Here is a 57,424-nt window from a genome sequence, read left to right as displayed (position 1 = left end):
CGTGTCACGGGAAGAACGTGGCACTTCAGGGCGTTTTAGCCTGATACAGGGAGGCGGCATGACCGAGACGACGAGCGGCCCGGCACGAGGTTCCCGCGCCAAGGGATCCAAGGCCAGCAAGGGTCTGCGTATCGAGCGCATCCATACGACGCCCGGCGTGCATCCGTACGACGAGGTGGTCTGGGAGCGCCGAGACGTCGTCATGACCAACTGGCGCGACGGCTCGGTCAACTTCGAGCAGCGTGGCGTCGAGTTCCCCGACTTCTGGTCGGTGAACGCGGTCAACATCGTCACCAGCAAGTACTTCCGCGGGGCCGTTGGCACCCCGCAGCGCGAGACCGGCCTCAAGCAGCTGATCGACCGCATCGTGAAGACCTACCGGAAGGCCGGCGAGGACTACAGCTACTTCGCCTCGCCCGCCGACGCCGAGATCTTCGAGCACGAGCTGGCGTATGCCCTCCTGCACCAGATCTTCAGCTTCAACTCGCCGGTCTGGTTCAACGTCGGCACGCCCCAGCCGCAGCAGGTCTCCGCCTGCTTCATCCTGGCCGTGGACGACTCCATGGACTCGATCCTGGACTGGTACAAGGAAGAGGGGATGATCTTCAAGGGCGGCTCCGGCGCCGGCCTGAACCTCTCCCGCATCCGTTCCTCCAAGGAACTGCTCTCCTCCGGAGGCAACGCCTCGGGACCGGTCTCCTTCATGCGCGGTGCCGACGCGTCCGCGGGAACCATCAAGTCGGGTGGCGCCACGCGCCGCGCGGCCAAGATGGTCATCCTCGACGTCGACCACCCCGACATCGAGGGCTTCATCGAGACCAAGGTGAAGGAAGAGGAGAAGATCCGCGCCCTGCGTGACGCGGGCTTCGACATGGACCTGGGCGGCGACGACATCACGTCCGTCCAGTACCAGAACGCCAACAACTCGGTCCGTGTGAACGACACGTTCATGAAGGCGGTCGAGGAGGGCGGCAAGTTCGGTCTGACGTCCCGCATGACGGGCGACGTCATCGAGGAGGTCGACGCCAAGTCGCTCTTCCGCAAGATGGCCGAGGCCGCCTGGGCCTGTGCCGACCCCGGCATCCAGTACGACGACACCATCAACGCCTGGCACACCTGCCCGGAGTCCGGCCGCATCAACGGCTCGAACCCGTGCAGCGAGTACATGCACCTGGACAACACGTCCTGCAACCTCGCCTCGCTGAACCTGATGAAGTTCCTCAAGGACGACGGCCTGGGCACGCAGTCCTTCGACGCCGAGCGCTTCTCCAAGGTCGTCGAGCTGGTCATCACCGCGATGGACATCTCGATCTGCTTCGCGGACTTCCCGACGCAGAAGATCGGCGAGAACACCCGCGCCTTCCGCCAGCTGGGCATCGGCTACGCCAACCTCGGCGCCCTGCTGATGGCCACCGGTCACGCGTACGACTCCGACGGCGGCCGCTCCCTGGCCGGCGCCATCACCTCCCTGATGACGGGTCGGTCGTACAAGCGTTCCGCCGAGCTCGCCGCGGTCGTCGGCCCGTACGACGGCTACGCCAAGAACGCGACCCCGCACAAGCGCGTCATGAAGCAGCACTCCGACGCCAACGCCACGGCGCCCCGCGTCGACGACCTGGACACGCCGATCTGGGCCGCCGCCACGGAGGCCTGGCAGGACGTGCTGCGCCTCGGCGAGAAGAACGGTTTCCGTAACTCCCAGGCGTCCGTCATCGCCCCGACCGGCACCATCGGTCTCGCGATGTCCTGCGACACCACGGGCCTGGAGCCCGACCTCGCCCTGGTCAAGTTCAAGAAGCTCGTCGGCGGCGGCTCGATGCAGATCGTCAACGGCACCGTGCCGCAGGCCCTGCGTCGCCTGGGTTACCAGGAGGAGCAGATCGAGGCGATCGTCGCCCACATCGCCGACCATGGCAATGTGATCGACGCCCCCGGTCTGAAGCCCGAGCACTACGAGGTCTTCGACTGCGCGATGGGCGAGCGTTCCATCTCCGCGATGGGGCACGTCCGGATGATGGCGGCCATCCAGCCGTGGATCTCCGGCGCGCTCTCCAAGACGGTGAACCTCCCCGAGACGGCCACTGTCGAGGACGTCGAAGAGGTCTACTACGAGGCGTGGAAGATGGGCGTCAAGGCGCTCGCCATCTACCGCGACAACTGCAAGGTCGGCCAGCCCCTCTCCGCCAAGAAGAAGGGCGACGGGAACGCCGAGGTCACCGAGAAGGCCGAGGACACGATCCGTGCCGCGGTCGAGAAGGTGGTCGAGTACCGCCCCGTCCGCAAGCGCCTTCCCAAGGGCCGCCCGGGGATCACCACCTCCTTCACCGTGGGTGGCGCCGAGGGCTACATGACCGCCAACTCCTACCCGGACGACGGTCTCGGCGAGGTCTTCCTGAAGATGTCCAAGCAGGGCTCGACCCTCGCGGGCATGATGGACGCCTTCTCGATCGCCGTCTCCGTAGGCCTGCAGTACGGCGTTCCGCTGGAGACGTACGTCTCGAAGTTCACGAACATGCGCTTCGAGCCGGCCGGCATGACGGACGACCCGGACGTGCGGATGGCGCAGTCGATCGTCGACTACATCTTCCGCCGCCTGGCGCTGGACTTCCTGCCCTTCGAGACCCGCTCCGCGCTCGGCATCCACTCCGCCGAGGAGCGTCAGCGGCACCTGGAGACCGGTTCGTACGAGCCGTCCCTGGACGAGTCCGAGGTCGACGTCGAGGGCCTGGCCCAGTCCGCCCCGCGGCAGCCCGAGGTCCTGAAGTCGGTCGCCGTGCCGAAGGTCGAGGCCGAGAAGCCCGCTCCGCAGCAGGCGCACACCAGCGCCGAGCTCGTGGAGATGCAGCTGGGCATCCAGGCCGACGCGCCGCTGTGCTTCTCCTGCGGGACGAAGATGCAGCGGGCCGGCTCCTGCTACATCTGCGAGGGCTGCGGCTCGACCAGCGGTTGCAGCTGATTCCCGTACTGAGCGGGAGCTCCGGGCACTAGCCGGGAGCGAAGCCTGAACGCCAAGGGCGGTGGTGCCGAGAAATCGGCACCACCGCCCTTGGCGTTTCCCGCCGCGCCACGTCCTCGTTCCCGGGCGCGTCCGTCCTCAGAACTCGGTGCCCATCACCGCCGCGAACGACGTCGGATCGGCTTCGAACCCGCGGATGATCTCGCGGAAGGACCAAGCCCCCGATGCGTCCCGGGTGAACTCGGCGATCGTGGCGGCCGTGTGCCCGGAGACCGTGGAGAGGTCGCTCTGCGCGAGGTCGGTGTAGCCCTCGCGGATGCGCACCGCAGTGTTCGGGATGTCGCCGAACACCTTGGGCTCCTCGTGGGGCTGTATGGCCACCCCGACCACCACGCGCGCGTACGAGGCCGCGAGACGGTCGAGCTCCAGGGTCATGACCTCGTCGAAGCCGAAGCCCTGACCCGTCTTGCTGTCCCTGTTGAGGGTGATCGTCCCGTCGGGGGCGCGGCTGTCGAAGTGCACCAGATACACCGGGCTGTCGTACGGAGCGTGTGCCAAGTACGTCGCGGCGATGATGTCGAGATCATGGGGAGGCGTGCCGGCAGGGCTCGGATCCCATTTGAGCCCCACCTCGACCTTCTTGATCCCCTTGCTGACACTGCTCACAGAGTTCCCCCTCCTCGTAGTCCCGGCTGACGCCTACGCACCAGTCATGTCCGCACGACGTGTCCTACAGACACGCTACGACGAATGAGTGACATCGCTGAAGTTTCCTGGTCAGTAAGGCTGTTGGGCCGCCGCGGGCAGGTCTGGTGGCGGGCGTACGCGGGCGCGTAGATCATGGGCCCATGGCATGGAACGGGGAAGAACTGGACATCGAGGCCTACTTGGCCAGGCTCGGCCACGAAGGAGAGGCGAAGCCCGACTTCGACACGCTCCGTGCGCTCCACCGGGCGCATGTGGCGGCGATCCCCTTCGAGAACCTGGAGACGATGCTCGGCCGGCCCGTACCGCTGGATCTGCCGGCGCTGCAGGACAAGCTCGTGCGGCGGCGCAGGGGCGGCTACTGCTACGAGCAGAACCTCCTGTTCGCGGCGGCTCTGGACCGGATCGGTTTCGCCGTCAAGGGGCTCGGCGCCCGGGTCAGGGCGGGTGCCTCGTCGCGTCGCGCGGTGACGCACATGCTCCTGAGGGTCGAGGCGGACGGGCGCCAGTGGCACTGTGACGTCGGTTTCGGCGCCGAAGGGCTGCTCGAACCGATCCCCATGGGGGACGAGGGCGACGTGGAGCAGGACGTACGACAAGGAGAGTGGCGGTTCGGGATCGTCCAGGAATCAAACGGTGCGCGGGTGTTGCGGACCGAGGAGGCGGACGGCTGGTTCGATCTCTACGAATACACACTGGAAGAACGCCTTCCCGTCGACTACGTAGTGATGAACCACTACACATCGACCCACCCCATGTCCTCATTCATCCGCCGCCCGGTGATCCAGAGGGCGGCTCCGGAGGCGCGCCGCACCTTGATCGGCGCGCGCCTGACGGTGGCGCGACCGGACGGCACTTCGGACGAACGCGGCGTATCCACCCAGGAGTTGGGGGAAGTGCTCGACCGTGAGTTCGGTATTGAACTGAACGCCGACGACCGCGCCGAGCTGATCCGGATGCACTACGCCGGAGCGTGACCCGCGCCACGCTCCGCGCCGTACGATGGCGCGGTGCTGGTCAAGTGGATTCGCTGCACCGTGGTGGACCGACGGGGGTTCGAGCGGGGACAGCGAAAGTGGGCGGGGCTTCTGGGGGAGCCGGGGTTCCGGGGACAGGGTGGAGGGTGGAGTCGGGAGCGGCCGGGTGTGGCACACGTTTTCGCCTTCTGGGAGAGCCGGGCCTTCTACGACTCCTTCATGGCACGCTCCCACGACCGGCTTGCCGCCACGCAGTCAGGCACCTTCAAGGACATCCAGAGCAAGCTCTTCGACCACCGTTTCGACGTGAAGACGGGCTTCGAGCCGCGCTTCGCGGACGCCGACGTGGTGCGGGTGGCGCACTGCCGGGTCCACGAGGCGCGGGTCGAGCACTTCGCGTTGATGCAGGAGAAGGTCTGGAACCCGGCGATGGCGGGCTCTCCGGGAATGGTGCGCGGGCTCTTCGGGGAGGCGCCCGGACATGAGTTCCTCGTCCTGTCGATGTGGCTGTCGGCCGCCGAGCACGGCAAGTACCGAAGAGAACGCGTGGAGCGCCTCTCGCTGCGCGCCCAGACGGAGGCCGATGTCGCGGCGCTGGCCGGTGACATCGTGGAACTGGAGCCGTCGTGGACGGTGTGAGGCCGCGCGGGGGTGACCTGCTGCGGCGTCGGCGCGGGTGACAGTGCGGCTGGGGGAGCGGGTGGCGGCCGTATACGCCGGATGGAGCCCGGACGGCGGACCGGTTGAGCCCTGTGGGAAGGGCCGATCTAGTGTTTCCGTATGGCACGTCCGCGGCGCATCTTCCTTGTCCGGCACGGCGAGTCGGACGGAAACGCCGACGACACCGTGTACGAGCGTGAACCCGACCACGCGCTGGCGCTCACCGAGAAGGGGTGGCGGCAGGCGGACGAGACGGGCGCGCGGCTGCGGGACGCCGTCGGCTCGGAACGGGTGAGCGTGTACGTCTCGCCCTATCGCCGTACGCATGAGACCTTCCGCGCCCTGCGGCTCGACCCCGACCTCGTACGGGTGCGCGAGGAGCCGCGGCTGCGGGAGCAGGACTGGGGAAACTGGCAGGACAGGGACGACGTCAAGCTGCAGAAGGCCTACCGCGACGCGTACGGACACTTCTTCTACCGCTTCGCCCAGGGTGAATCGGGAGCCGACGTGTACGACAGGGTGGGGGCGTTCCTGGAGAGCCTGTACCGGAGCTTCGAGGCTCCGGACCATCCGCCGAACGTCCTTCTCGTCACCCACGGCCTGACCATGCGGCTGTTCTGCATGCGCTGGTTCCACTGGTCGGTGGCGGACTTCGAGTCCCTTTCCAACCCCGGGAACGGCGAGATGCGGACGCTGGTGCTCGGCGACGACGGCAAGTACACCCTGGACCGGCCCTTCGAACGCTGGCGCGAACCCGAACCGTACGGCGTCACCGGATAGAGTGGCAGGGCGATGACCGCTGACTCCTCTCCCGACCGGCGCCTGGCCCGCGCTCTGGCCAGCCTGCGTGGACTGGCGGTGGGGGACGCACTGGGCTCTCAGTTCTTCGTGCCCGCCAACTACCCGCTGCTGAAGCGCCGGGAAGCGCCCCCAGGCCCCTGGCAGTGGACCGACGACACCGAGATGGCCTGCTCCGTGGTCGCGGTCCTGGTCCGGCACGACCGGATCGACCAGGACGCGCTCGCCCTCTCCTTCGCCCAGCACCATGACTTCGACCGCGGCTACGGCCCTGCCGTGAACCGGCTGCTCAGGCAGGTCCGGGAGGGCGGGGACTGGCGGGAGCTGGCCTCCGCGCTCTTCAAGGGGCAGGGCTCCTGGGGCAACGGCGCGGCCATGCGGATCGCGCCGCTCGGCGCCTGGTACGCGGACGATCCGGAGCAGGCGACGCACCAGGCGGAGATCTCCGCCTACCCCACGCATCAGCACCGTGAGGCGGTCGTGGGAGCCATGGCGGTGGCCGCCGCCGCGGCGCTCGCCGCCGATCCCGCGGGGCCGCCCGCGCCGAAGGCGCTGCTGGACGGCGTCATCGACCTCGTGCCCCGCAGCGCCGTGGGAGCGGGGCTGCGCAGGGCCCGCGACATGCTCGACTACGGGGATGCGGCGACGGTCGCCGCGGTCCTCGGCTGTGGCCGTCGTACGACCGCCCATGACACGGTGCCGTTCGCACTGTGGTCGGCCGCTCGCGGCCTTGGCTCCTATGAGCAGGCCATCTGGTCCACCGCACAGGTGGGCGGCGACATGGACACGACCTGCGCCATCGTGGGCGGAGTGATCGGCTCCGGTGAGGGCGGGACGCCCTCCGGCGAGTGGCTGGAACGGACCGAGGCGTTGCCCGACTGGGTGCCGGTCGCGGGGGGCTGACTTCGGGGTTGCGGGGGGCTGGCTTCGGGGTTCCGAAGTCCTGGCGCCTCGGCGGTCCGGGGTTCAGGGGCTCGTGGTTCCGGCGTGTCTGTCACGGTCATGCCACAGCGTGGGCGATGCGGGGGCCGCCACCGGCCTCGCGGCTACTCTTACGGCCAGGCCGCGAGTTGATCATGACTTGCGCGTCCTCAACGAGATGCCGGTCGCCCGGCGGCCCCGCCACGCGTGCGTGCCGTCTGCTGCACGTGCGGACCGGCCGGGAGGGGGTCCCGTGTCCGATTCACCGTCCACGCCTGAGCCATCAGATGTGGCAGATCCACCAAATGATGTGGCGGAGCCACCCAGCAGCGGTGTCGCGGAGCCACCAGGAGATGTGCGGAGAGATCCGCTCAGGGAGCCACGAGCAGACAGCCACGCCGAGGCGCCTGAGGCCGCTGAGGAGCCCGAAGAGCCCGAGGAGCCCGAGGACGCCGTGCCCGCCCCGCGCGCCGCGGAGGGGAGCCCAGAGCCTCGTAGCGACTGGGCGTACCCGGCGGGCGGCTACGAGCACGAGCCGTTCCTGGCCGATCTGCGCTCCGACCCGCCCGCCCCGGTCCGCACCGGCACGCTCGGCGCGGTGTTCGCGACCGGCCTGCTGAGCATGCTGCTGCTCGGTGACGGGCTCGCGCTCAATCTGCTGATCGTGGCGGTGCCTGCCGCGCTCGCCGCGTACTTCGCCGCCGAACAGGCCGGTCGCAGTCCGCGCCCCTGGACACTGGTCTGGGCGGTCGGTGGCCTCGTGCTGCTGGCCGTGCCCGCGCTGCGGGACGCGGGCTGGCCCTCGTTCCTCGCCGTCGTCTCCGCCGTCGCGCTCGGCTCGCTCGCCCTGCACGGCTGCCGCACCTGGCCCGGCATCCTGCTCGCCCCGCTCGGCCTCTTCGACGCGGTGCTCTCCGGCGTGGGCTGGGCCTGGCGCGGGATGCGGGGCCGCGCGAGCGGGTCCCGGAGCGGGCCCGTGCTGCGGGCGGGCGGGGTGACCGCCGTGCTGCTGCTGGTCTTCGGCGCGCTGTTCGCCGGGGCCGACGCCGCCTTCGCGGGGCTGCTCGGCGATCTGATGCCCGATGCCTCCGTCTCCGACGGGCCCTGGCGTGTGCTGCTCTTCGCGGTCGGTGTCGTCGGAGCGCTCGCCGCGGCGCACACCGCTGCCGCGCCCGTGCGCTGGGACCGGCTCGTCGTGGGTCCCGGCCGGGAGCGGGGCCGCGTCGAGTGGGCGCTGCCGCTGATCGTCCTGAACCTGCTGTTCGCGGCGTTCAACGTGGTGCAGCTTGCCGTGCTCTTCGGTGGCTACGACGCGGTCCTCGAGAAGACGGACCTCTCGTACGCCGCGTATGCGCGCCAGGGCTTCTGGCAGCTGCTGCTCGCCACGCTGCTCACCCTGGTCGTCATCGTCCTCGCCCTGCGCTGGGCGCCGCGTGACGGGTCGCGCGACCGCGGTCTGGTGCGCGCCGTGCTCGGCACGCTGTGCGCCCTCACGCTCGTCGTCGTGGCGTCGGCGGTGCGGCGCATGGACATGTACGTCGACGCCTACGGCCTGACCCGGCTGAGGGTGTCGGTCGTGGCCGTGGAGCTCTGGCTCGGCCTGGTCGTCGTGCTGATCATGGCGGCCGGGGTGTGGGGCGCCCGGTGGCTGCCGCGCGCCGTCGCCGCGAGTGCCGCGGCCGGAGTGCTCGCCTTCGGGCTCCTCTCGCCCGACGGACTCATCGCCGAGCGCAACGTCCAGCGCTACGAGGACACCGGGAAGTTCGACCTGGAGTACGCGCGCGGGCTGTCCGCCGATGCCGCACCGGCCGTCGACGGGCTGAAGGAGCCCCTGCGCTCCTGCGTCCTTGAGGGCATCGCGAACGGCCTCGGAGCCGAGCGTGGGCCCTGGTACGCCACCAGCCTGGGGGAGGCGCGGGCCCGGGAGATCATCGAGAAGCGTCCGCTGATGGCGTCCGTGGCGGGTTGCGAGGATGCCGGCGAGGAGACCTCGTACCGCTGAGGTGCGCTTCGGCCGACGTCCGCCGGGCCGTTCACGGCGGCGAGGGGGCCCGCCCTCGCCGCCGTGAACGGCCCGGCATGTTCGTACGTCCCTGCCGATGGCGCCGTGAGCCGCACGCTGGACCCACCGCGCTCACCGTGTCGAGCACCGTGATCAGGATGGACAGGTCGAGCGAACCGCCCGCCTGACGCGTCGCGTTGAGCAGCCCGGATGCCGCGCCCGCCTCGTACCGGGCCACTCCGGAGACGGCCGTCAATGTAGGGGGCACGAAGCCAGGGAGGCGGGACGTCGCAATCGCGCCACCTACGCGCTGCGGGGCCCGCACCGTCAGCAACTACCGGGGTTCCTGGGCGAATCCGCCCAGGAACGAGGCGCGGGCAAAGAACAGGACGCCGGCCATGAAGCCCCGGCGGCGGCCGAGGATGATGTCACCGGTGCGTGCGGTCACAGAGAAGCGGCAGGCCGTTCTCGCGGCCCGGATTCGCTCTCCGTGCCGTGCTTCACGAGTGCGACACGGTGTCGGCCGAGCGGTTCCACGGAGTGATCTCCGACGCAGGTATCGGGCCGAGCGTGGAGCTGATCAAGGAGGTCGTACGCCGTGGAGTCGAGCGCGGAGAGGCGCGCGCCGAGGTCATGCATCCCTGCGTGCGCGACGTCATTCCGGCGATGACGATATAGCGCTCCGAGGTGTGCGGGAGCGAATGGAGAGGCGAGGATGTCGCCGAACTGATCGATCAGTTCATGGTTCCGCTGCTCCGTCGGTAGGCCTGGGTGTCGCGGGTGGCATCCGGCGGCGTACGCTGTCTGGCGCCATGCCGTACGAACCACCCACCCACACCGTCGAGCGCTCCCTTCGCGCTACCACCGGAGCGAAGATCGTTGCCGGGGTCGACGAAGTCGGGCGCGGAGCGTGGGCGGGACCGGTCACCGTCTGTGCGGCGATCACGGGACTGCGCAGGCCGCCCGAAGGGCTCACCGACTCCAAGCTGATCACTCCCAAGCGGCGCGCGACGCTCGCCGGGGAGCTGGAGAGCTGGGTCACGGCCTACGCACTGGGGCATTCCTCGCCCGAGGAGATCGACGGCATGGGGATGACCGCCGCGCTGCGGCTCGCCGCGGTGCGCGCCCTGGAGGCCCTTCCGGTGCGTCCGGAAGCCGTGATCCTCGACGGGAAGCACGACTATCTCGGGACTCCTTGGCAGGTTCGTACGGTGATCAAGGGCGACCAATCCTGTGTGGCCGTCGCTGCGGCTTCGGTGATCGCCAAGGTTCGGCGCGACAAAATGATGGCCGAACTGGGTATCGAACATGCAGACTTCGGTTTTGCGGCCAACGCCGGTTATCCGTCGCCGGTGCACAAGGCCGCGCTGGCGGAGCGGGGGCCCACCCCGTACCACCGGATGTCGTGGGCGTATCTTGATGCGTTGCCCCAGTGGCGGCACCTCAAGAAGGCCCGCAGCTGGGCGGAAGAAAGCGTTCCGCAGATCGAGGGCCAGCTCGGCTTCGATTTCTGACGCTTTCAGCAGTTCCAACTCGCACTCATGTGCCACCCGCTGATGCCCCGCGCATCGGCATTTGATAGACAACAACGCATGCCTCTCAGTCCCGAGGAGCCTCAGATTCACGAGAGTGCCCAGGGTCCCCGCGTGACCCCGGCCAGTGGCCGCATCACGCCGACCCCCCGCCCCGTACCCGGCCCGCGTCCCGCGGCTGCGCCGCGTCCAGGCCGACCGGGCCCCGCCCGGCCGACGCCGCCGGCACAGCGCACGTCGCGTGAGCCGGCCGCCAAGCCCGGGCTGCCCGCCCCGGCTGCTTCCGGACCTTCCACCGCTTCCGTCGCTCCCGCTGGTTCGCCCGCGGGTTCCGCCGCGGACGCGGGTGCTTCGGTTCCGCAGATCCAGCTGATCCCGGCCTCCGTCGAGGGGGCGCTCGACGCCGCCGAGGAAGCCGTCGACCTGCTGCTCGACTCGGGCCGCGCTCCGGGTGAGGTCCTGGTGATCACCACCGGCGACCCGCACCCGTGGGCCACCCACGAGCTGTCGTTCGGCGAGGCCTCCTACTGGGCTCAGCACGACGCGGGTGACGACGTCTTCTACGCCGACGCCGCCGCCCTGGACCGTGCCGTGTCCCGCCCCGTGGTCGTCGTCGCCGTCAACGGCGGCAGCGAGGAGATCGCGGTCGGCGCCCTGCCGACGGCGCTCACCCGGGCCGGAGCCCTGCTGATCGTCTGCGGTGACCCGCGGCGGATCAACGCGATGCTGGGCGCGGGCGTCTGACGTTCGCTGTCCGGCACCTGACCTCTGGCTTCCGCTGTCCGACCTCCGTGGTCCGGCAGCCTTGCCGAGGCCGGGTGTCGGGTGGTCGGCGTCGGGTGTCCGGTGTCCGTGGCATGGCCGGTTGAGCCCGGAGCTGTGTGCGTCGCGTACCGCGCGACGCGCAAGCGGCGGGCGCGCACCGGACCATGCCTGTGGCCCGCCTTGCGGCGGGGTACGGCGGGCGCCTCAGCGTGCCGCCGCCCGGCGCAGTACGTCGGACGCGGCGCCGCCGGTGCGCGGTGGCGGTGGATCGGCTACGGCGAAGGCCTCGGGGCTCGAGCCGGAACTGGGCCGACGGCCGCCACGGCCCTCGCCCAGCACCTGCCAGCCGTCACGGGTCAGCGTGATGTAGGCACCGCACCGCAGCCCGTGCAGTGTGCAGGCGTCCCGCAGCCCCCACATCCACGCCCCGTCCTCCTGCGTCCAACGCGCGTCACCGTCACGGCAGTAGAGCAGGACGGCGGTGCGCACCGGGGTGCGGCGCCGCAGGTCGTGCGGGATGACCCGGCGCAGCTGCGCGAGCAGCGCGTTGCGGAAGACCCAGCCGTCCGCGGCACTCGGCCGCCGGGTGAACGAAGCGCTCGCCCGGAGCCGTTCCTCCGAATCGAGCACGGCGACGACCGCTGTCGCGGGCGTCGGACGATGCCGGGCATGCAGGCCGCTGACGACCTCACGCGGATTGCGCAGCAGGGGAATTCCCGCGGCTGACCACTCCGCGGGCTCGAGCATCCGGGCCAGTCGGTTGGCGGAATCGGCGGACATCTCAGCCGACGTCGAAGACTCCGACATCGATGCCGCAGCGGACGGAGCGAATCCGAAGGTCACGGTCCTCCCTTCGGCTACGCGCCCAGAGGGCGGGGTCGGACTGGGGGAGCGCACCGCGGCACAGAACTGCCGGGCCACGGGGAGCCGCGCGGGGAGCAGTGCCAATTCTTCCCGTCGCACCGCCTTGCGGCAACGAGCAATTGGAGCCGCCGACCGGTATCTGGTGATGCGCCGCCTATATCCCTGCCCACGGCGCCCCGCATCGACGCCTGCGTCAGCCTTGCACGGCCAGGACCAGCGGCAACACCCCCTTGGCTCCCGCCCGGCGGAGCATGCGCGCGGCCACCGCCAGGGTCCAGCCACTGTCTGTCTGATCGTCGACGAGCAGAACGGGACCGCCCGCCTCCTGGAGCGCCGCGGCGAGTTCCGCCGGCACCGTCAGGGTTCCGTCGAGGGCACGCAGTCGCTGGGCGCTGTTGGTCCTCGGCACGTGTGCCGCATCGGCTCCGGCGGCGTACTCGATGGAGCCGAGGAGCGGAAGGCGGCCGACCTCGGCGATCCGCGCCCCCAGCGACTGGATCAGCTGGGGCCTGGTGTGCGACGACATGGTCACGACGCCGGCCGGCCTCGGCTGGGCGTCGGCACTGCCCGAGGCCCACCCGCCGGGGCCCTTCGCCCAGTCGGTGAGGACGCCGACCACGGCCTTCGCCACGTCGTCGGGCACCGGTCCGTCGGGGGCCTGCGGGGCGAGCATCGGCCGGAGCCGGTTGCCCCACCCGATGTCCGAGAGTCGCCCTAGCGCGCGGCCCTGGGAGGCCTGTTCACCCACGGGGATACGTCCCTTGAGGTCGACGCCGACCGCGGCGAGCCCGGTCGGCCACATCCTCCGGGGTTCCACGTCGACCCCTGCGCGGATCAACTCGCCCTGTGCCGTGTCCAGTGCCCCGGAGGACACGGCGTCGGTGAAACGCGCGCCCGCGCAGTTGTCACAGCGCCCGCAGGGCGCCGCGGCCTCGTCGTCCAGCTGCCGCCGCAGGAACTCCATGCGACAGCCGGTCGTCGTGGCGTAATCACGCATCGCCTGCTGCTCCGTCTGCCGCTGCTTGGCGACCCAGGCATAGCGCTCGGCGTCGTACGCCCAGGGCATTCCCGTGGAGGTCCAGCCGCCCTTGACGCGCCGGACCGCACCGTCCACGTCGAGGACCTTGAGCATCGTCTCGAGCCGTGACCTGCGCAGTTCGACCAGCGGCTCCAGTGCGGGCAGCGACAGCGGCCTGCCCGCCTGCGCCAGCACGTCCAGCGTGCGCCGGACCTGCTCCTCGGGCGGGAAGGCGAGCGAGGCGAAGTAGTTCCAGATCGCCTCGTCCTCCTTGCCCGGAAGAAGCAGCACCTCGGCGTGATCGACACCGCGGCCCGCGCGGCCGACCTGCTGGTAGTACGCGATCGGGGAGGAGGGGGAGCCGAGATGCACCACGAAGCCGAGGTCGGGCTTGTCGAAGCCCATCCCCAGGGCGGAGGTGGCGACCAGGGCCTTCACGCGGTTGGCGAGCAGATCCTCCTCGGCCTGCTGGCGGTCTGCGTTCTCCGTCTTTCCGGTGTACGAGGTGACGGTGTGCCCGCACTGCCGCAGGAAAGCGGTGATCTCCTCGGCGGCGGCGACGGTGAGCGTATAGATGATCCCCGAGCCCGGCAGCTCGTGCAGGTGGTCGGCGAGCCAGGCCAACCGGTGCGCGGCGTTGGGGAGTTGGAGCACGTTCAGGCTCAGGCTCTCCCGGTCGAGGGCCCCGCGCAGCACGAGCGCGTCCGAGCTGCCGCCGGTGCCCAGCTGCTCGGCCACGTCGGCCGTCACGCGCGCGTTGGCCGTGGCGGTGGTGGCCAGGACGGGCACGCCCGGCGGCAGGTCGGCGAGCATGGTGCGCAGCCGGCGGTAGTCGGGCCGGAAGTCATGGCCCCAGTCGGAGATGCAGTGCGCCTCGTCGACCACGAGCAGGCCCGTGGCCGCGGCGAGCTTGGGCAGCACCTGGTCGCGGAAGTCCGGGTTGTTCAGCCGCTCCGGACTGACGAGGAGGACGTCCACGTCGCCGGAGGCTACCTCGGCCTGGATGGTCTCCCATTCCTCCGTGTTGGAGGAGTTGATCGTGCGGGCGCTGATGCCGGCTCGCGCCGCCGCCTCGACCTGGTTGCGCATGAGCGCGAGCAGCGGGGAGACGATCACGGTGGGTCCGCTGCCCCGCTCCCGCAGCAGCGCGGTCGCGACGAAGTACACGGCGGACTTTCCCCAGCCCGTGCGCTGCACGACGAGCGCCCGGCGCTTGTCGGCGACCAGCGCTTCGATCGCGCGCCACTGGTCCTCGCGCAGCCGTGGACCGTCCGACGGTGGCACGTCGCCGCTTGCGGGCGCGGGGCCGCCGACGAGGCGGGCGAGTACGGAATCGGCCGCCGTGCGCAGATCTTCGTTGCTCATGCCCCCATGCAACCTGATGGGTCTGACATTAGGCGAACGAGTCGGCCGTGCTGTGGATAACTCTTGGCGTGCTCCTGATCGTAGTTATCCACAGGGCAAACCGGAATCTGGTGATCCGCGGGAGAGTCGGCGCATGGCGAACCACAGCGAACAAAACGACCCGACCGACTCCATCGGCTCCACCGACCCCACCCCTCCGATCGAGCCCATCGACCCCACCAGCCCCACAGCTCCGATCGATTCCATCGAGCGCGTCGATCCCATCGACGAGCCGCTGGTCACCCTGCGCACCCCGGCCGAACTCGCGGATGCTCTGCCGTACTTGCTCGGGTTCCGGCCCGAGGAGAGCGTCGTCCTCATCGCTCTGCACGGCGAGCGGGGGCGGTTCGGCGGGCGGGTGCGCCTCGGTATTCCCGGACGCGCGGAGGACTGGCCACCCATCGCGGAGCAGCTCGCCCAGTGCCTGGTGGGCGGCTGCGAGCGGCGCGGAGCCCGGCCCGACGGCATTGTCGCCTTCCTGTGCGCGGAGCCCGTCGGCGCCGAATCCGGGCGGCAGGTCATGGAGCGCCTTCGACCGCTGGCACAAGTGCTCCGCACCGCCTGCGGGAGCCTCGACGTGCCGGTGCTTGAGGTCGTCTGCATCTCGGCGGGGCGCTTTTGGACCTACTGCTGTCCGAACCAGGAGTGCTGCCCGCCGGAGGGCGTTCCGCTGCTGCGGCCCGGTACGTCGGTCCTGGCCGCGGCCACGGCCTACGCCGGTGTGCAGGTGGGCGTCACGCCGCGCGAGATGCGAGCGCGCCTCACTCCGTGGGAATCCGCCGCCGCGAAGGATCAGGAGGCGGCTCTCGACGCGGCGGGCATGGCGATCGTGCGCCGGATCCTGATGGAGGACGGGCACGCCGAGGTGGCCGCCGACACGCTCGACCTGGCCCGCAGGATCATGGCGCGGATGACTGCCGCGCCGCCGGTCAGCGACAGGCTGGAGGCGGATCTCCAGGACGACGAACTCCTCGCGCACGACGATGCGGCGGCGCTGATCCTCGGCCTGCAGGACCGTACGACGCGTGATCAGGCGGCGGAATGGATGGAGGGCGACATCGCGGCACCAGCGCTTCGCCTCTGGAGGGCCCTGGCCCGTCGCTGCGTCGGCGCCTACGGAGAGCACGCCGCGGCGCCGCTGTCCCTGGCGGGCTGGGTCGCGTGGTCCCTCGGTGACACCACGGAAGGCCAGGAAGCCCTGGACATGGCGCTGTGCGCCGATCCCCGCTACACCTTCGCGCAACTCCTGCACCATGCCTGCACCGGCGACCTGGACCCCGAGCCGATCCGTCGCTGCTTGCGCAGGGAGCGAACTGACCGCAGCGTGACGACCCTTCAGCCCGAACTGCCGCTCCCCACGGAGCCCGCGGAAGCCGCATCGGAGCCGGCGGGAATCGCTCCGCGTCGCCGCCGCCCCGTACGCCAGAAGGATGGCACTGGTTCTCGGGCCACCGACAGGCCGGCCACGGGGCCGCAGAACCGCCGTCGCACCATCCGGCGCGCAGCGAGGAACGACACATGAACGAACGACGCATGAACGCGGGAGCCCGGCACCGGGGGACTGGGGCGAGCCGAGCGCCCACCGGGGTGCCGTACGGGAAAGACGGGGGCCGGCCGGGTGGCTTCCCGCCCCGCGGGCGTGACTTGGGGCGGGGCAGGTCCGTTCACCTGAGTGGCGGTACCCGTGCCTGGGTCGAGCCGCCGTACGACCTCCGACTCCCCGCAGCGCGGACAGCGCAGAAGAGGCCGCCTCATGCCCCTGCCCGCCCCGTCTCCTGTCTCCGGCAGGGAGGGTCCCCAGCGACCCACCCCGACCCCACCACGCCTGCCGGGTGGGCAGTCCCCGGCAGCCGTGCCGCGTCGCCCCGCACAGCTGCCGCCCGCGCACGCCACGCTGATCTGTGTCGCCATGCCCGCGCTGGCGATCTCCACGGATCAGGGGCAGCTGACCGGCCGAGGTCTCGAGGGGTTCTACCGCGCGGGGCGCAGGCTGCTGTCCCGCTGCGAGGTGCGGGTGGCGGGGCGCGAGCCGATCGCCGTGCAGGCACGGATGCTCTCGGCGGACCGTGCCCGCTTCGTCGCGACGCTGCGTCCGTCCGCCGATGGCGGCCCGGATCCGGACGTGGTCGTCGAGCGGACCCGGTACGCGGACGGTACGGAGCGGATCGTCCTGCGCAGCGCCGCAGGCCGCCCCCTGAGGTTCCCCGTGGAGGTGTCGCTCGGGACGGATCTGGCGGAGCTCGGTGCGGTCGCGTCCGGCAACACCGGGCCCGAACTGCCCGCCAGTGTGCACGACTCGGGCATGCGCTGGTCCTCGCCGTCGGGGCACTGTGTGGTCACCGCGCACCCCGCTCCCGCGGACGCGCTGGCCTCCGCCGGGCTGCTGCGCTGGGAGGTGGAGCTCCCACCGGGCGGCACCTGGAGCCTGGAGCTGCGGGTGCGGCCGGAGGGGGCGGGGCCGGTGCGGGCGGTCGGGCTCGGGGCGTCGCTCTCCCTCGCCCCGGCGCGAGCCGTCGGCGACGATCCCAGGGTCCGGACCCTGCTGGACCGGTCCGTGGAGGATCTTCAGGCGTTGCTGCTGCGGGACCCCGAGCATCCGACCGACGTCCACCTGGCCGCGGGGGCGCCATGGCGCTGCGGTCTCGCTCCGGCCGAAGCCCTCGCGGCCGCCCGGATGGCGCTGCCGCTCGGCACGCGGGTCGCGGTGGGGACGTTGCGTACGCTCGCCCGTCGCCAACTCGTGGGCAAGGGACCGCGGGCGGGCATGATCCCCGGGCCGTTGCGCAACACGGGACCGCATCTGCCGCCCGGCTGCACGGGCATCGAGGCGACACTGCTCTTCCCGGTTCTGCTGACGGAGGCGTGGCGTTGGGGGCTGCCGGCGCAGGAGACGGAGGAGTTGCTGCCGGCGGCCGAGCGCTGCCTGCGCTGGCTGCTGGCGGCGGCCGGCGACGGAGGACGCCTGCCGGACCCGTATCCGGACGGCCCCGCGCGCTGCGAGACGCAGGCCCATGCCCATCGGGCCGCGCTGCTCGGCGCCGACCTGCTCGACGCACACGGCCGTCCGGGCGGTACCGACCTGCGGCAGTGGGCGGAGCGGCTGCGGTCCACGTTCCGGAAGGATTTCTGGGTGGAGGACCGCACGGGTGGTCGGCCCGCCGCGGCCTGCCTGGCCGACGGCCGCCCCGTGCCCTTCCTCACCGGCGGTGCCGCCCACCTCCTCGACACGGGTCTCCTCGGTTCGGGGGCGCTCGCACCAGGACTGCTCGACAAGGTGCAGACCGAGCAGCTCGCCCGGCTCCTCGGCGGACCCGCCATGGACTCGGGGTGGGGATTGCGGAGCCTGGGCGTCAAGGAGGCCGCGTACAACCCTTTCGGACATCGTGGCGGAGCCGTCCGTGTCCACGAGACGGCGGTCGCCGTCTCGGGTCTGGCCGCCGCCGGCTACGAGAAAGAGGCGAGTGCGCTGCTGCGGGGAGTGATGGCCGCGGCCGAGACGTTCGGCTACCGGCTGCCGGAGATGTACGCGGGGGAGCAGCGCACGGAGGACGGCGCTCCGTTGCCGCACCCCGCCGCCTGCCGCCCGGCGGCCACCGCCGCGGCCGCCGGGGTGCAGCTCCTCACGGCGCTCGCCGGGATCCGGCCGGACGCCCCGTCGGGCACGGTGACGCTGAGACCCGTCCGCTGCGCGCCTCTGGGGGAGCTGGGACTGACGGCGCTGCGCGTCGCCGGAGCCCCGTTCTCCGTCCGTGTCAGCAGGCTCGGCCTCGCCATGGTCGAGGAGGCGGCCGACGGGCTGCAGCTGGGGGTGTGACCCACGGGAGGAGGACCGGTGGTGGGTGTGGCCTGAACCTGACGCGGGGCCTGGTGAATCGAGCCGGGATCGGATGCCGGAGGAGCTGTTTATCGTCAGGCAGACGACTATGATCGCGGCATGTCGCCCTACGACCCGTCGGCCTTCCCGCCCTTTGCTGTCACCGTCGATCTGGTCGTGCTCACCGTGCGCCGCCACGCGCTCTGCGCGCTTGCGGTCCGCCGGGGTGAGCCGCCGTTCCAGGGCCGTTGGGCGCTCCCCGGCGGCTTCGTGCGCGACGACGAGGATCTGTCGGCGGCCGCCGCCCGGGAGCTGGTCGAGGAGACGGGGCTGTGCGCGCATTCTCCGGACACTCCCGTTCAGGTGAACGGCGCGCACCTGGAGCAGCTTGCCACCTACGGAGACCCCAAGCGCGATCCGCGGATGCGGGTCGTCAGCGTCGCCCACTTGGCGCTCGCCCCCGATCTGCCCGCACCGCGGGCCGGCGGTGATGCGAACAGCGCGCGCTGGGCGCCGGTCGACGCACTGCTCAACCAGGGTGGGTACGGCCGAGAGGGCGAGCAGGCGGCGCCGCTGGCCTTCGACCACGTGCAGATCCTGGCGGACGGCGTGGAGCGTGCCCGCTCGAAGATCGAGTACTCCTCGTTGGCGACGGCCTTCTGTCCGCCGGAGTTCACCGTCGGTGAGCTGCGCCGGGTGTACGAGGCCGTGTGGGGCGTCGTGCTCGACCCGCGCAACTTCCACCGCAAGGTGACCGGCACGCCGGGCTTCCTCGTCCCCACCGGCGGTACGACCACCCGCCAGGGCGGCCGCCCCGCCCAGCTCTTCCGCGCGGGCGGCGCGACGCTGCTCAACCCGCCCATGCTGCGCCCCGAGGTCTGAGGCCTCCGCCACGGGTCACGCGCTGGTCACCTGTCGGTCCGGCCCGCGTGATGGACACCCGCGGCCCACACCCTGACCGAAATGACGGAAATATCGCGTTATCTTGCTGAAGTACCCACGGGGTTCGTCCGTCCCCGACCCGGCGGACGAGCTCTGGCCGCCGAGCGGTCGCACATCCCGCGAGAGAAGCGATGATCCAGGCCATCGGACTGACAAGCAATCCCCGCCAGGAGCTGCCGCCTGCCGTCGACGACGTGTCCTTCGAGGCGCGAACAGGCCGTGTCACGGCGCTGCTCGGCGCGCAGGGCGCCGGCAAGACGACGGCGCTCAGGCTCATGCTCGAAATCCAACAGGGCCGAGGAGTCACCTACTTCAGAGGGCGTCCGCTGCACCGCATCGCCCACCCGTCGCGCGAGGTCGGCGTCCTTCTGGGCGAAGTCCCGGGACACCCCGGCCGCACGGTCCGCGGCCAGCTGCGCATGCTGTGCGCCGCCGCCGGTGTGCCCGTCCAGCGCGCCGACGACGTACTCGAAGTCGTCGGTCTCGTCAGCCTCCGTGATCAGCGGCTCGGCACGCTCTCGCGTGGCATGGACCGCCGCCTCGGACTGGCCTGCGCGCTGCTCGCCGACCCCCACACGCTCGTCCTCGACGGTCCCGCCGAGGGCCTCTCGGCCCGGGAGGGCGGGTGGCTGCACGGAATTCTGCGCGCGCACGCCGCCCAGGGGGGAACCGTCCTGTTCTCCACGGCCGACGCCAAGGAGGCCGCACGGACCGCCGACCGGGTCGTCACGCTGGAGGCGGGCCGCCTGGTCGCCGACCAGGAAGCCGGGGACTTCGCCCGCACTCGGCTGCGCCCCCGGGTCGCGGTGCGCAGTCCGCACGCGGCACGTCTCGGCGCGCTGCTGTCCAAGGAGGCCCGTGCCGGGCAACGCTCCCTCGAGGTGGTGAAAGAGGACGGCAACCGGCTTTCGGTGTACGGCAGCAATTGCGCCGACGTCGGAGAAACGGCGTTCCGCCACGGAATTCTCGTCCATCAACTCGCCGATGAAATCGGGGATGCGGGGCCTGCCGCCGTTGTCGAGGAGTCGACGCCCTCTCCCGCGCCTGTTCCCGAATCCTTGCCCGAACCCGGGATCGAAGCCTCTGGTGAGGAGCTGGCAGTGACGGGCGACGCGCTGCCCGAAGCCGAGCCCGAAGCCGGGCCCGAATCCGTGGCCACGACCAAGAACCTGATTCCGCTCGCCAGCACAGACCTGCTCGCCCCCCCGGACCCGGTCGCCATCACCGCACCGCGGCCTCCGGTGGCTCCGTCCCCCTTGCCGCCCCCCATCTCGATCCGACCCGCACGCAGCCCCCTGCGCCCCCTGCGCTACGAGCTGCGCCGCGCCGCCGGTGTCGGCACCGGCTACCTCACCACGGCCGCCGTACTCGCGGTCTCCGCCGTCCTCTGCGTCTTCCTCGCCAGGAGCGGTCACACGCCGCAGCCGCTCCTGCTGGCCGCCTGGCCCCAGGAACTCCCCCTGCCGCCCGCGGCGCTTGGCGCCGGGCTGCTCGGCGCTCTCGCCTTCGGTGAGGAGTTCCGCCACCCCGCCCTCGCCGCCGACCGGGGCACCGTCCCCCGCCGCCTGGGGCTGCTCTGCGCCAAGTTGCTCGTGGCGGCGGGCACCGCGCTCCTGCTGAGCCTGCTCGTCCTGGCCTCCGACGCCGCGCTGCTCCACCTGGTATACGGAGACGAGCTGGCGAAGGTTCCCGCTGACTGGCTTTCGCTGAGCGCGAGTTGGGTCGCCCTGGTGGCGGGTTGCGCCTGGGCCGGAGTGCTCGCCGCGGGCGTCTTCCGGTCCACGACCGCCGGTCTCGCCGCGGTTCTGGCGGTTCCGATCGTCGTCGTACCCCTCGTACAGAAGGCCTTGGAGGGACCGTCTGTGCGATCGGCGGCGGGGCTGCCGGGAAGGCTGCGCGACCTCGCGCTGGTGCAGTGGCCCTTCGGCGTCGAGCGATATCTGGCCGGCGGAGTCCGCATGGTCGCCCAACCTGTGGGCAGTGCACTGATGTTGTCGCTGACCGCTCTGCTCTGCGCATATCTGCTCACGGGGATGCGCAGCAGGACCCGATAGCGACCGTCCGGCGCTTCTGTTTCCGTGCTGCGCACAACTCCCCGGAGAACGCCCATTTCTTTCCGATAAGGCGTCAATTGCGGCGGGGTAAGCGATCACCCTTTCGTGTGCTTTTCACCAAAGACCTCAAGGGGCTTGGGAGCTACGCCGACAAAGGTTCCGTGAGTACCCTTGCGCACACCATGATGACCGCCGCCCGCTCCGCAGACTCCGGCCTCGCCGGCCCGGGCGAACTCGACCGCTACCCCTACGCAGAGGCCCCTGGTGCCGACCGCGTCGTCACGTCCGCGTGGGACAGCGCCGACCAGGACCTCGGCCGCGTCGGCCGCCGCTCCGCAGGCAGCCGCGGCCGCGGCCTGCACGGCCAACTCGTCCAGCAGCTCGGCCAGATGATCGTCTCCGGCGACCTGGGCGCCGACCGCCCGCTGGTCCCCGAGGAGATCGGCCAGCGTTTCGAGGTCTCCCGCACCGTCGTCCGCGAATCGCTGCGCGTACTTGAGGCCAAGGGCCTGGTCAGCGCCAGGCCCAATGTCGGTACGCGCGTGCGGCCCGTCAGCGACTGGAACCTGCTGGACCCGGACATCATCGAGTGGCGCGCGTTCGGGCCGCAGCGCGACGACCAGCGCCGTGAACTCGGTGAGCTGCGCTGGACGATCGAGCCCCTCGCCGCCCGGCTCGCCGCGGGCCACGGCCGCGAGGAGGTGCAGCAGCGGCTCGCCGACATGGTCGAGATCATGGGCCACTCCCTGAGCCAGGGCGACGGGATTACCTTCTCCCGCGCCGACGCGGAGTTCCACTCGCTGCTCATCCAGCTCGCGAGCAACCGCATGCTGGAGCACCTGTCCGGCATCGTCTCGGCCGCACTCCAGGTCTCGGGCGGCCCGATCACGGGCTGCGACCGTCCCACCGAGGCGTCCCTGGTCCACCACTCGCGCATCGTCGACGCCCTCGGTGCGGGCGACGGCCCCGGAGCCGAGGCCGCCATGCGGCAGCTGCTCACCGTCCACCCGGAGGTGGAGCGCGTCGTGCCCGCCCCCCGCGAGCACTGACGGACCGGTTCTGCGTCCGTACGGCCGTCTCATGCGCCTCGCGGCCCGACCTCATCACTCCGTTGGCGCGGTACCGTCGCCGGGCCTCTGCGGGTTCCTCGGGGATCCGTCAGGGACCCGGCGGCGCGGTCTTTGCCGTCCAGGGGGCCGTCAGAGCCTGGATCTGGACGCTTCTGACCGCATCTGGCCGCTTTTGAGCGCTTACGGGGTGTGACTCGGGCCACGTAGATTGGGCGTAACGCTCGTCGGGGCAGCGCGATGACCTAAGAGGTGATAGCCGAGGAGGGAATACAGCAGTCGTCCGCGACGCTGTGTAGCTCCCCGGCCCCGCCTGCGCCGTCGGCCCATCCCCAGTCGTCGGTCGTCGGTCCTGGTCCACAATGGACGGGGCCGGAAGCCGTTTTCCAACGTTCCGAGAGGTTGTTCGTGTCGGCCAGCACATCCCGTACGCTCCCGCCGGAGATCGCCGAATCCGTCTCTGTCATGGCGCTCATCGAGCGGGGAAAGGCTGATGGGCAGATCGCCGGCGATGACGTGCGTCGTGCCTTCGAAGCTGACCAGATTCCGGCCACCCAGTGGAAGAACGTTCTGCGCAGCCTCAACCAGATCCTCGAGGAAGAGGGTGTGACGCTGATGGTCAGTGCCGCGGAGCCGAAGCGCCCCCGCAAGAGCGTCGCAGCGAAGAGCCCGGCCAAGCGCACCGCGACCAAGACCGTCGCGGTCAAGACGGCCACGGCGAAGCAGGCCGCCGCGACCGCCGCCCCCGAGGCGTCGGCCGCAGATGTCGCAGCTGAGGACGCGCCCGCGAAGAAGGTCGCAGCCAAGAAGACGACGGCAAAGAAGGCCGTCGCCAAGAAGACCGTCGCCAAGAAGGCGACGGCGAAGAAGACGTCCAAGCAGGACGACGAGATGGTGGACGACGAGGCCACCGAGGAGACGCCCGCCAAGGGCAAGCCCGGTGAGGGCGAGTCCGCGGAAGAGGGTCCCCAGGCAGGCTTCGTACTGTCCGACGAGGACGAGGACGACGCCCCGGCCCAGCAGGTCGCCGCGGCCGGTGCCACCGCCGACCCCGTCAAGGACTACCTGAAGCAGATCGGCAAGGTCCCGCTGCTCAACGCGGAGCAGGAGGTCGAGCTCGCCAAGCGCATCGAGGCCGGCCTGTTCGCCGAGGACAAGCTGGCGAACGCCGACAAGCTCGCGCCGAAGCTCAAGCGCGAGCTGGAGATCATCGCCGAGGACGGGCGCCGCGCCAAGAACCACCTCCTGGAGGCCAACCTCCGTCTGGTGGTCTCCCTGGCCAAGCGCTACACCGGCCGCGGCATGCTCTTCCTGGACCTCATCCAGGAGGGCAACCTCGGTCTGATCCGCGCGGTCGAGAAGTTCGATTACACCAAGGGCTACAAGTTCTCCACGTACGCCACCTGGTGGATCCGTCAGGCGATCACCCGCGCGATGGCCGACCAGGCCCGCACCATCCGTATCCCGGTGCACATGGTCGAGGTCATCAACAAGCTCGCGCGCGTGCAGCGCCAGATGCTCCAGGACCTGGGCCGTGAGCCCACCCCGGAGGAGCTGGCCAAGGAACTCGACATGACCCCGGAGAAGGTCATCGAGGTCCAGAAGTACGGCCGTGAGCCGATCTCCCTCCACACCCCTCTGGGTGAGGACGGCGACAGCGAGTTCGGTGACCTCATCGAGGACTCCGAGGCGGTCGTTCCGGCCGACGCGGTCAGCTTCACGCTCCTCCAGGAGCAGCTGCACTCGGTGCTGGACACCCTGTCCGAGCGTGAGGCGGGCGTGGTCTCCATGCGCTTCGGTCTCACCGACGGCCAGCCGAAGACCCTCGACGAGATCGGCAAGGTCTACGGAGTGACGCGTGAGCGCATCCGTCAGATCGAGTCGAAGACGATGTCGAAGCTGCGTCACCCGTCGCGTTCGCAGGTCCTGCGCGACTACCTCGACTAGTCACCAGCGCTCCACAAGGAAGACCCGAAGCCTCGTACGAGGCTTCGGGTCTTCTGTTTGTCCGATCTGTTCGCCCCGGCGCGGACGCGCGTGGCGCGGGTGCGGGGTGTGCCGCACTGGATCACTGTGGGTGTGCCATGGCAACCCAGAGTGAGGAGATCGCATGCCTCGTCCTTTCGCCCGAACATTCACGGCGGCATTGGCCCTTGTCGCCCCGGTGGCGGCGCTGCCACTGGCCTCTCCGGCCCCCGCGGCGGCCGACAGCGTCGTCATCGGGGGCAGGCCGGTCCGGGTGGCGGACAGCCCCTGGGTGGTGGCGCTGTCGAGCCGTGACCGGTTCGGGGGTACGCGCTCGGGACAGTTCTGCGGAGGAGTGGTGGTCGGGCGCACGACGGTCCTCACCGCGGCGCACTGTCTGGGCGAGGAAGTCCTCGGAGTGAAGCTGCGCGAGATGAGTGACCTGAAGGTGATCGCGGGTCGGGAGGATCTGGGGACGTCTCAGGGCCGTGAGATCCCGGTGCGCGAGTCGACGGTCAATCCCGAGTACGACAGCTTCTCTAACTCCGGGGACGTCGCGGTGCTGTCGCTGGCGAGCCCGCTTCCGGCGAGCTACGCGATCCCCATGGCCGGGGAGGGCGACCAGGCGTACGAGCCCGGCACGCCCGCGGCCGTCTACGGGTGGGGTGACACGACGGGATCGGGTGATTACGCCCGCACGTTGCGCGCCGCGCAGGTGCGCGTACTGCCTGATGCGACGTGCGAGGAGGCCTACCCGGGCAATTCTGACGGAACGTACACGGCCGCATCCATGCTGTGCGCGGGGGAACTTGGGGGCGGCCGTGACGCGTGCCAGGGGGACAGTGGCGGCCCGCTCGTCGCGCGAGGGCGGCTGATCGGCCTGGTGTCGTGGGGAAGCGGCTGCGGGCGGGCCGGGAGTCCCGGGGTCTACACGCGGATCTCGGGCGTCGCGCGGGACATGCCGCTGGGCGGCTGAGAGCGGGGGAGTTGCCCCCTCGGGGGGTGTGGAGTGCCGCGAGGGACCGCCGAGGAGGTGCCTGGGCGCCCGTGTAACGCGAGCGGGCGGCCGTCCCTGGGGTTGGCAGGGTCGGCCGCCCGGTCACCGGCCTGGCGTGCGCCGGATGGCTCGTCGTGGGTGCGAGGTGTCAGCGATCCTCGTCGGTGGTCTCCGGGACGGCCGTCAGCCGCTCCGTCTCGTCCTGTATCTCAGCGGCGATCTTCTTGAGTTCCGGCTCGAACTTGCGGCCGTGGTGGGCGCAGAAGAGCAGTTCACCGCCGCTCAACAGGACGACGCGCAGGTAAGCCTGGGCGCCGCAGCGGTCGCAGCGATCAGCGGCCGTCAGGGGGCTCGCGGGGGTCAGAACAGTAGTCACGTCGCCTCTTCTCTAGCTCGACGAGCTGTCGTACCAGGGTCAACATCCAACCAGGCCGAAAACGTTCCCGCTCGTGGCTTTTCCTCGAAGTTTTTTCCGAGGCGGCTGTCTGCTGCCGGTTGGCGGCGAATGTGCCGTATTACGTCTCTTACGAGTCTTACGGTTTCGCGCTGTCTGTCAGGTCGGTCGTCCGCCGGCTGGGTTGCCGGTTGTTCATGAGGACGTGCCCGGAGCCTAAATGGTTCATGCCTGGAAGGGAACGTGACGTGCGCTTCACTCCATCGAGGGATCGAACAAGCGTACGGTGCTGGACTAGTGTGAGTTGAGACGAGGGTGGCGTGACAACGGCTCTACCAGGCCTCGGTACCCTCTGAGCGGCAACCGAAGCCGGGTCCTTACCCCAAAGGACCCCTTTTGAAATTCAGCGAGGAGCGAACCGCGTGACCGCCGAGACGTCCGTGCCGTCCACAGCGTTGCTGACCGGAGCAGACCGGGACGGTTCCAACTACACCGCGCGGCACCTGCTCGTCCTGGAGGGGCTCGAGGCCGTTCGCAAGCGTCCGGGCATGTACATCGGGTCGACGGACAGCCGCGGCCTGCTGCACTGCCTCTGGGAGATCATCGACAACTCCGTCGATGAGGCCCTGGGTGGCTACTGCGACCACATCGAAGTCATCCTCCACGACGACGCCTCCGTAGAGGTCCGGGACAACGGCCGAGGCATCCCGGTGGATGTCGAGCCCAAGACCGGCCTCTCCGGAGTCGAGGTCGTCATGACCAAGCTCCACGCCGGCGGAAAGTTCGGCGGTGGCGCCTACGCCGCCTCCGGCGGCCTGCACGGTGTGGGTGCCTCCGTGGTGAATGCCCTGTCCGCGCGCCTCGACGTGGAGGTGGACCTCCATGGGCACACCCACGCGATCAGCTTCCGGCGTGGCGTGCCCGGGGCCTTCGCCAAGCCCGGCCCCGACGCCGACTTCGACTCGTCGGCCAAGCTGCGCAAGACCAAGAAGATCCCCAAGACGCGCACCGGCACGCGCGTGCGCTACTGGGCCGACCGCCAGATCTTCCTCAAGGACGCCAAGCTCAGCCTCGAGACGCTGCACCAGCGTGCCCGCCAGACCGCGTTCCTGGTGCCGGGCCTGACCATCGTCGTGCGCGACGAGTACGGCCTCGGAGAGGGTGGTACCAAGGGCGAGGAATCCTTCCGCTTCGACGGCGGCATCAGCGAGTTCTGCGAGTACCTGGCCCAGGACAAGGCCGTCTGTGACGTCCTTCGCTTCACTGGGCAGGGCACCTTCAAGGAGACCGTGCCGGTCCTCGACGACCACGGCCAGATGTCCCCCACCGAGGTCACCCGCGAGCTCGCCGTGGACGTCGCGCTGCGCTGGGGCACGGGTTACGACACGACGCTGCGGTCCTTCGTCAACATCATCGCCACCCCCAAGGGCGGCACCCACATGACGGGCTTCGAGCGCTCGCTCACCAAGACGATGAACGAGGTGCTGCGCACCCAGAAGGTGCTGCGCGTCGCCGAGGACGACATCGTCAAGGACGACGCCCTGGAGGGGCTGACGGCGGTCGTCACCGTCCGTCTCGCGGAGCCGCAGTTCGAGGGCCAGACCAAGGAGGTGCTCGGCACCTCGGCGGCCAACCGTATCGTCGCCAACGTCATCGCCAAGGAACTCAAGGCGTTCCTGACCTCCACCAAGCGCGACGCCAAGGCGCAGGCGCGCGCCGTGATGGAGAAGGCCGTCGCCGCGGCCCGCACGCGCATCGCGGCCCGCCAGCACAAGGACGCCCAGCGCCGGAAGACGGCTCTGGAGTCCTCCTCGCTGCCCGCGAAGCTCGCCGACTGCCGCAGTGACGACGTGGAGCGCAGCGAGCTCTTCATCGTCGAGGGCGACTCGGCGCTCGGCACCGCCAAGCTGGCACGGAACTCCGAGTTCCAGGCCCTCCTGCCGATCCGCGGCAAGATCCTCAACGTTCAGAAGGCGTCCGTGACGGACATGCTGAAGAACGCCGAGTGCGGCGCGATCATCCAGGTCATAGGGGCAGGGTCCGGCCGGACCTTCGACATCGACGCGGCGCGCTACGGGAAGATCATTCTTCTCGTCGACGCCGATGTCGACGGCGCACACATCCGGATTCTGCTGCTCACCCTCTTCCAGCGCTACATGCGTCCGATGGTGGAGGCGGGCCGGGTCTTCGCGGCCGTGCCGCCGCTGCACCGGATCGAGCTGGTGCAGCCGAAGAAGGGCCAGGACAAGTACGTCTACACGTACTCGGACAACGAGCTGCGCGAGACGCTCCTCGAGTACCAGCGCAAGGGAATCCGCTTCAAGGACGCCATCCAGCGCTACAAGGGCCTCGGCGAGATGGACGCGGACCAGCTCGCGGAGACCACCATGGACCCCCGCTACCGCACGCTGCGGCGGGTCAACATCGGCGACCTGGACGCCGCCGAGCAGGTCTTCGATCTGCTGATGGGCAACGACGTGGCGCCGCGCAAGGAGTTCATCACGAGCTCGGCGGCGACGCTGGACCGTTCGCGCATCGACGCGTAGCGATCGCGCGAGCCGGTGCGTTCCGCTTGTGCGGAGCGCACCCGCTCGCGTGACGCCGGTGTGTCCCGCTCGCGGGACGCACTCCACCCGTGGGTGGAGCCCTAGGCTCCACCCACGTTCCACCCCTGCTCCGATGTCCTGACCAGGTCTTTTCCGTAGCGTCGAAGGCGTCGATCCTCCTCGGATCGGTCCCGCACTTCCTCGTCCCACGGAGGCCGTCATGTCTGGGCTCGCCAATGTTGTGGTGGTCTGCGCCGTCGTCGCGCTGGTGATCGTGCGTCAGTTCAGGGCGCAGCAGATCACCGCGGACAGGCGCTGGTGGGTCATACCGGCCGTGCTGGTCTTCCTGGCCGTGCGCGAGCCCGACGTGCTGGACCCCCATCACTACGCGGCGGCCGTCGTCCTGCTCGGCGCGGAGCTGCTGGTCGCTCTGGCCATCGGCTTCGGCTGGGCGCGGACCACGCACGTGTGGAGGACGCCGGACGGTGCCGTGTGGGGCAGGGGGACCAAGGCCACCGCCATCGTCTGGGGCGTCGGGATCGGGCTGCGGCTCGGCCTGTTCGGGATCGGCGCGCTGCTGGGGGTGCGGCAGGACAGTGCCGCTCTGATGCTGGCTCTCGCCGCCACGCTCCTCGTGCGCAGCGGCATGCTGGCGCACCGGGCCGGCCTCTTCCGCCCGTCGTACGGTGTTGCGGACGCGGCGTACGAGCCGATGCGGAAGGACCCTGTGTGATGTCGGACCGGTGGATGAGATGGCCCCTCCGGGAAGCGCTCACCCGGGAAGGGCAGAGCCCCGCCCGGATGTGGTTCGTCCGGGTCCTGCGGGTGGTGATCGCCGGCAGCCTGCTGTGGAACACGTTCCATCACGACAGGGGCTGGCGCCTGGCTGCCGGGGTCGGCCTGGTCGTGCTCAGTGGCGGGCTCGCCTGGGCGTTCCTCCGCGCCTCGTTCGACCATCGGCTGTGGCCCTCGGTCACTCTGCTGGCCCTGCTGACGGGGTGCGGGTACGCGGCGCGGGCCGGCGACTGGAGGGTGCTGGCGCTCGTCCTGTGGTGCGGTGCGGCGGTCCTGTCCCTGGAGCGGCTGCCGCTGCTGGCGGCCGCGGCCTGTGTGCCCGTGGCGATGACGGGATTCGCCGCGTACAACAACGACAGCTGGCTGGTCACGGGTCTCATCGTCGTGGGGCTCGCGCTGGCGGGGTACACCCTGCGGCTCGACGCCGACACACGGGGCAACGCCCAGCGGCTGCTCGCCCAGGAGCGGGCCGCCCGGGCCGCGGAGGCCGAGACGGCCGCCCTGGCCGAGCGGGCCCGTATCGCCCGGGAGATCCACGACGTGCTCGCGCACAGCCTCTCCGCGCAGCTCGTCCACCTGGAGGCGGCGCGACTGCTGATCGAGGGCGATGCGACACGCGATCGGATACTCGAGCGGGTGGTGGCGGCGCGGTCCATGGCCCGCGAAGGGCTGGCCGAGACCCGGCAGGCGCTCTCCGCGCTGCGCGGTGAGATGACGCCGGTCGAGGACTTCCTGCGTGAGCTGGTCGTCTCGGACAAGGCCTCGGTGTCCGTGACGGGCGCGCGGCGTGCGCTGCCCGCCGAGGCGTCACAGGCGGTGCGCCGTGTCGCTCAGGAGGCCCTGACGAACGTCCGTAAGCACGCTCCGGGCGCCAAGGTGTTCGTGCGTCTCGCGTACGAAGAGGGTGAAGTGACACTGGACATACGGGATTCGGGCGGTTCGCCGGGCGAACTCGCGGCATCCGGAGCCGGGTACGGTCTGCTCGGAATGCGGGAGCGGGCCGAGCTGCTCGGCGGCTCGCTGACGGCCGGGCCTGGTGAGGAGGGCTTCATCGTGACGCTGAAGGTGCCCACATGACGTCCGAGCGCGGCGCGAAGGCGCCGGCGCGGGTGATCGTGGTCGACGATCAGACCGTGGTGCGTGAGGGCATCGTGATGCTGCTGGGATTGTTGCCCGGTATCGAGGTCGTCGGTTCCGGGGGCGACGGCGAGGAGGCCGTCCGGCTCGTCGCCGAACTCGCCCCGGACGTCGTCCTGATGGACCTGCGCATGCCGCGGGTCGACGGTGCGGAGGCCACCCGCCGCATTCGTGCCGAGTACCCGGGGACGCAGGTCGTCGTGCTGACGACCTTCGCCGACGACGACTCGCTCTTCCCCGCGCTGAGAGCGGGGGCACGCGGCTATCTCACCAAGGACGCAGGTGGGGACGAGATCGTGCGGGCCGTGGAGGACGTGCTCTCGGGTGACGCGGGGCTCTCGCCGCAGATCCAGCGGCGGCTGCTGGAGCGGCTGTCGGAGTCCGAGGAGCCCGCACCGGCGCCGGATCCCCCCGACGGTCTGACCACGCGCGAGACCGAAGTGCTCGTCCTGATCGCCGAGGGGATGACGAACCAGGAGATCGCCCGCCAGATGCATGTCTCCACCGCGACGGTGAAGACGCACATCAACAATCTCTTCGCCAAGACGGGGCTCAAGGACCGCGCGCAGGCGGTCCGTTACGCCTACGGGCACGGGCTGGCCAAGCCCCCGAGTGCCAGGCCGACCTGAGTGGTGTCTTTGATGAGGTCCTTCACCTGATGGGGTGAAGAGAAGGGAGAGAAGAGTCAGGGATCTTCCCGATCTGTCCATCCTTGGGCACGCAGCCGAACAAGGCTGCGGACAAGGAGAGTTCGGTGGAGAAGCACGACGGGCGCGATGCCGGGCAGGCGCGGACCGGTGATCCGAGGGATCCCTGGTACGACGCGCTTGCGTCCGGCTGGGGCGAGTTGGACGGCACGGGTGCGCCGGCGCCCGTGGCGCCGCCCCGAGCCGCGCCGGAGCGGAGCGCGGCCGACATCTATCTGGAGGTCCAGCGCAGTGCTGCCTTCCAGGAGGTGCGCGGCCGGTATCGGCGGTTCGTCTTCCCCGGGGTGGCCCTCTTCTTCACCTGGTACGTCGCGTATGTCGTGACGGCGACGACGGCGCCGGGGTTCATGGCGCGGCCCGTCTCCGGGGCCGTGAACGTCGCGATGCTCGCGGGCCTGGGGCAGTTCGTCTCGACGTTCCTGCTGACCTGGGCGTACGCCCGGCATGCCCGGCTGAGGAGGGATCGCGCGGCGCTCGATCTGCGCTGGTCCGTGTTCGAGCAGAAGCGGGAGCAGGACCAGAAACGGATCCAGGACCAGCGGGATCACGACCAGCGGAGCGAGCAGGAACTGGCCCGGGGGAGCGAGCGATGACCGGGGACCACCAGACGCTCGCGCTCCTGCTGTTCGGTGTGTTCGTGGCCGTCACGCTCGCCATCACGACATGGGTGAGCCGCAACCGGCACGGCTCGGCGGAGGAGTTCTACGCGGGCGGGCGGCTCTTCTCCCCCATGGAGAACGGTTTCGCCATCGCGGGCGACTACATGTCGGCCGCGTCCTTCCTCGGCATCTCCGGACTGATCGCCCTCTTCGGTTACGACGGGCTGCTCTACTCGGTGGGCTTCCTCGTCGCCTGGCTGGTCGTGCTGTTCCTGGTGGCCGAACTGGTGCGCAACTGCGGCCGGTTCACGCTCGCCGACGTCGTCGCCGCCCGGATGAGGGAGCGGCCGGTGCGTATCGCGTCGGGAACTTCCTCGGTGACCGTGTCCGTTCTCTATCTGGTGGCGCAGATGGTGGGGGCGGGCTCACTGGTCGCGCTGCTGCTCGGCGGGACGAGCGGGGCGGCGCAGGCCTGGACGGTGATCGGCGTCGGCGCGCTCATGGTCATCTATGTGTCGTTGGGAGGGATGCGGGCCACCACCTGGATCCAGATCGTCAAGGCGGTCCTGCTGATGTGCGGCGCGATCGCGCTGACCGTGCTGGTCCTGGTGCGTTTCCACGGCGACTTCAATCAGTTGCTGCGGACCGCGGCCGACCGCAGCGGACACGGCAGCCAGTTCCTCGCGCCCGGATTGAAGTACGGCGGGGACTGGACCTCGCGCCTGGACTTCATCAGCCTCGGGCTCGCGCTCGTCCTCGGCACGGCCGGGCTGCCGCACATCCTCTCCCGCTTCTACACGGTGCCGACCGCACGCGCCGCCCGCCGGTCCGTCGTCTGGTCCATCGGTCTCATCGGCAGCTTCTACCTGATGACGATCGTGCTCGGCTTCGGCGCCGCCGCGATCGTGGGCTCCGATGCCGTGCGGGGATCGAACGCCGCGGGGAACACGGCCGTTCCGCTGCTGGCGCTCGATCTGGGCGGCGGCGCCGACTCCACTGGAGGAACGGTTCTGTTCGCGATCGTCGCCGCGATCGCCTTCGCCACGATCCTCGCCGTCGTCGCCGGGATCACGCTCGCCTCGTCGGCGTCCGTGGCCCACGACCTGTACGCGTCGCTGCGGCGCAAGCACGCCAAACCGCGCAGCGAGGTGGCGGTGGCGCGCCTCGCCGCGGCCGGTATCGGCGTGGTCGCGATCGGCCTGGGGCTGCTGGCCCGAGATCTCAACGTGGCGTTCCTGGTGGGCCTGGCCTTCGCCGTCGCCGCGTCCGCGAATCTGCCCGTGCTGCTCTACTCGCTGTTCTGGCGGAAGTTCACCACGCGGGGAGCGGTCTGGTCGGTCTACGGGGGACTGGTGCCCTCCATGGCGCTCGTCGTGCTGTCACCCGTGGTCTCCGGAGGGCCGAGCTCCCTCTTCCCCGGGATGGACTTCCAGTACTTCCCACTGGAGAACCCGGGGCTCGTCTCGATCCCGCTGGGCTTCCTCGCCGGATGGCTGGGCACCGTCACCTCGGCGGAGCCCGCGGACGAGGCCAAGCACGCGGAGACCGAGGTGCGCTCGCTCACCGGCGCTGGAGCGGTGTAACCGCCCTGCACGGCCATGGCTAGGAGGCGCTCGACGCCCATTCGTAGCGGTGCTCCGGGCGGCCCGTGTCGCCGTACTTGAGGCTGAGCCGGACCCGGCCCGAGCGCTCCAGGAGCTTCAGGTAGCGCTGGGCCGTCTGGCGGCTCAGCCGGGTGCGGTCCGCCAACTCCTGGGCGGACAGCGGCCCCTCGGCGCCCATCAGAGCCCTGCGGACCAGCTCGGCCGTGGTGGGGGAGTGCCCTTTGGGCAGTTCGGGCGCCGGAGTCGCCGAGAGGGCGCCGAAGATCCGGTCGACCTCCGCCTGTTCGGCCTCGCCCCCGCCGTCCAGGGTGCGGCGCAAGGTCGCGTACGCGTCGAGCTTCGCGCGAAGTCCCGCGTACGAGAACGGCTTGACCAGGTACTGCAGGGCGCCGTGGCGCATCGCGGCCTGCACGGTGGCGACGTCGCGCGCGGCGGTCACCATGATCACGTCGGTCTGGTGGCCGCGCTCACGCAACGTACGGACCACCGCGAGGCCCGTCTGGTCCGGCAGATAGTGGTCGAGGAGCACCAGGTCGACCGGGAGCTCCTCGACCATCCGCAGCGCCTCGGCGGCGCTGTGGGCCTTCGCGGCCACCCGGAAGCCGGGCATCTTCGCCACGTAGGCGGCGTTGACGTCCGCGACCCGGACGTCGTCGTCCACGACGAGCACCTCGATCATCGTGTCTCCTCCGTGGGGGCGAGTTCGGACGTGGGGGCCAGTTCGGCCTGTGCGAGCGCTTCGGGCAGGACGACGGTGAACTCGGCGCCCCCTTCGGGGGACGCGTCCGCCCGCACGCTGCCTCCTTGTCGCTCGGCGAGCCTGCGGACCAGGGCGAGCCCGATGCCGCGCTTGCCGTGCGCCGGGGGCTCCTTGGTGGACCAGCCCTCCGTGAAGATCGTCTCGCGGTGCTCGGACGGTACGCCAGGGCCCGTATCGCTCACCCGAAGGACCACGGCGCGTCCCTCGGTGCGCACATCGACCTCCACGCGCGCGTGGAGGCTGCCCGCCGCAGCGTCGAGCGCGTTGTCGACCAGGTTGCCGACGATGGTGACCAGGCCGCCCGGGTCGATCAGACGGTCGGGCAGCGCGGTGTCGCGCGGGACGGCGAGGACGACGCCACGCTCCGCGGCGACGGTGGCCTTGCCCACCAGGAGCGCGGCCAGCAGCGGATCGCCGATCTTCTCCGTGATCTGCTCCGAGGTCACCCGGTGCGCGCCCGCCACCTCGCCGACGAACTCCGCCGCCTCCTCGTACATCTCCAGCTCCAGGAGACCGAGCAGCGTGTGCATGCGGTTGGCGTGTTCGTGGTCCTGGGCGCGCAGTGCGTCGATGAGGCCGCGGGTGGAGTCCAGTTCGCGGCCCAGTTGCTCCAGCTCGGTGCGGTCGCGCAGGGTGGCGACGGCGCCTCCGTCGTCCGTGGGCATGCGGTTGGCGACCAGGACGCGCTGGCCTCGGACGGTCAGGAGGTCGGTGCCCGTGACCCGTCCGGCGAGCACGTCGGTCGTACGTCCGGGACCGAGCGCGGTGTCGAGCGGCTGCCCGATGGCTTCGGCTCCGAGGCCGAGGAGGCGCTGGGCCTCGTCGTTCAGGAGGCGGATCCGGCCCGCGCGGTCCAGCGCGACGACGCCTTCGCGGATGCTGTGCAGCATGGCCTCGCGTTCCGCAAGGAGCGCCGAGATATCGGAGAAAGCCAGGTCACGTGTCTGCCGCTGCACCCTGCGCGAGATCAGATAGGCGGCAAGGGCGCCGACGGCGAGCGCCCCGCCCGCGTACGCGAAGAGCCCGGGGATCGCGTGGATCAGCCGGGCGCGCACGCTGTCGTACTCGATGCCTACGGAGACGGCGCCCACGATGTCCCCGTCGACGTCCCGCAGCGGCACCTTGCCGCGCGCCGAGCGGCCCAGGGTGCCGTCGTCGATCTCCATGACCTCGTCACCGGCGAGCGCGTCGCTGGGGTCGGTCGAGACGACCCGGCCGATCTCGCCGTGGTCCGTGTGGGACCAGCGGACGCCTTCCTTGTTCATGATCACGACGTACTCGGCGCCGCTGGCGCGCCGGATCCGCTCCGCCTCGGTCTGCACGGGCCCGTCGACCGTCGGCTTCGAGGAGCGCAGGTCCTCGGCGATGTGCGGCTGGGCGGCCGTGGTCTGCGCGATGGCGAGCGCGCGGCGCATCGCCTGGTCGTCCAGCTGATCGCTGAGCGGCGCGAGGAAGAGCCCCGTGGCGAGCACGGCGACTCCGGCGGCGATGGCCAGCTGCATCAGCAGCACCTGCGAGAAGACGCGCCGCGGCAGGCCGAGGCGGAGTCTTCGGACAGGGGAGGCGGGGCTCATGTGTACGAACGGTACGGCGAGCGGAGGGCTACTCCGAAGTCACTGTGGCGGGGATCTCCTGTACGGCGTCGTACCCGATCCGCCGCACCGCCACGACATCCATGCGTGCCGGGGCCGCCGACGCCGCGCCGCAGCTCTCCGGCCGCGGCGGCAGCGAGGCCCCCTGGGCGACGGTCACGCACCAGTGCCGTCCGTCGACGTGGGCCACGGTCACCTCCCAGCGCGGTGCCGTGCCGTCCGTGCGGACCACGCTCAGGGCGCCCGCGGCGTCCTCGCCCGTCGCGGTGCGCACCGCCAGCTCGGCGGCCTGTCCCGGCCGGTCCCAGGCGGAACTGCCCCGGCAGCCTTCGGTGACGACGCGGCCCGTGCGCACCCCTTCGAGGATCTCCTTGACGGCGGCCTGCCCGGAGCGGCCGTACGCGTAGCCGTACGGCAGGACGAGGAGCGTGGGGGAGAAGCGGTGACCACCCAGATGAGTGACTTCCCAGGCGCCTTGTTCACCGGAGGCGGTGAGGGCGGCGGCGAGCGGCCTGCCCAGGAGGGCGCAGCAGCGGTCCCGTTTGCCGTTCGTGCAGACCAGGGCGAGCGGGGCCCCCGTGTGCGGGGTGCCGAATCCGCCGTGGTCGCCCGCGCCGAGAGCCGAGAAATCGAGGTCGAGCAGCTCTTCCGGCCGGTCCGTGACGTGGCCGCGCAGCCAGGTGTTGCCGGGCGCGGTGTGGGCCACGTACACCCGGCGGCGCGCGGGGGCGTGGCTGTCGGCGTGGCGTCCGGGGCGGCGGATGAGCGCGACGCGTACGCCCGTTCCCTCGGCGGCGGCCTCCAGGGCGCGGCCGACCTCCGGATCCAGGTGACTCGAAGTGAGCGCCTTGGCGCCCCACGGTCCCGGCTGTTCAAGGAGCAGCCAGGTCCTGGCGGTGGCCGCGGTCCCCGCGAGAGGCTCGTCCAGATCCCGCGAAGCGGTGGCGCACGTACTCACAGAGGTGAGCCTAACCCGCGCCGGGTCTGCGGTGATTCATCCGCCGTCGGGCGCGGGCAGCGGCTGGGGCGGCCGCAGTCCGACGTACTGACCGCTGGGGCGCATGCGCAGGGGCCGTTCCTCGTACTCCTCCAGGGCGTGGGCGATCCAGCCCGCCGTGCGCGCCACGGCGAAGATCGTCTCGCCTGCCTCGGCGGGCATCCCGGACGAGGCGGTCAGGACGGCGAGGGCCAGGTCGACATTGGCGTGCAGATCCGTGTGGCGGGCCGTGGTGGCCACCACGTCGCGGGCCGCGGCGAGGGCGGGGCCGGCCTGGGGGATGACCTCCAGGAGGGCGAAGAGGGCCTCCGCGCGGGGGTCGTCGCCGGGGTAGAGCCGGTGGCCCAGGCCCGGGACGCGGCGGCCCGCGCGGAGTTCGTCGGCCACTACGGGAGCCGCGCTGCCCCGGTCCAGGACGTCCAGGAGCATGCGGTGCGCGAGGCCGCTGGCCGCGCCGTGCAGGGGGCCTTCCAGGACGCCGAGTCCGGCCGACACCGCCGCGTACGGGTGGGCGCGGGCGGAGGCGGCGACGCGGACGGCGAGCGTCGACGCGGCGAGGTCGTGGTCGACGAGCAGGGCGAGCGCGGTGTCCAGGGCGTGCAGGGAGGCGTCGTGCGGTTGCCGGCCGGTCAGCCGCGCCCAGAGCTGGTGGGCCAGGGGGCCCGAGTCCCGGTGGGCGCGGCTGACCGGCGGCAGCGCCGTGACGAGGGTGGGGATGAGGGTGCGTGCGGTGCCGATGACGGCTTCTTCGGAGAGGTCGAAGCGGAGGGGGTCGGCTGCGGCGGCCGAGATGGCGGCCACGCGCAGGCGGTCGGTCGGGCCGCTGTGCTCGGGCAGCGCGTCGACGGCGCGGCGTGCGGCGTCGGCGGTCTCCTTGGGGGCGGTGAAGCGGATTCCGGGGCGCATGACGCCGGTCCACAGCCACTCGGCGACCTCTTCGTAGGAGTGCGCCAGGGAAAGTTCCATCGCGTCGACACCGCGGTAGTAGTAGCGGTCCTTGTCGATGAGCGTGATGCGGGTGCGGACGGAGAGTTCGCCGCCGGTGGAGGTGGCCGCGGGCTCCCGGCGGTTCCTGCGGGCGAGCGACTCGACCTCCTTGGCGTCGAAGGTGCTGCCCCGGGAGCCGGGGCCGCGGCGGCTGCTGAGCTGGCCGCGGCTCACGTAGGCGTACACGGTCTCCGGTTTCACACCGAGGAGTTCGGCGGCTTCCCGGGTGCTCAGGCGTCGGCCTTCCTTCGGGATGGCCTCTTGATCCGTCATGGGCATCACCGTATCCACTCTGAATCCAATCCGACCTTGCATTGATTGAATCAATATTGACAGGCATTCAGTCAAGCATGGACAGTCGAATCAAGTACAGGTAGGAAGCAGGAAGTCGAGGAAGAACATGCCGATCAATGGCTCCACCACCCCCAGTGCCCCCGTGGAGGTCCCTCGCGGGCTCGCGGGCGTCGTCGTGACCGAGACCCGGCTCGGAGACGTCAGGGGATACGAGGGCTTCTACCACTACCGCCAGTACTCGGCCGTCGAGCTCGCGCAGACCCGCAGCTTCGAGGACGTCTGGCACCTGATGTTCCACGGCGCGCTGCCGGATGCCGGGCAGCGGTCCGCGTTCGCCGCGCAGACCGCCACGTTGCGCCGGCTGCCCGACGAGGTGCGTGCCGCGCTGCCCGCCATAGCCCGCGCCAGCGCCCTGTCGGGGCCGCTCTCCGGGCTGCGTACGGCACTGTCGCTCTTCGGTGCGGCGAAGGGCTTCCGTCCGGTGTACGACATCGACGGCGACCGGCGCCGTGCCGATGCCCTCGCGGCGTCCGCCGTGGTGCCGACGCTGCTCACGGCGCTGTACCGCCTCGGGCAGGGGCTCGACCCCGTCGAGCCGCGCGACGACCTGTCCTATGCGGCCAACTACCTCTACATGCTGACGGGTTCGGAGCCGGAGCCCGATCGTGCGCGGGCGATCGAGCAGTACTTGATCTCAACCATTGATCACGGCTTCAACGCGTCCACGTTCACGGCCAGGGTGATCACCTCGACCGGCGCGGACGTCGCGGCCTGTCTGGTGGGTGCCGTGGGCGCGCTGTCGGGCCCGTTGCACGGCGGGGCGCCGAGCCGGGCACTCGACACGCTCGACGCGATCGGTACGCCCGAGCGCATCGACGGCTGGATCCGCGAGCGGGTCCTGGCGGGGGACCGCATCATGGGCTTCGGCCACCCCGTCTACCGCACGGAGGACCCGCGTTCGCGCATGCTGCGGGGCATCGCGCAGCGATTCGGCGGCGGGATGGTGGAGTTCGCGGTCGAGGTCGAGCGCCAGGTCGAGGCGATCCTCGCCGAACTGAAGCCGGGCCGCGAGCTGCACACCAACGTGGAGTTCTACGCGGGCGTCGTCATGGAACTGTGCGGCCTGCCCCGCGAGATGTTCACGCCCACGTTCGCGGCGGCGCGGGTGGTGGGCTGGGGCGCGAACATCCTGGAGCAGGCGGAGGACTCGAAGATCATTCGGCCTGCGGCGCGGTATGTGGGGCCTGTGCCGCCGGTGCCGGTGCCCGTGCCGTCGGTGGGCTGAGACGCGCGTGAGGCCCGGTGCCGATCTGGCGCCGGACCTCACGAGGTGGATGTGGGCGAAAGGGGGGAGGGGTGAGATCCCCGTTCGCGGAAGGAGGGGCAGTGCTTTCCGGAGACGGGCCTCGACGGGGTGACCGGAGTGCCTGTCTCGACGGAGAGGCCAGGGCGGGTGCCTGTCTCAGCACTGCGCCCCAGCCTCAGACGCTGGGGATGTCCGCTTTTGCGCGGATGAGTGTCTCCCTGCTGACGATGACGATGCGTTCGTAGTCGGCGCGCGCGGCGTCCGCGGGCAGTTCGCCGTCGAGTGCTGTTGTGGCCTCTGTCCCGATGACGGCGAAGTTGCCGTCGCTGAGCTCGAAAATGTCGGGGCAGGTATCGCCGGTGAGACTGCCACGTTCGCGTGGAGACGCACCGATGCGGCGCACGATCTTCAAGAGGATCCCGGTCCTTAGGATTGAAGATGGTCAGAGCGGGTAAGGGTAGCCTCCTGTTACTCCCATTACTCCGGTTCTTGGCGCGCCTCAGCCGACTTGACCCTAATTAGTGGGTGGTTGTCCCTCGGACGGCGGTTCCCCTATCACCCACCACTCGTCGGACTCGGACTCCTCCAGCTCACGGATGAGGGTGTCTGTCATGTGTCCCACCCGGGCCTCGTCCGATGAGTCCTTGAGGCTGGCGCGCTGATGGCGTGTCGCCCGCCAGTACTGGCGGAAGATCGGGTTCGCACACATCACGCGAACGTGCCCGTGCAGCTCCTCCCAGTTGACGACGCCGATGCGGTAGGCCAGCAGAGCATTCGTGTAGAGCGCGTTGGCGAAGAGGAACTGCCGCTGCTGGGCGGGGGACTCCGCCTCGGCGATGCTGAACACCGCGGCCAGGTCAGGGTCGTCGATCGCCTTGCGCAGCAAGTAGAGCTGGAGTTCATGCTGCTCCGCCATCATGATGCGGCGCCGGTCGGCCCGCTCCGCCTCGTCGACCTGCAGACGGAGTTCGGCGTACCGGCGCTGCTGTGCGGCGAGCAGGACGAAGGCTCCCACCGCGAAGGCGAGCCCCGCCCCGACGGCGGAACTCATTCCGCGTAGTCCAAGAATCTGTGTGGCCATGTCAACCCCCGAATCAGGCGACCGTCCGCCGGTCGTCGGATGCGGGTCGACAGGGTGAGGACCGGCGAGCGATGGGCGGCGCGCTTGCCGCCTTCCAGGATGCCGAGCGGCTCTGATCGGCAGGGAGGCGGAGAGGAGGCGCACGGAAGGCAGCTGTGGTCGCATGTCCCGGCGCCGTGCCCAATGTGTGCCCCGCCTGCGCCGCTAACAATCGTTCACTTCGCGGCCTTTCTACGCGCTCGTATGCTGGGGAAGCATTCATTCGTCGTACGAGAGCTGGCGCACGCGCCGGTGCACATGTCAGTGCACGCGTCAGCGTGAAAGTCAGTGTGAAAGGGGTCGCACGTTGACTCAGTCGGGTGCCGGGCAGATCCCGGTCATCGTCCTCACCGGCTTCCTGGGCTCCGGCAAGACCACCCTGCTCAACCACCTGCTGCACCGCAGTGGCGGCAGCCGGATCGGCGCGATCGTCAACGACTTCGGGTCCATCGAGATCGACGCCATGGCCGTCGCCGGGCAGCTCGGTGACTCCACCGTCTCGCTCGGCAACGGGTGCCTCTGCTGTGCCGTCGACGCCAGTGAGCTCGACGAGTATCTGGAGCGGCTCGCCCGGCCCGCTGCCCGGATCGATGTCATCGTCGTCGAGGCCAGTGGGCTCGCCGAGCCGCAGGAGCTCGTGAAGATGGTGCTCGCCAGCGAGAATCCCCACATCGTGTACGGGGGGCTCGTCGAGGTCGTCGACGCCGCCGAGTTCGACTCCACCCGGCAGCGGCATCCCGAGGTCGACCGGCATCTGGGGATCGCCGATCTTGTTGTCGTCAACAAGACCGACCGGGTCCCTGAACAGGAGCGCGAGCGGATCCTCGGCGTCGTCCGGGGGTTCACCGACCGCGCGGCCGTGGTCGCCGCGTCGTACGGGCGCGTCGACGTCGAGCTGCTCCTCGACCGGAAGCCCGTGGGGGAGCGAGTCGGGCAGCTGTCCTTCGACGACCTGCATCAAGACGGCCTGCATCAATGTGAGCCCGGTGACGCGCACCTCGGCCATCTGCACTCCGCCTACGAAAGCCTCTCCTTCTCCTCCGAAGTGCCCATGGCTCCCCGCCCGTTCATGGCACTCCTCGACAGTCGGCCCGAAGGGCTCTACCGCATCAAGGGGTACGTCGATTTCGGCGCCGCCGACCCGCGCAACAAGTACGCCGTGCACGCCGTGGGGCGGTTCCTGCGCTTCTACCCCGAGCCGTGGGCCGCGGGTGAGCCCCGGCTCACCCAGCTCGTCCTGATCGGGTCGGGCATCGACGTCCCCGCTCTGGAGAAGGAGCTCGGGGCGTGCCGGGAGTACGGCGCCCCACAGGCCGGTGCCGATGAGCACAGCATGTGGGGCGTACTTCGCTACGTACAGGACGCCCGCGACCTCCAGGAGCCGCAGGACGCCCGCGACCTCCAAGAGCCGCAGGGCGACTGATCAGGCCGGGCCCGCCACCGCCGCCACCGGCTTCGCCAGCGACACCCCCGAGCCGTCGCGACGCGGGTCGATCTCCGGCAGCTCCGCCGGCAGACCGCTGCGCTGGGCCGCGAGCGGCGGCGTCGGGCCCGCCCACGCGAAGCTCAGGCAGTCCTCGCCCTTCAGGAAGCGCTGGACACGTACGCCACCCGTGGCGCGGCCCTTGCGGGGGTACTGGTCGAACGGCGTCACCTTGGCCGTCGTCTGCACCGAGTCGTCGAGCGTGCCACGCGAGCCCGCCACCGTGAAGACCACGGCGTCCACGGCCGGGTCCACCGCCACGAAGGAGATGACCTTCACGCCGTCCGCGAGCTTGATGCCCGTCATGCCGCCCGCGGGACGTCCCTGCGGACGGACCTGCGAGGCCTGGTAGCGGAGCAACTGGGCGTCGTCCGTGATGAAGACCAGGTCCTCCTCGCCCGTGCGCAGCTCGGCCGCGCCGACGATCCGGTCACCGTCCTTGAGGGTGATGACCTCCAACTCGTCCTTGTTGGACGGGTAGTCCGGCACCACGCGCTTGACCACGCCCTGCTCGGTGCCGAGGGCGAGGCCCGGTGAGGACTCGTCCAGGGTCATCAGGCAGATCAGGCTCTCGTCCGCCTCCAGGGAGAGCAGCTCCGAGATCGGCGCGCCTCCGGAGAGGTTGGGCGCCGCCGCCGTTTCCGGGAGCTGCGGGAGATCCACGACGGAGAGGCGCAACAGCCGCCCCGCGGACGTCACCGCACCCACCTCGCCCCGCGCGGTCGCGGGGACGGCCGAGACGATCACGTCGTGCTTGACGCGCTTGGTGTCGTTCTCTGCGAACGGCTCGCCGTTGGCCGTACGGGCGAGGAGGCCCGTCGAGGAGAGCAGCACGCGGCACGGGTCGTCCGCCACCTGGAGCGACACCGTGGCCGCCGGGGCGCTCGCCGACTCCAGGAGGACCGTGCGCCGGTCCGTGCCGAACTTCTTGGCGACGGCGGCCAGTTCGGCGGAGACCAGCTTGCGCAGCTCCGCGTCCGACTCCAGGATCCGGGTCAGCTCGTCGATCTCGGCCTTGAGCTTGTCGCGCTCGGTCTCCAGCTCGATGCGGTCGAACTTGGTGAGGCGGCGCAGCGGCGTGTCGAGGATGTACTGCGTCTGGATCTCGCTCAGCGAGAAGCGCTCCATCAGGCGCTCCTTGGCCTGTGCGGAGTTGTCGCTGGAGCGGATGAGGCGGATGACCTCGTCGATGTCCAGGAGAGCGACCAGAAGCCCCTCGACCAGGTGCAGCCTGGCCTGCTTCTTGCTGCGGCGGAACTCGCTGCGGCGGCGCACGACGGTGAAGCGGTGGTCGAGATAGACCTCGAGGAGTTCCTTGAGGCCGAGCGTGAGGGGCTGGCCGTCCACCAGCGCCACGTTGTTGATGCCGAAGGACTCCTCCATCGGCGTCAGTTTGTAGAGCTGCTCCAGGACGGCCTCGGGGACGAAGCCGTTCTTGATCTCGATGACCAGGCGCAGGCCGTGCGAGCGGTCCGTGAGGTCCTTGACGTCGGCGATGCCCTGCAGCTTCTTCGAGCCGACCAGGTCCTTGATCTTCGAGATGACCTTCTCGGGGCCTACGGAGAAGGGCAGTTCGGTCACGACCAGGCCCTTGCGGCGGGCGGTCACGTTCTCGACGGCCACCGTCGCGCGGATCTTGAAGGTGCCGCGTCCCGATTCGTACGCGTCCTTGACCCCGGTCAGGCCGACGATGCGGCCGCCCGTGGGCAGGTCGGGGCCCGGCACGAAACGCATCAGCGTCTCGAGGTCGGCCCCGGGGTGCTTGATCAGGTGGCGGGCGGCGGCGATGACCTCGCCGAGGTTGTGCGGCGGCATGTTCGTCGCCATGCCGACGGCGATACCCGACGAGCCGTTGACCAGGAGGTTCGGGTAGGCCGCGGGCAGGGTGACCGGTTCCTGCTCCTGGCCGTCGTAGTTCGACTCGAAATCGACGGTGTTCTCTTCGATCGACTCCGTCATCAAGGACGTCGCGTCGGCCATCTTGCACTCGGTGTACCGCATGGCGGCCGGCGGGTCGTCGTTGCCGAGCGAGCCGAAGTTTCCGTGGCCGTCCACCAGGGGCAGGCGCATGGAGAAGGGCTGGGCCATGCGCACGAGGGCGTCGTAGATCGACGCGTCGCCGTGCGGGTGCAACTTACCCATGACCTCGCCGACGACGCGGGCGCACTTCACATAACCGCGGTCGGGGCGCAGGCCCATCTCGTTCATTTGGTACACGATGCGGCGGTGCACCGGCTTCATGCCGTCGCGGGCGTCCGGCAGGGCGCGCGAGTAGATGACCGAATACGCGTACTCGAGGAAGGAGCCCTGCATCTCGTCGACGACGTCGATGTCGAGGATCTTCTCCTCGAACGACTCATCGGGCGGCGGGGTCTTCGTGCTGCGGCGGGCCATCGCTGCTGCGGCTCCTTCACGGTGTCTGCCAGGGCATCAACGGGATCTGACGCCGACCATTGTGGACTGTCCCACTGACAACGCCGACCACGACCCGGTCTTCGGCCGCGACTACGCCGAGCGCGGAGCGGGAACTTCACCGGTTGTCAGCACGCTTGCATACAGTGGCACGACTGGCAGAATTTCCAGCTTTTCGCGATCGAAGGGACGTACATGCCCATGGGTCACACGGCCACAGCCGAGGCCGGCTCCGGCGGCCTGACAGCGACCGAGCACCGGCTGGCCAACGGCCTGCGCGTGGTGCTCTCCGAGGACCACCTGACCCCGGTCGCCGCGGTCTGCCTCTGGTACGACGTCGGTTCGCGCCACGAGGTCAAGGGCCGTACGGGCCTGGCTCACCTCTTCGAGCACCTCATGTTCCAGGGCTCGAAGCAGGTGCACGGCAACGGCCACTTCGAGCTGGTGCAGGGAGCGGGCGGTTCGCTCAACGGCACCACGAGCTTCGAGCGCACCAACTATTTCGAGACGATGCCCACACACCAGCTGGAGCTGGCCCTGTGGCTCGAAGCCGACCGGATGGGCTCGCTGCTCTCCGCGCTCGACGAAGAATCCATGGAGAACCAGCGGGACGTCGTCAAGAACGAGCGCCGCCAGCGCTACGACAACGTTCCGTACGGCACGGCCTTCGAGAAGCTGACCGCCCTCTCGTACCCCGAGGGCCACCCCTACCACCACACCCCGATCGGCTCCATGGCCGACCTGGACGCGGCGACGCTGGAGGACGCGCGGAACTTCTTCCGTACGTACTACGCGCCCAACAACGCCGTCCTGTCGGTCGTCGGCGACATCGACCCCCAGGAGACCCTGGCCTGGGTCGAGAAGTACTTCGGGTCCATCCCCTCGCACGACGGCAAGCAGCCGCCGCGCGACGGCTCGCTGCCCGACACGATCGGCAAGGAGCTGCGCGAGGTCGTCGAGGAAGAGGTACCGGCCCGCGCCCTGATGGCCGCCTACCGCCTCCCGGAGGACGGCACGCGCGCGTGCGACGCGGCCGACCTGGCGCTCACGGTCCTCGGCAGCGGTGAGTCCTCCCGGCTCTACAACCGCCTCGTGCGCCGCGACCGCACCGCCGTGGCGGCCGGGTTCGGCCTGCTGCGCCTCGCCGGAGCCCCCTCGCTCGGCTGGCTCGACGTGAAGACGTCCGGCGACGTCGAGGTGCCCGTCATCGAGGCGGCCGTCGACGAGGAGCTCGCCCGCTTCGCGGAAGAGGGCCCCACCGCCGAGGAGATGGAGCGCGCCCAGGCCCAGCTGGAGCGCGAGTGGCTCGACCGGCTCTCCACGGTGGCGGGACGCGCGGACGAACTGTGCCGGTACGCCGTCCTGTTCGGCGACCCGCAGCTCGCGCTGACCGCCGTCGGGCGCGTCCTCGACGTCACCGCGGAAGAGGTCAAGGCGGCCGCGGCGGCCCGCCTGCGCCCCGACAACCGCGCGGTGCTCGTGTACGAGCCCATCGCCGCCCCCGAGGGCGCCGAAGCCACCGACGAGGACGAAGAAGAGGAGGCGGCGAAGTGACCGAGGCCGCAACGATGCAGTTCCACCCGCAGCCCCAGGCCGGCACCGCACGGCCGTGGGCCTTCCCCGCGCCCGAGCGCGCCACCCTGGACAACGGCCTCACGGTGCTGCGCTGCCACCGCCCCGGCCAGCAGGTCGTCGCCGTGGAGATCCACCTGGAGGCGCCGCTCGACGCCGAGCCCGCGGGCCTGGACGGCGTCGCCACGATCATGGCGAGGGCCTTCAACGAAGGCACCGACAAGCACTCCGCCGAGGACTTCGCCGCCGAACTCGACCGCTGCGGCGCCAGCATGGACGCACACGCCGACCACCCCGGCGTCCGGGTCTCCCTGGAGGTCCCGGTCTCCCGCCTCCCCAAGGCGCTCGGCCTGCTCTCCGACGCCCTGCGCGCCCCCGCCTTCGCGGACAGCGAGATCGAACGCCTCGTACGCAACCGCCTGGACGAGATCCCGCACGAGGCCGCCAACCCGGCGCGCCGCGCCGCCAAGGAGCTCTCCCGGCAGCTGTTCCCGGCCACCTCGCGCATGTCGCGCCCCCGTCAGGGCACCGAGGAGACGGTCACGGCCATCGACTCGGCTGCGGTGCGCACCTTCTACGAGAAGCACGTGCGTCCCGCCACGGCGACCGCCGTCGTCGTGGGCGACCTGACCGGCGTGGACCTGGACGCCGTCCTGGCCGACACCGTCGGCGCCTGGACGGGCGGCACGGCCGAGCCGCGTCCGGTGCCCCCGGTGACCGCGGACGACACCGGGCGTGTCGTCATCGTGGACCGCCCCGGCGCGGTCCAGACGCAGCTGCTCATCGGCCGCGTGGGACCGGACCGGCACGACCGCGTGTGGCCCGCGCAGGTGCTCGGCACGTACTGCCTGGGCGGCACCCTCACCTCGCGCCTGGACCGCGTCCTGCGCGAGGAGAAGGGATACACCTACGGCGTACGGGCGTTCGCCCAGGTCCTGCGTTCCGCTCCGGACGGCACGGGCGCCGCCATGCTGGCCATCAGCGGCTCCGTGGACACCGAGTCCACCGGTCCGGCCCTCGACGACCTGTGGAAGGTCCTGCGTACCCTCGCGGCCGACGGCCTCACGGACGCCGAGCGCGACGTCGCCGTGCAGAACCTGGTGGGCGTCGCCCCGCTCAAGTACGAGATGGCGGCGTCCGTCGCGGCCACCCTGGCCGACCAGGTCGAGCAGCACCTGCCGGACGACTTCCAGGCGCAGCTGTACCGCCAGTTGGCCGCCACCGGCACCGTGGAGGCCACCGCAGCCGTCGTGAGCGCCTTCCCCGGGGACCGGCTCGTGACGGTGCTCGTCGGTGACGCCGCGCAGATCGAGGAGCCCGTCAGGGCGCTCGGCATCGGTGAAGTGAGTGTGGTCACGGGCTGAGTGACAGTCAGGACATATGGGGACCCTAGTGGCGGAAAATTGCTCCCGGGGTCCCCATATGTCCGAATTGGTATGGAGGTTACGTGTCTGACCTGTGGCGTGCGCTACAAAAGCTCTGATCCGTTTGTCGTTTGAAAGACGCCCCGCTTAGCGTCTGGTCCGGCTGTTCGTCATGCAGTACGTCGCACCCGCGGCACCGGACAGTCATCGCCGAGTCCCCGTACGGCGCGAGCCAGGGGAGCCGGGGACCCACATGTCCCCTTGGGGTGAATCGGGAACCTTGCCGAGAGGCGAGGGACTCGTAGGAGACCTTCCTGCTCCGAACCCGTCAGCTAACCCGGTAGGCGAGAAGGAAGGAAAGGATCAGCCGCTTCATGGCGTTCACCCGTGCCACCGGGAAGCACCGTCGCCCGAGCCGCCTCACGCGCACGACCGCGAACGTAGCGGGCGTCGCCGCGCTCACCACCACCGGTGTCATCGGAGGCCTGGCCGCTCCGGCGCTCGCCGCCGACGACGCGGCTCTTGAGCACACCGGCCTCACCCAGGCGATTTCCGTGGGCGACTCGCTCGCCCAGAGCATCGACGCGCAGGCCGCCGCCCAGCAGCAGGCCGCCGACGACGCCGCAGCCGCCAAGAAGGCCGAAGAGGCCGCCAAGAAGAAGGCCGAGGAGGCCAAGCGCAAGGCGGAGGCCGAGGCGAAGGCCAAGGCCAAGAAGGAGCGCGAGGCCAAGGAGCGTGCCGCTCGCGAGGCCGAGCGCAAGCGCCTGAACACCTACGTCTCCCCGATCTCCGGCTCGTCCATCTCCACGGGCTACCAGACCGGCGGCGCCATGTGGTCCTCCGGCAGCCACACCGGCGTCGACTTCCACGCCGCGTCCGGCACCTCGGTCCACGCGGTCGGCTCCGGCACCGTCGTCGAGGCCGGCTGGGGCGGCGCGTACGGCAACAACGTGGTCATCAAGATGAACGACGGCACGTACACCCAGTACGGCCACATGTCGTCCCTCGGTGTCACCGTCGGCCAGGCGGTCACTCCGGGCCAGCAGATCGGCCTCTCCGGCTCCACGGGCAACTCCAGCGGCCCGCACCTGCACTTCGAGGCCCGCACCGGCGAGGAGTACGGCACGGACATCGACCCCGTCTCGTACCTCCGCTCGCACGGCGTCAACGTCTGACCCCAGGCGTTTCGCGCGACGCGCACCCGATTCACCGAAAGCCCCGGCTCATGGAGAGCCGGGGCTTTCGCCGTTCCCGCATCGCCTTTGGCCAAAAGTATCCATGGATTCCGGCCACCCGTCGGAAATTCAGCCGCTCTGCAATAGAGTCGCTGAACAGGCGTCGATCGACCGCGTTTCGCGGGGATTAAGGCGGAGGTCAGGTCATGCGCATTCCGGCGCACTCGGTATGCACGGCCATCCGGGACGACATCGTCTCCGGTGTCTACGAACGGGGTGGCCGGCTCACCGAGGAACTGCTCGCGCGCCGCTACGGAGTCTCCCGCGTCCCCGTGCGCGAGGCCCTGCGCACCCTGGAGGCCGAGGGCTTCGTCGTCACGCGACGGCACGCGGGCGCGTGCGTCGCGGAGCCCACCGAGCAGGAGGCGGCCGACCTCCTGGAGATCCGCTTGCTCCTGGAGCCGCTGGGCGCCGCCCGTGCCGCTCAGCGCCGCACTGAGGCGCACCTGAAGGTCCTGCGCGGCCTCGTCAGACTCGGTCAGGAGCGCTCCAGGCGGGGCCAGAGCGAGGATCTGCGCTCCCTGGGCGGCTGGTTCCACGAGACGCTCGCCCAGTCGTCCGGCAGCCCCGGCCTCACGTCGCTGCTCACCCAGCTCCGGCACAAGATCGCCTGGATGTACGTCGTCGAGACGTCGGCCTCGCCCGCGGAGTCCTGGGCGGAGCACGCCGCGATCGTCGACGCGGTCGCGCGCGGCGACGCGGAGCGGGCCAGGTCGCTCACCGCGGCCCACACGGAGCGGGCGACGGGTGCGCACCGACTGCGTTTCCCCGCGCTTCCCGCTCGCGGAGAGCGGGGCCGCGGCCGCGACCGTGATCGTGTGAGGGATTCGCAACATGCCGTAAACACGGTGGGCCTCCGGCATTAACAGAGGCGCCGTATACAAAGAAGTGCTATTCGGTGGGGATTACTTCTGCTGCCCAAATTCAGTGAATTCAGCGTCCGAAGTCTGCGTTCCGATGCTGCGTCCGGTGTCGATATTCAGTAAGCGGACGCGGAAACGCCGAAGGGCCCGCCCCTATTTCGGGCGGGCCCTTCGGCGTATGAGTACCAGTCCGTACTAGACGGTCTCGGGGAGTTCCTCGAGGCCGTCCGCGACCAGCTTCGCCAGACGGTCGAGAGCGGCGTCCGCGCCCTCGGCGTCGGAGGCGAGCACGATCTCCTCGCCGCCCTGCGCGCCCAGACCGAGCACCGCGAGCATGGAGGCGGCGTTCACGGGGTTGCCGTCAGCCTTGGCGATCGTCACGGGGACGCCGGCGGCGGTGGCCGCGCGGACGAAGATGGAGGCGGGTCGGGCGTGAAGGCCCTCGGCCCAGCCGACGTTGACGCGGCGCTCAGCCATGTGTTGCTGCCCTTCCAGGTGTCTCACACTTGTCTAGACCAGTGTCTCATGCCGTCACGGGTGCTCCGCCGGACATCTGTCCGCACCCGGCCGACGACCGGCCCGTACTCCGAAGACCGTACGTCCTTCCACCACGTGGTCCCGTGTCCCGGCCGTCGACGACTCCTAGCGTGCCCCGGCCAAGGCGCCTTCGCGACCCGTACCCTGGCCCCATGCAGACCCCGTCGGACCGGCACGCATACCCCTCCCACTGGGAAGCCGACGTCGTGCTGCGTGACGGAGGCACCGCCCGGATCAGGCCGATCACGGCCGAGGACGCGGAGCGCCTGGTCAGCTTCTACGAGCAGGTGTCGGACGAGTCGAAGTACTACCGCTTCTTCGCCCCCTACCCCCGCCTGTCCGCCAAGGACGTGCACCGCTTCACCCATCACGACCAGGTGGACCGGGTGGGTCTGGCGGCCACCGTGGGCGGCGAGTTCATCGCCACCGTGCGCTTCGACCGCATCGACTCGCGCGGTATGTCCGCCAGCGCGCCCGCCGACGAGGCCGAGGTCGCCTTCCTCGTGCAGGACGCCCACCAGGGCAGGGGCGTCGCCTCCACGCTTCTCGAACACATCGCCGCCGTCGCCAGGGAGCGCGGCATCCGGCGCTTCGTCGCCGAGGTGCTGCCCGCCAACACCAAGATGATCAAGGTGTTCACGGATGCGGGCTACCAGCAGCAGCGCAGCTTCGAGGACGGCGTCGTCCGCCTCGAATTCGATCTGGAGCCCACCGACCGTTCGCTCGCCGTGATGCGGGCCCGTGAGCAGCGCGCCGAGGCGCGGTCGGTCCAGCGCCTCCTCACACCGAAGTCGGTCGCCGTGATCGGCGTCGGGCGCACGCCGGGCGGCGTGGGGCGCAGCGTGCTGCGGAATCTGCGCGAGGCGGGCTTCACGGGACGCCTGTACGCGGTGAACAGCGCGTTCGACGAGAGGGACAAGGCCGCCGGGGGGAAGGGCGCCGAGGTCGACGGGGTGCCCGCGTACCGCTCCGTGCGGGACATCGACGAGCCCGTCGAGCTCGCCGTCGTCACCGTGCCCGCCGAGCGGGTGCCGCAGGCCGTCGCGGAGTGCGGGGAGCGCGGGGTGCTCGGGCTCGTCGTGATCTCCGCCGGGTACGCGGAGAGCGGTCCCGAGGGCCGTGAGCGCCAGCGCGAACTGGTGCGCCAGGCGCGGTCGTACGGCACGCGGATCCTCGGCCCGAACGCCTTCGGGGTCATCAACACGTCGCCGGACGTACGGCTCAACGCGTCGCTGGCCCCGCATCCCCCCGAGCGCGGCAGGATCGGCCTCTTCACCCAGTCCGGCGCGATCGGCATCGCGCTGCTCTCCGGGCTGCACCGGCGCGGTGCGGGCCTTTCGACCTTCGTGAGCGCGGGCAACCGCGCGGACGTGTCCGGCAACGACGTGCTCCAGTACTGGTACGAGGACCCGGACACCGACGTCGCCCTGATGTACCTGGAGTCCATCGGCAACCCGCGCAAGTTCACGCGGCTCGCCCGGCGCGCGGCGACGGCGAAGCCGCTGGTCGTGGTGCAGGGGGCGCGGCACAGCGGGATCGCGCCCACGGGGCACGCGGTGCAGGCCACGCGGCTTCCGCACGCCACGGTGTCGGCGCTGCTGCGCCAGGCGGGCGTCGTCCGGGTCGACACCGTCACCGAGATGGTGGACGCGGGGCTGCTGCTCGCCGGGCAGCCGTTGCCCTCCGGGCCCCGGGTCGCCATCCTCGGCAACTCCGAGTCGCTCGGGCTTCTGACGTACGACGCGTGTGTCGCCGACGGGCTCCGGCCGATGCCGCCGCGGGATCTGACCACGGGGGCGACCCCCGCGGACTTCCGCGCGGCGCTCGCCGACGCCCTGTCGGACGACTCCTGTGACGCCGTGATCGTCACCGCCATCCCCTGGGTGGGGGAGGACGGCACCACGGCGTCCCCCGAGACGCTGGCCGGTGAGCTGCACGCCGCCGCCGCGGGGTGCCCCGCGAAGCCCGTGGCCGTGGTCCACGTGGAACTCGGCGGCCTCGCCGAAGCGTTGGCCGCCGCCACGCGGACCCGCCCCGACGCCGCCGCACCCGCACCCGGCAGTGAGGGCCACTCCCGCCCCGCGGAACGCCTGCCCACGGCGACGGCGACGGCACCGGCGCCGGCGACACCGCCCTCGGACCCCGCGCAGCCCTACCGCATCCCCGCCTACCCCGCCGCCGAGCGTGCCGTCCGGGCGCTCGCCGAAGCCGTGAAGTACGCCCAGTGGCGGCGCGAGGCCAAGGAGCCCGGCAAGGTTCACGAGTACGAGGACATCGACGAGAGCGCAGCCGCCCGGCGGATCGGCGAGCTCCTCGCCGAGCAGGGCGACCCGCGCGGCGCCACCCTCGGCCAGGACGACGCCCGCGAACTGCTCGGGCGGTACGGCATCGACGTACGCGACGCCCTGCCCGCGCCCGACCCGGACGCGGCCGTGGCGGCCGCCCGTGCGCTGGGCTACCCCGTGGCCCTCAAGACCACGGCCCCGCACCTGCGCCACCGCGCCGACCTCGGCGGTGTCCGGCTCGACCTGGCGGACGAGGAGCAATTGCGCCGCGCGTACGCCGAATTGACCGAGGCCTTCGGCAAGCCCGCCGAGCTGCGGCCCGTCGTGCAGGCGATGGCGCCCCGCGGCGTCGACACCGTCGTGCGCGCGGTCATCGACCCGGCGGCCGGAGCGGTGCTCTCCTTCGGGCTCGCGGGCGCCGCGTCCGAACTGCTCGGCGACACCGGGCACCGGCTGATCCCGGTCACCGAACGCGACGCGGGTTCCCTGGTCAGATCCATCCGGACCGCCCCGCTCCTCTTCGGCTGGCGCGGCTCGGCGCCCGTGGACACCCCGGCCCTGGAAGAGCTGCTCCAGCGGGTCTCGCGCCTCGTGGACGATCACCCGGAGGTCGTCGCGGTGTCCCTGGAGCCCGTGGTCGTCGCCCAGCGGGGCCTCTCCGTGCTCGGTGCCTCCGTACGGCTCGCGCCCCCGCCGGCCCGCAGCGACCTCGGCCCGCGGGCCCTGCCCGGGTACTGAGGCGGCCAGTGGGGCACCGTGCGCCCTCCGCCGGGTCGTAGGATGGACGGCATGGCAAAGACCGGTACGACGACCCAGGGGCTGCGCGCGGCGATCGAGCGCAGCGGCTACTACCCGGCCCTCGTGGCCGAGGCGGTGGAGGCCGCGATCGGCGGCGATCCCATCGGGTCGTACCTGGTCCACCAGGAGACCACGTTCGACGCGAACGAAGTGCGCCGGCATGTGACGGTCCTCGTCCTGACCGGCACCCGCTTCATCGTCAGCCACACGGACGAGCAGGCGGCGGACAGCACGTCCCCGACGCCGTACGCGACGACCTCCACGGAGTCCGTGAAGATCGGCCGGATCTCATCGGTCGTGGTCAGCCGCGTCGTGGCCAACCCGGAGAAGTACGTCCCGGGCTCGCTGCCCCGCGAGGTCGTCCTGACCATCGGCTGGGGCGCCGTGGCACGCATCGACCTGGAGCCCGCCGCCTGCGGCGACCCCAACTGCGAGGCGGACCACGGGTACACCGGCAGCTCCACCGCCGACGACCTCAGCCTGCGCGTCAGCGAGGCGGGGGACGGACCGGACGCCGTGCGCCAGACCCTGGCCTTCGCGCAGGCGCTGTCCGAGGCGACCGCGGAGACCGCCCGCTGATGTCCCTGCCCGCCTGGGACGACGTAGAGCCGCTCTCCCTCGACTCCGCGCCCCTGCCCGAGTACGGCGCGGGCTCGCTCGCCGACCTGCTGCCCACGCTCGTCTCCCACCAGGGTGTCGAGGGCTTCGCGCCCGTCATCCAGGAACTCGCCCCGGCCGACCGGAACTGCGTCTTCCTGATCGACGGCCTCGGCTGGGAGCAGCTGCGCGCCCATCCGGCCGAGGCGCCCTTCCTGACCTCGCTCATCAGCTCCTCGCGCGGCGGTACGGGACGTCCGATCACCGCGGGCTTCCCCGCCACCACGGCGACCTCCCTGGCCTCGGTCGGCACGGGCCTGCCGCCCGCGTCGCACGGCCTGCCCGGCTACACCGTCCGCAATCCCGCCACCGGCGCGCTGATGAACCAGCTCCGCTGGAACCCGTGGACGGACCCGCGCAAGTGGCAGCCGTACCCCACCGTCTTCCAGCAGGCCCACGCGGCGGGCGTACACACCGCCCAGGTGTCGTCCCCGACCTTCGAGAACACCCCGCTCACCAAGATCGCGCTGAGTGGCGGCAGCTTCCGCGGCAAGCTCTCCGGCGAGGACCGCATGGATCTCGCGGCGGAGCAACTGGGCGCGGGAGACCGGTCGCTGGTCTACACGTACTACGCGGAGGTGGACGGCAAGGGCCACCGCTTCGGCGTCGACTCCGACGCCTGGCGCGGCCAGCTCATGTACGTCGACCGTCTGGTCCAGCGCCTGGCCGAGCAGCTCCCGCCGCGCAGCGCCCTGTACGTCACGGCCGACCACGGCATGCTCGACATCCCCTTCGACGAGCAGTCGCGCATCGACTTCGACGAGGACTGGGAGCTGCGCGCGGGCGTCGCCCTCCTCGGCGGCGAGGGCCGTGCCCGCCATGTGTACGCGGTGCCGGGCGCCGAGAACGACGTCCTGACCGTCTGGCGCGAGGTGCTCGGCGAGCAGTTCTGGGTGGCGAGCCGGGACGAGGCGATCGCCGCGGGCTGGTTCGGCCCGCCCGGCGCCGTCGACGAGCGCGTGTACCGGCGCATCGGCGACGTCATCGCCGCGGCCCACGACGACGTGGCGATCATCGCCACCGAGAAGGAGCCGAAGGAGTCGGCCCTGGTCGGCATGCACGGCTCCATGACCGCCGTCGAGCAGCTGGTGCCGCTCATCGAAGTACGCTCCTGACCAGACCGCCGACCGCACCGCCCCCGTACGCCCCGAAAGGCTCAACTCCCCATGCCCGAGCTGGTGTTCTTCTCCGGAACGATGGACTGCGGAAAGAGCACCCTGGCTCTGCAGATCGAGCACAACCGCTCGGCCCGCGGCCTGAAGGGGATGATCTACACCCGTGACGACCGCGCCGGCGAGGGCAAGCTCTCCTCGCGGCTGGGGCTCGTCACGGACGCCATCGAGGCCGCGGACGGCTTCGACTTCTACGCCCATCTCGTCGACCACCTCTCGCAGGGCGGCCGCGCGGACTACGTGATCGCGGACGAGGCGCAGTTCCTCGCCCCCGGGCAGATCGACCAGCTGGCCCGCGTCGTCGACGACCTGAGCCTGGACGTCTTCGCCTTCGGCATCACCACGGACTTCCGCTCCAAGCTCTTCCCGGGCTCGCAGCGCCTGGTCGAACTCGCCGACCGCGTCGAGGTGTTGCAGGTAGAGGCGCTGTGCTGGTGCGGCGCCCGTGCCACCCACAACGCCCGCACCATAGGCGGTGCGATGGTCGTCGAGGGCGCGCAGGTCGTCATCGGCGACGTCAACCACGCGGCGGACGAGGTGGGTTACGAGGTGCTGTGCCGCCGTCACCACAGGCGCCGGATGACGGCGGCGACCTCGCGCGCGGGCGCCCTGTCGCCCGACGTGCTGCCGGTCGACACGTCCGCCCGCGCCTGAGTCAGCCCTCCGACCGCACGAGCGTGAAGACGGCGCCCTCCGGGTCGGCGACCGTGGCCACCCGCCCATGGGTGCCCGCACGGGCGGGCTTGACGACGTGGCCGCCCAGTTCGACGACCCGCTCCACCGACTCGTCCACGTCGGCGACCTCGAAGTACGTCATCCAGTGCGAGCCCCGGTCCCGCGGCAGGGCCTGGCCCACGCCGTGCACCGAGGCCACCGGCCGTCCCTCGACCTGGAGCGTCACGTAGTCGAAGTCGGCCGAGACGACCGCCTCTTCGGTGTAGCCGAAGACCGCTTGGTAGAACTTGGTGACGCCCGCCGTCTCCGGCGTCACCAGCTCGTTCCAGGCGGGCGTGCCGGGCTCCCCGACCATCGCGCCGCCCAGGTGCTCCGCCGCCTGCCAGATCCCGAACACCGCGCCCGCCGGGTCCACCGCGATGGCCATCCGCCCGGCCGCGCCCGCGTCCAGCGGGCCGACGCCGATCGTGCCGCAGCAGTGCCGCACGGCCTCGGCGGTCGCGTCCACGTCGTCCGACGCCAGGTACGGCGTCCAGGCGATCGGCAGATGGTGGTCGGGCGGCAGCTGGCCGATCCCGGCGACCTCGTGGCCGTCGAGCAGCGCCCGGACGTAGGGCCCCAGCTGCTCCGGGCCAGGCCGGAACTCCCAGCCGAACAACGCTCCGTAGAACTCCTGGGTCGCGGCCAGGCCATGCGCCATCAGGCTCACCCAGGTGGGTGTGCCGGGCGCGCGGCGGACGGCCCCCAAGCCGTCATGCCTGCCCGTCGACCCCCGTGCCTCCGTCATCGTCACTCTCTCCTCGGCCCGTCGTGGTGGCCGCTCGGCTTCTGCTTTCGAACGCACGTACCTATGCCGCGCGCGCGTTTGCCCGCCCGTGCAGATGCTCGCACCACCTCGGGCGCCGCGCGCCCCGGCCGCGCCGCTTGCCCGGCTCCGCCCAGAGGATGCCCGGTTCGACGTATCTCATCCGTAGACGCGCGGTTGCTCAGTGGTGTCGTTCAGCAGTACACGGCGTGCCCGGTTCTGTACGCCGCGTGTTCAGCGGTCGTCCGGCGGCAGGGTAGCCGTACCTGACCGATGCGGCCACCCCGTGCGCAAGGATGGGGCCCATGAATGTCATCATCTCCGCATCCGAACTCGCGAGCGACTCGGCGGGCGAGAACCCGCCGGTGCTCCTGGACATCCGCTGGCAGCTGAGCACCGCCAAGGCGGCGGGCGCCCCCGCCTTCGACGGGCGGGCCGAGTACGAGAAGGGCCACATCCCCGGGGCGGTCTTCGTCGACCTGGACGCCGACCTCGCGGGCCCGGCGGGCGCGGCGGGGCGGCACCCGCTGCCGGACGTGGAGCACTTCGGAGCGGTGATGCGGGCGGCCGGGGTCTCGGCGGACCGGGACGTGGTCGTGTACGACGGAGGGCAGGGCTGGGCCGCCGCGCGCGCCTGGTGGCTGCTGCGCTGGACGGGGCACCCCTCGGTGCGCGTGCTCGACGGCGGCCTCGCGGCGTGGAGCGGTCCGCTGGAGGCGGGGGACGAGCGCCCTCGGGCCGCGGGTTCGTTCGTCCCCGAGACGAACACCACGGACGTCCTGGACGCCGACGCGGCGGCGGCGCTGGCCCGCTCCGGACTGCTCCTGGACGCCCGCGCGGCCGAGCGCTACCGCGGTGACGTCGAGCCGATCGACCGCGTCGGCGGCCACATCCCGGGTGCGGTCTCCGCGCCGACCACGGAGAACGTGACGGACGACGGCACTTTCCGGCCGGCCGCCGACCTCGCGGCCCGCTTCAACTCCCTGGGCGCGTCCGGCACTTCCGAGGTCGGCGTCTACTGCGGCTCCGGTGTGTCCGGCGCCCATGAGGTGCTCGCCCTCGCGGTGGCCGGCATCCCCGCGTCGCTGTACGTCGGCTCGTGGTCGGAGTGGTCCTCCGACGAGTCCCGCCCGGTGGCCAAGGGTCCGGACCCGCAGTAACGGGTCGTACGCAGTCGGGGGGGCCCCCCCCCCCCCCGGGGGGGGGCGCCCCCCGGCAGCGCACAGTACGGGGGCGCGGGCCGAGGCCCACCAAGGCCAAACCACAAACCCAAAAGAAAGTGGGGGA

47 protein-coding genes and 1 riboswitch are annotated in these 57,424 nt (G+C 70.9%); of the genes, 33 read left to right on the top strand and 14 right to left on the bottom strand.

From position 1 onward, the window contains the following. Positions 1-58 precede the first annotated feature (58 nt). A complete protein-coding gene (locus tag ACZ6ZP_RS41030; RefSeq protein ID WP_351173560.1) occupies positions 59-2,956 on the top strand; it encodes a vitamin B12-dependent ribonucleotide reductase in 2,898 nt (965 codons plus the stop codon). Between the two features lie 138 nt (positions 2,957-3,094). Here the strand turns inward: ACZ6ZP_RS41030 and ACZ6ZP_RS41025 are convergent, their stop codons facing one another. Continuing rightward, positions 3,095-3,622 carry a TerD family protein gene (locus ACZ6ZP_RS41025; protein WP_361468256.1) on the bottom strand — a complete coding sequence of 176 codons (528 nt, stop codon included), beginning with the start codon at positions 3,620-3,622 and terminating at the stop codon, positions 3,095-3,097. A 182-nt stretch (positions 3,623-3,804) separates the two neighbouring features. Here ACZ6ZP_RS41025 and ACZ6ZP_RS41020 point away from each other — a divergent pair, with 182 nt between their 5' ends. The 5 genes from ACZ6ZP_RS41020 to ACZ6ZP_RS41000 all read left to right on the top strand — a co-directional run bounded on the left by ACZ6ZP_RS41020 (position 3,805) and on the right by ACZ6ZP_RS41000 (position 9,019). Next, the gene (locus tag ACZ6ZP_RS41020; RefSeq protein ID WP_469410428.1) at positions 3,805-4,638 is read left to right on the top strand and encodes an arylamine N-acetyltransferase family protein; all 834 of its coding nucleotides are present in this window, start codon (positions 3,805-3,807) and stop codon (positions 4,636-4,638) included. 33 nt (positions 4,639-4,671) lie between these two features. Continuing rightward, positions 4,672-5,277 (top strand): YdbC family protein, encoded by a 606-nt coding sequence (locus ACZ6ZP_RS41015; RefSeq protein ID WP_351173569.1) that lies wholly within the window; start codon positions 4,672-4,674, stop codon positions 5,275-5,277. 141 nt (positions 5,278-5,418) lie between these two features. Beyond that, complete coding sequence (locus tag ACZ6ZP_RS41010) at positions 5,419-6,078, top strand: histidine phosphatase family protein (RefSeq protein ID WP_351173571.1); 660 nt, start codon at positions 5,419-5,421, stop codon at positions 6,076-6,078. 12 nt (positions 6,079-6,090) lie between these two features. Further along, on the top strand, positions 6,091-6,999 hold the full coding sequence (locus tag ACZ6ZP_RS41005; protein WP_351173574.1) for an ADP-ribosylglycohydrolase family protein: 909 nt from the start codon (positions 6,091-6,093) through the stop codon (positions 6,997-6,999). A 196-nt stretch (positions 7,000-7,195) separates the two neighbouring features. Further along, the gene (locus tag ACZ6ZP_RS41000) at positions 7,196-9,019 is read left to right on the top strand and encodes a DUF4153 domain-containing protein (RefSeq protein ID WP_469410445.1); all 1,824 of its coding nucleotides are present in this window, start codon (positions 7,196-7,198) and stop codon (positions 9,017-9,019) included. A 31-nt stretch (positions 9,020-9,050) separates the two neighbouring features. Here the strand turns inward: ACZ6ZP_RS41000 and ACZ6ZP_RS40995 are convergent, their stop codons facing one another. Then, positions 9,051-9,287, bottom strand: a complete 237-nt coding sequence (locus tag ACZ6ZP_RS40995) for a hypothetical protein (RefSeq protein WP_469410446.1) — start codon at positions 9,285-9,287, stop codon at positions 9,051-9,053. Between the two features lie 227 nt (positions 9,288-9,514). Here ACZ6ZP_RS40995 and ACZ6ZP_RS40990 point away from each other — a divergent pair, with 227 nt between their 5' ends. The 3 genes from ACZ6ZP_RS40990 (at position 9,515) to ACZ6ZP_RS40980 (ending at position 11,295) form a co-directional block, all read left to right on the top strand. Beyond that, positions 9,515-9,697 (top strand): TetR family transcriptional regulator C-terminal domain-containing protein, encoded by a 183-nt coding sequence (locus tag ACZ6ZP_RS40990; RefSeq protein ID WP_469410427.1) that lies wholly within the window; start codon positions 9,515-9,517, stop codon positions 9,695-9,697. Positions 9,698-9,831: 134 nt separating this feature from the next. After that, the gene (locus ACZ6ZP_RS40985; protein ID WP_469410426.1) at positions 9,832-10,533 is read left to right on the top strand and encodes a ribonuclease HII; all 702 of its coding nucleotides are present in this window, start codon (positions 9,832-9,834) and stop codon (positions 10,531-10,533) included. 78 nt (positions 10,534-10,611) lie between these two features. Beyond that, on the top strand, positions 10,612-11,295 hold the full coding sequence (locus ACZ6ZP_RS40980) for a hypothetical protein (RefSeq protein WP_469410425.1): 684 nt from the start codon (positions 10,612-10,614) through the stop codon (positions 11,293-11,295). A 225-nt stretch (positions 11,296-11,520) separates the two neighbouring features. Here the strand turns inward: ACZ6ZP_RS40980 and ACZ6ZP_RS40975 are convergent, their stop codons facing one another. Further along, positions 11,521-12,159 (bottom strand): hypothetical protein, encoded by a 639-nt coding sequence (locus ACZ6ZP_RS40975; protein ID WP_469410424.1) that lies wholly within the window; start codon positions 12,157-12,159, stop codon positions 11,521-11,523. Between the two features lie 214 nt (positions 12,160-12,373). Continuing rightward, positions 12,374-14,563: a RecQ family ATP-dependent DNA helicase gene (locus ACZ6ZP_RS40970; RefSeq protein ID WP_469410423.1), complete on the bottom strand. Its 2,190-nt coding sequence runs from the start codon at positions 14,561-14,563 to the stop codon at positions 12,374-12,376. A 133-nt stretch (positions 14,564-14,696) separates the two neighbouring features. Here ACZ6ZP_RS40970 and ACZ6ZP_RS40965 point away from each other — a divergent pair, with 133 nt between their 5' ends. The 7 genes from ACZ6ZP_RS40965 (at position 14,697) to ACZ6ZP_RS40935 (ending at position 25,420) form a co-directional block, all read left to right on the top strand. After that, the gene (locus ACZ6ZP_RS40965) at positions 14,697-16,124 is read left to right on the top strand and encodes a DUF4192 domain-containing protein (RefSeq protein WP_469410422.1); all 1,428 of its coding nucleotides are present in this window, start codon (positions 14,697-14,699) and stop codon (positions 16,122-16,124) included. 387 nt (positions 16,125-16,511) lie between these two features. Further along, positions 16,512-18,416: a glycogen debranching N-terminal domain-containing protein gene (locus ACZ6ZP_RS40960; protein ID WP_469410444.1), complete on the top strand. Its 1,905-nt coding sequence runs from the start codon at positions 16,512-16,514 to the stop codon at positions 18,414-18,416. Between the two features lie 120 nt (positions 18,417-18,536). Beyond that, a complete protein-coding gene (locus tag ACZ6ZP_RS40955) occupies positions 18,537-19,298 on the top strand; it encodes an NUDIX hydrolase (protein ID WP_351173673.1) in 762 nt (253 codons plus the stop codon). Positions 19,299-19,489: 191 nt separating this feature from the next. Beyond that, positions 19,490-21,412 (top strand): ABC transporter ATP-binding protein, encoded by a 1,923-nt coding sequence (locus tag ACZ6ZP_RS40950; RefSeq protein ID WP_469410421.1) that lies wholly within the window; start codon positions 19,490-19,492, stop codon positions 21,410-21,412. Positions 21,413-21,573: 161 nt separating this feature from the next. Next, positions 21,574-22,461 carry a FadR/GntR family transcriptional regulator gene (locus ACZ6ZP_RS40945; protein WP_361468234.1) on the top strand — a complete coding sequence of 296 codons (888 nt, stop codon included), beginning with the start codon at positions 21,574-21,576 and terminating at the stop codon, positions 22,459-22,461. Between the two features lie 420 nt (positions 22,462-22,881). Further along, complete coding sequence (locus tag ACZ6ZP_RS40940; RefSeq protein WP_469410420.1) at positions 22,882-24,426, top strand: RNA polymerase sigma factor; 1,545 nt, start codon at positions 22,882-22,884, stop codon at positions 24,424-24,426. Positions 24,427-24,589: 163 nt separating this feature from the next. Further along, positions 24,590-25,420, top strand: coding sequence for a serine protease (locus ACZ6ZP_RS40935; protein WP_469410419.1), 831 nt, complete (start codon positions 24,590-24,592; stop codon positions 25,418-25,420). Between the two features lie 169 nt (positions 25,421-25,589). On the opposite strand, the gene ACZ6ZP_RS40930 is transcribed toward ACZ6ZP_RS40935, so the two are convergent. After that, positions 25,590-25,817: a DUF7455 domain-containing protein gene (locus tag ACZ6ZP_RS40930; protein WP_351173659.1), complete on the bottom strand. Its 228-nt coding sequence runs from the start codon at positions 25,815-25,817 to the stop codon at positions 25,590-25,592. A 440-nt stretch (positions 25,818-26,257) separates the two neighbouring features. On the opposite strand from ACZ6ZP_RS40930, the gene ACZ6ZP_RS40925 reads away from it, so the two are divergent. The 6 genes from ACZ6ZP_RS40925 to ACZ6ZP_RS40900 all read left to right on the top strand — a co-directional run bounded on the left by ACZ6ZP_RS40925 (position 26,258) and on the right by ACZ6ZP_RS40900 (position 33,202). Then, positions 26,258-28,381, top strand: coding sequence for a DNA gyrase/topoisomerase IV subunit B (locus tag ACZ6ZP_RS40925; RefSeq protein WP_351173657.1), 2,124 nt, complete (start codon positions 26,258-26,260; stop codon positions 28,379-28,381). Between the two features lie 220 nt (positions 28,382-28,601). Continuing rightward, positions 28,602-29,114, top strand: coding sequence for a DUF1453 domain-containing protein (locus ACZ6ZP_RS40920; protein ID WP_469410418.1), 513 nt, complete (start codon positions 28,602-28,604; stop codon positions 29,112-29,114). Beyond that, positions 29,111-30,253: a sensor histidine kinase gene (locus tag ACZ6ZP_RS40915; RefSeq protein ID WP_469410417.1), complete on the top strand. Its 1,143-nt coding sequence runs from the start codon at positions 29,111-29,113 to the stop codon at positions 30,251-30,253. The genes ACZ6ZP_RS40920 and ACZ6ZP_RS40915 overlap by 4 nt, the downstream gene beginning before the upstream one ends. After that, positions 30,250-30,942, top strand: a complete 693-nt coding sequence (locus tag ACZ6ZP_RS40910; protein WP_383823876.1) for a response regulator transcription factor — start codon at positions 30,250-30,252, stop codon at positions 30,940-30,942. Before ACZ6ZP_RS40915 ends, ACZ6ZP_RS40910 begins: the two co-directional genes overlap by 4 nt. 125 nt (positions 30,943-31,067) lie before the next feature. Further along, positions 31,068-31,613, top strand: coding sequence for a DUF485 domain-containing protein (locus ACZ6ZP_RS40905; RefSeq protein ID WP_351173645.1), 546 nt, complete (start codon positions 31,068-31,070; stop codon positions 31,611-31,613). Beyond that, on the top strand, positions 31,610-33,202 hold the full coding sequence (locus ACZ6ZP_RS40900) for a solute symporter family protein (RefSeq protein WP_351173642.1): 1,593 nt from the start codon (positions 31,610-31,612) through the stop codon (positions 33,200-33,202). The genes ACZ6ZP_RS40905 and ACZ6ZP_RS40900 overlap by 4 nt, the downstream gene beginning before the upstream one ends. A gap of 19 nt (positions 33,203-33,221) precedes the next feature. Here the strand turns inward: ACZ6ZP_RS40900 and ACZ6ZP_RS40895 are convergent, their stop codons facing one another. From ACZ6ZP_RS40895 to ACZ6ZP_RS40880, 4 genes are read right to left on the bottom strand one after another with little or no spacing between them, the layout of a single operon-like run. After that, positions 33,222-33,902 (bottom strand): response regulator, encoded by a 681-nt coding sequence (locus ACZ6ZP_RS40895; RefSeq protein WP_351173639.1) that lies wholly within the window; start codon positions 33,900-33,902, stop codon positions 33,222-33,224. Continuing rightward, on the bottom strand, positions 33,899-35,557 hold the full coding sequence (locus ACZ6ZP_RS40890) for a sensor histidine kinase (RefSeq protein ID WP_469410416.1): 1,659 nt from the start codon (positions 35,555-35,557) through the stop codon (positions 33,899-33,901). The genes ACZ6ZP_RS40895 and ACZ6ZP_RS40890 overlap by 4 nt, the downstream gene beginning before the upstream one ends. A 28-nt stretch (positions 35,558-35,585) precedes the next feature. Beyond that, positions 35,586-36,533, bottom strand: a complete 948-nt coding sequence (locus tag ACZ6ZP_RS40885; RefSeq protein WP_469410415.1) for a sucrase ferredoxin — start codon at positions 36,531-36,533, stop codon at positions 35,586-35,588. 36 nt (positions 36,534-36,569) lie between these two features. Continuing rightward, on the bottom strand, positions 36,570-37,832 hold the full coding sequence (locus ACZ6ZP_RS40880) for a citrate synthase family protein (protein ID WP_469410414.1): 1,263 nt from the start codon (positions 37,830-37,832) through the stop codon (positions 36,570-36,572). Positions 37,833-37,959: 127 nt separating this feature from the next. Here ACZ6ZP_RS40880 and ACZ6ZP_RS40875 point away from each other — a divergent pair, with 127 nt between their 5' ends. Beyond that, positions 37,960-39,138 (top strand): citrate synthase/methylcitrate synthase, encoded by a 1,179-nt coding sequence (locus ACZ6ZP_RS40875; RefSeq protein ID WP_399982740.1) that lies wholly within the window; start codon positions 37,960-37,962, stop codon positions 39,136-39,138. Positions 39,139-39,334: 196 nt separating this feature from the next. Here the strand turns inward: ACZ6ZP_RS40875 and ACZ6ZP_RS40870 are convergent, their stop codons facing one another. Both ACZ6ZP_RS40870 and ACZ6ZP_RS40865 read right to left on the bottom strand, forming a co-directional pair. After that, positions 39,335-39,571, bottom strand: a complete 237-nt coding sequence (locus tag ACZ6ZP_RS40870; RefSeq protein WP_351173624.1) for a hypothetical protein — start codon at positions 39,569-39,571, stop codon at positions 39,335-39,337. Positions 39,572-39,673: 102 nt separating this feature from the next. Then, the gene (locus ACZ6ZP_RS40865) at positions 39,674-40,210 is read right to left on the bottom strand and encodes a DUF6082 family protein (protein WP_351173621.1); all 537 of its coding nucleotides are present in this window, start codon (positions 40,208-40,210) and stop codon (positions 39,674-39,676) included. A gap of 376 nt (positions 40,211-40,586) precedes the next feature. Between ACZ6ZP_RS40865 and ACZ6ZP_RS40860 the strand changes: the two genes are divergently transcribed. After that, positions 40,587-41,702, top strand: a complete 1,116-nt coding sequence (locus ACZ6ZP_RS40860; protein WP_383823859.1) for a CobW family GTP-binding protein — start codon at positions 40,587-40,589, stop codon at positions 41,700-41,702. Here the strand turns inward: ACZ6ZP_RS40860 and ACZ6ZP_RS40855 are convergent, their stop codons facing one another. Then, a complete protein-coding gene (locus tag ACZ6ZP_RS40855; protein WP_351173615.1) occupies positions 41,703-44,156 on the bottom strand; it encodes a DNA gyrase/topoisomerase IV subunit A in 2,454 nt (817 codons plus the stop codon). Positions 44,157-44,369: 213 nt separating this feature from the next. Here ACZ6ZP_RS40855 and ACZ6ZP_RS40850 point away from each other — a divergent pair, with 213 nt between their 5' ends. From ACZ6ZP_RS40850 to ACZ6ZP_RS40835, 4 genes are all read left to right on the top strand, one after another. Next, the gene (locus tag ACZ6ZP_RS40850) at positions 44,370-45,728 is read left to right on the top strand and encodes a M16 family metallopeptidase (protein WP_351173612.1); all 1,359 of its coding nucleotides are present in this window, start codon (positions 44,370-44,372) and stop codon (positions 45,726-45,728) included. Beyond that, positions 45,725-47,110, top strand: a complete 1,386-nt coding sequence (locus ACZ6ZP_RS40845; protein ID WP_351173609.1) for a M16 family metallopeptidase — start codon at positions 45,725-45,727, stop codon at positions 47,108-47,110. The genes ACZ6ZP_RS40850 and ACZ6ZP_RS40845 overlap by 4 nt, the downstream gene beginning before the upstream one ends. 198 nt (positions 47,111-47,308) lie before the next feature. Next, positions 47,309-47,472: riboswitch (cyclic di-AMP (ydaO/yuaA leader) on the top strand. Between the two features lie 12 nt (positions 47,473-47,484). Next, the gene (locus ACZ6ZP_RS40840) at positions 47,485-48,285 is read left to right on the top strand and encodes a M23 family metallopeptidase (protein WP_351173606.1); all 801 of its coding nucleotides are present in this window, start codon (positions 47,485-47,487) and stop codon (positions 48,283-48,285) included. A gap of 206 nt (positions 48,286-48,491) precedes the next feature. Next, positions 48,492-49,211, top strand: coding sequence for a GntR family transcriptional regulator (locus ACZ6ZP_RS40835; protein ID WP_351173603.1), 720 nt, complete (start codon positions 48,492-48,494; stop codon positions 49,209-49,211). Positions 49,212-49,403: 192 nt separating this feature from the next. Here ACZ6ZP_RS40835 and ACZ6ZP_RS40830 read toward each other — a convergent pair whose 3' ends face one another. Then, positions 49,404-49,685: an HPr family phosphocarrier protein gene (locus ACZ6ZP_RS40830; RefSeq protein WP_190085156.1), complete on the bottom strand. Its 282-nt coding sequence runs from the start codon at positions 49,683-49,685 to the stop codon at positions 49,404-49,406. A gap of 212 nt (positions 49,686-49,897) precedes the next feature. Between ACZ6ZP_RS40830 and ACZ6ZP_RS40825 the strand changes: the two genes are divergently transcribed. Genes ACZ6ZP_RS40825 through ACZ6ZP_RS40810 form a run of 4 tightly spaced genes read left to right on the top strand, consistent with a single transcriptional unit; the run spans position 49,898 to position 55,311 of the window. Further along, a complete protein-coding gene (locus tag ACZ6ZP_RS40825; RefSeq protein ID WP_469410413.1) occupies positions 49,898-52,768 on the top strand; it encodes a bifunctional acetate--CoA ligase family protein/GNAT family N-acetyltransferase in 2,871 nt (956 codons plus the stop codon). Positions 52,769-52,819: 51 nt separating this feature from the next. Beyond that, positions 52,820-53,407 (top strand): DUF5998 family protein, encoded by a 588-nt coding sequence (locus ACZ6ZP_RS40820; protein WP_351173596.1) that lies wholly within the window; start codon positions 52,820-52,822, stop codon positions 53,405-53,407. Beyond that, complete coding sequence (locus tag ACZ6ZP_RS40815) at positions 53,407-54,600, top strand: alkaline phosphatase family protein (RefSeq protein WP_351173593.1); 1,194 nt, start codon at positions 53,407-53,409, stop codon at positions 54,598-54,600. Before ACZ6ZP_RS40820 ends, ACZ6ZP_RS40815 begins: the two co-directional genes overlap by 1 nt. 51 nt (positions 54,601-54,651) lie before the next feature. Then, positions 54,652-55,311, top strand: a complete 660-nt coding sequence (locus tag ACZ6ZP_RS40810) for a thymidine kinase (RefSeq protein WP_351173590.1) — start codon at positions 54,652-54,654, stop codon at positions 55,309-55,311. 1 nt (position 55,312) lies between these two features. Here ACZ6ZP_RS40810 and ACZ6ZP_RS40805 read toward each other — a convergent pair whose 3' ends face one another. Continuing rightward, positions 55,313-56,119, bottom strand: a complete 807-nt coding sequence (locus ACZ6ZP_RS40805; RefSeq protein WP_351173587.1) for a VOC family protein — start codon at positions 56,117-56,119, stop codon at positions 55,313-55,315. Between the two features lie 323 nt (positions 56,120-56,442). Between ACZ6ZP_RS40805 and ACZ6ZP_RS40800 the strand changes: the two genes are divergently transcribed. Next, positions 56,443-57,297 carry a sulfurtransferase gene (locus ACZ6ZP_RS40800; protein WP_351173584.1) on the top strand — a complete coding sequence of 285 codons (855 nt, stop codon included), beginning with the start codon at positions 56,443-56,445 and terminating at the stop codon, positions 57,295-57,297. The last annotated feature ends 127 nt before the right edge of the window (positions 57,298-57,424 follow it).

This window comes from Streptomyces sp. NPDC054047, assembly GCF_055585065.1.
Note: the sequence above shows the minus strand (reverse complement) of the source record. Positions and strands in the feature narration are given on the sequence as shown.

Bases quoted from the DNA above. Each gene is read 5' to 3' on its own strand.
- ACZ6ZP_RS40900 (WP_351173642.1), top strand. From the start codon at position 31,610: ATGACCGGGGACCACCAGACGCTCGCGCTCCTGCTGTTCGGTGTGTTC.
- ACZ6ZP_RS40955 (WP_351173673.1), top strand. From the start codon at position 18,537: ATGTCGCCCTACGACCCGTCGGCCTTCCCGCCCTTTGCTGTCACCGTC.
- ACZ6ZP_RS40865 (WP_351173621.1), bottom strand. From the start codon at position 40,210: ATGAGTTCCGCCGTCGGGGCGGGGCTCGCCTTCGCGGTGGGAGCCTTC.
- ACZ6ZP_RS40950 (WP_469410421.1), top strand. From the start codon at position 19,490: ATGATCCAGGCCATCGGACTGACAAGCAATCCCCGCCAGGAGCTGCCG.
- ACZ6ZP_RS41000 (WP_469410445.1), top strand. From the start codon at position 7,196: ATGCCGGTCGCCCGGCGGCCCCGCCACGCGTGCGTGCCGTCTGCTGCA.
- ACZ6ZP_RS40805 (WP_351173587.1), bottom strand. From the start codon at position 56,119: ATGACGGAGGCACGGGGGTCGACGGGCAGGCATGACGGCTTGGGGGCC.
- ACZ6ZP_RS41020 (WP_469410428.1), top strand. From the start codon at position 3,805: ATGGCATGGAACGGGGAAGAACTGGACATCGAGGCCTACTTGGCCAGG.
- ACZ6ZP_RS40880 (WP_469410414.1), bottom strand. From the start codon at position 37,832: ATGACGGATCAAGAGGCCATCCCGAAGGAAGGCCGACGCCTGAGCACC.
- ACZ6ZP_RS40935 (WP_469410419.1), top strand. From the start codon at position 24,590: ATGCCTCGTCCTTTCGCCCGAACATTCACGGCGGCATTGGCCCTTGTC.
- ACZ6ZP_RS40830 (WP_190085156.1), bottom strand. From the start codon at position 49,685: ATGGCTGAGCGCCGCGTCAACGTCGGCTGGGCCGAGGGCCTTCACGCC.
- ACZ6ZP_RS40825 (WP_469410413.1), top strand. From the start codon at position 49,898: ATGCAGACCCCGTCGGACCGGCACGCATACCCCTCCCACTGGGAAGCC.
- ACZ6ZP_RS40815 (WP_351173593.1), top strand. From the start codon at position 53,407: ATGTCCCTGCCCGCCTGGGACGACGTAGAGCCGCTCTCCCTCGACTCC.
- ACZ6ZP_RS40920 (WP_469410418.1), top strand. From the start codon at position 28,602: ATGTCTGGGCTCGCCAATGTTGTGGTGGTCTGCGCCGTCGTCGCGCTG.
- ACZ6ZP_RS40970 (WP_469410423.1), bottom strand. From the start codon at position 14,563: ATGAGCAACGAAGATCTGCGCACGGCGGCCGATTCCGTACTCGCCCGC.
- ACZ6ZP_RS40850 (WP_351173612.1), top strand. From the start codon at position 44,370: ATGCCCATGGGTCACACGGCCACAGCCGAGGCCGGCTCCGGCGGCCTG.
- ACZ6ZP_RS40910 (WP_383823876.1), top strand. From the start codon at position 30,250: ATGACGTCCGAGCGCGGCGCGAAGGCGCCGGCGCGGGTGATCGTGGTC.
- ACZ6ZP_RS40895 (WP_351173639.1), bottom strand. From the start codon at position 33,902: ATGATCGAGGTGCTCGTCGTGGACGACGACGTCCGGGTCGCGGACGTC.
- ACZ6ZP_RS40840 (WP_351173606.1), top strand. From the start codon at position 47,485: ATGGCGTTCACCCGTGCCACCGGGAAGCACCGTCGCCCGAGCCGCCTC.
- ACZ6ZP_RS40960 (WP_469410444.1), top strand. From the start codon at position 16,512: ATGCCCGCGCTGGCGATCTCCACGGATCAGGGGCAGCTGACCGGCCGA.
- ACZ6ZP_RS40835 (WP_351173603.1), top strand. From the start codon at position 48,492: ATGCGCATTCCGGCGCACTCGGTATGCACGGCCATCCGGGACGACATC.
- ACZ6ZP_RS41005 (WP_351173574.1), top strand. From the start codon at position 6,091: ATGACCGCTGACTCCTCTCCCGACCGGCGCCTGGCCCGCGCTCTGGCC.
- ACZ6ZP_RS40800 (WP_351173584.1), top strand. From the start codon at position 56,443: ATGAATGTCATCATCTCCGCATCCGAACTCGCGAGCGACTCGGCGGGC.
- ACZ6ZP_RS40980 (WP_469410425.1), top strand. From the start codon at position 10,612: ATGCCTCTCAGTCCCGAGGAGCCTCAGATTCACGAGAGTGCCCAGGGT.
- ACZ6ZP_RS41010 (WP_351173571.1), top strand. From the start codon at position 5,419: ATGGCACGTCCGCGGCGCATCTTCCTTGTCCGGCACGGCGAGTCGGAC.
- ACZ6ZP_RS40820 (WP_351173596.1), top strand. From the start codon at position 52,820: ATGGCAAAGACCGGTACGACGACCCAGGGGCTGCGCGCGGCGATCGAG.
- ACZ6ZP_RS41030 (WP_351173560.1), top strand. From the start codon at position 59: ATGACCGAGACGACGAGCGGCCCGGCACGAGGTTCCCGCGCCAAGGGA.
- ACZ6ZP_RS40890 (WP_469410416.1), bottom strand. From the start codon at position 35,557: ATGAGCCCCGCCTCCCCTGTCCGAAGACTCCGCCTCGGCCTGCCGCGG.
- ACZ6ZP_RS40855 (WP_351173615.1), bottom strand. From the start codon at position 44,156: ATGGCCCGCCGCAGCACGAAGACCCCGCCGCCCGATGAGTCGTTCGAG.
- ACZ6ZP_RS40810 (WP_351173590.1), top strand. From the start codon at position 54,652: ATGCCCGAGCTGGTGTTCTTCTCCGGAACGATGGACTGCGGAAAGAGC.
- ACZ6ZP_RS40965 (WP_469410422.1), top strand. From the start codon at position 14,697: ATGGCGAACCACAGCGAACAAAACGACCCGACCGACTCCATCGGCTCC.
- ACZ6ZP_RS40985 (WP_469410426.1), top strand. From the start codon at position 9,832: ATGCCGTACGAACCACCCACCCACACCGTCGAGCGCTCCCTTCGCGCT.
- ACZ6ZP_RS40875 (WP_399982740.1), top strand. From the start codon at position 37,960: ATGCCGATCAATGGCTCCACCACCCCCAGTGCCCCCGTGGAGGTCCCT.